Annotated in this window: 42 protein-coding genes, 2 tRNA genes, 3 rRNA genes, 1 other RNA gene, 1 pseudogene and 1 riboswitch (2 of these 50 only partly in view); of the genes and pseudogenes, 22 read left to right on the top strand and 27 right to left on the bottom strand. The window is 66.9% G+C overall.

The window, feature by feature from the left end; translation table 11 throughout:
- The 11 genes and pseudogenes from AC3ARF_RS12600 to AC3ARF_RS12550 form a co-directional block, all read right to left on the bottom strand.
- A protein-coding gene (locus AC3ARF_RS12600; protein ID WP_498928422.1) for a 2-isopropylmalate synthase crosses the window boundary here: on the bottom strand, window positions 1-667 show its 5' end (the start). The gene continues 902 nt to the left of window position 1, outside the view; only the first 667 of its 1,569 coding nucleotides appear in the window; the start codon lies at window positions 665-667; its stop codon lies off the left edge, out of view.
- A 209-nt stretch (window positions 668-876) separates the two neighbouring features.
- Window positions 877-1,882, bottom strand: a pseudogene (locus tag AC3ARF_RS12595) (threonine dehydratase); the annotation flags it as partial.
- A gap of 82 nt (window positions 1,883-1,964) precedes the next feature.
- The gene (locus tag AC3ARF_RS12590) at window positions 1,965-2,891 is read right to left on the bottom strand and encodes an aminotransferase class IV (protein WP_498928420.1); all 927 of its coding nucleotides are present in this window, start codon (window positions 2,889-2,891) and stop codon (window positions 1,965-1,967) included.
- Window positions 2,882-3,121: an ACT domain-containing protein gene (locus AC3ARF_RS12585; RefSeq protein WP_036136630.1), complete on the bottom strand. Its 240-nt coding sequence runs from the start codon at window positions 3,119-3,121 to the stop codon at window positions 2,882-2,884. The genes AC3ARF_RS12590 and AC3ARF_RS12585 overlap by 10 nt, the downstream gene beginning before the upstream one ends.
- The gene (gene ilvG, locus AC3ARF_RS12580) at window positions 3,102-4,793 is read right to left on the bottom strand and encodes an acetolactate synthase 2 catalytic subunit (protein WP_498928417.1); all 1,692 of its coding nucleotides are present in this window, start codon (window positions 4,791-4,793) and stop codon (window positions 3,102-3,104) included. Before ilvG ends, AC3ARF_RS12585 begins: the two co-directional genes overlap by 20 nt.
- Window positions 4,790-5,827, bottom strand: coding sequence for a ketol-acid reductoisomerase (gene ilvC / locus AC3ARF_RS12575; protein WP_498928415.1), 1,038 nt, complete (start codon window positions 5,825-5,827; stop codon window positions 4,790-4,792). The genes ilvG and ilvC overlap by 4 nt, the downstream gene beginning before the upstream one ends.
- 115 nt (window positions 5,828-5,942) lie before the next feature.
- Window positions 5,943-7,682 (bottom strand): dihydroxy-acid dehydratase, encoded by a 1,740-nt coding sequence (gene ilvD, locus AC3ARF_RS12570; RefSeq protein ID WP_498928413.1) that lies wholly within the window; start codon window positions 7,680-7,682, stop codon window positions 5,943-5,945.
- Between the two features lie 504 nt (window positions 7,683-8,186).
- A complete protein-coding gene (thrC, locus tag AC3ARF_RS12565) occupies window positions 8,187-9,524 on the bottom strand; it encodes a threonine synthase (protein WP_498928411.1) in 1,338 nt (445 codons plus the stop codon).
- Window positions 9,521-10,462 carry a homoserine kinase gene (locus AC3ARF_RS12560; protein ID WP_498928409.1) on the bottom strand — a complete coding sequence of 314 codons (942 nt, stop codon included), beginning with the start codon at window positions 10,460-10,462 and terminating at the stop codon, window positions 9,521-9,523. Before AC3ARF_RS12560 ends, thrC begins: the two co-directional genes overlap by 4 nt.
- On the bottom strand, window positions 10,459-12,984 hold the full coding sequence (thrA, locus tag AC3ARF_RS12555; RefSeq protein ID WP_498928407.1) for a bifunctional aspartate kinase/homoserine dehydrogenase I: 2,526 nt from the start codon (window positions 12,982-12,984) through the stop codon (window positions 10,459-10,461). The genes AC3ARF_RS12560 and thrA overlap by 4 nt, the downstream gene beginning before the upstream one ends.
- A 79-nt stretch (window positions 12,985-13,063) precedes the next feature.
- Complete coding sequence (locus AC3ARF_RS12550) at window positions 13,064-13,204, bottom strand: hypothetical protein (RefSeq protein ID WP_498928405.1); 141 nt, start codon at window positions 13,202-13,204, stop codon at window positions 13,064-13,066.
- Window positions 13,205-13,395: 191 nt separating this feature from the next.
- Window positions 13,396-13,502, top strand: a riboswitch (TPP riboswitch).
- Window positions 13,503-13,583: 81 nt separating this feature from the next.
- Between AC3ARF_RS12550 and thiC the strand changes: the two genes are divergently transcribed.
- From thiC to AC3ARF_RS12525, 5 genes are all read left to right on the top strand, one after another.
- A complete protein-coding gene (gene thiC / locus AC3ARF_RS12545) occupies window positions 13,584-15,461 on the top strand; it encodes a phosphomethylpyrimidine synthase ThiC (RefSeq protein WP_498931877.1) in 1,878 nt (625 codons plus the stop codon).
- A 58-nt stretch (window positions 15,462-15,519) separates the two neighbouring features.
- Window positions 15,520-16,206, top strand: a complete 687-nt coding sequence (locus AC3ARF_RS12540; RefSeq protein WP_498928403.1) for an ion channel — start codon at window positions 15,520-15,522, stop codon at window positions 16,204-16,206.
- Window positions 16,207-16,284: 78 nt separating this feature from the next.
- Window positions 16,285-18,681, top strand: a complete 2,397-nt coding sequence (locus AC3ARF_RS12535) for a winged helix-turn-helix domain-containing protein (protein WP_498931875.1) — start codon at window positions 16,285-16,287, stop codon at window positions 18,679-18,681.
- 142 nt (window positions 18,682-18,823) lie between these two features.
- Window positions 18,824-19,732 (top strand): helix-turn-helix domain-containing protein, encoded by a 909-nt coding sequence (locus AC3ARF_RS12530; RefSeq protein ID WP_498928401.1) that lies wholly within the window; start codon window positions 18,824-18,826, stop codon window positions 19,730-19,732.
- A gap of 50 nt (window positions 19,733-19,782) precedes the next feature.
- Entirely contained in the window at window positions 19,783-22,659 is a 2,877-nt protein-coding gene (locus AC3ARF_RS12525) for a TonB-dependent receptor plug domain-containing protein (protein WP_498928399.1), read from the top strand.
- A gap of 449 nt (window positions 22,660-23,108) precedes the next feature.
- Here the strand turns inward: AC3ARF_RS12525 and ppa are convergent, their stop codons facing one another.
- On the bottom strand, window positions 23,109-23,657 hold the full coding sequence (ppa, locus tag AC3ARF_RS12520; RefSeq protein WP_498928397.1) for an inorganic diphosphatase: 549 nt from the start codon (window positions 23,655-23,657) through the stop codon (window positions 23,109-23,111).
- 248 nt (window positions 23,658-23,905) lie between these two features.
- Complete coding sequence (locus tag AC3ARF_RS12515) at window positions 23,906-25,963, bottom strand: sodium-translocating pyrophosphatase (protein WP_498928395.1); 2,058 nt, start codon at window positions 25,961-25,963, stop codon at window positions 23,906-23,908.
- A 189-nt stretch (window positions 25,964-26,152) separates the two neighbouring features.
- Here AC3ARF_RS12515 and AC3ARF_RS12510 point away from each other — a divergent pair, with 189 nt between their 5' ends.
- The gene (locus AC3ARF_RS12510; protein WP_498928393.1) at window positions 26,153-26,680 is read left to right on the top strand and encodes a hypothetical protein; all 528 of its coding nucleotides are present in this window, start codon (window positions 26,153-26,155) and stop codon (window positions 26,678-26,680) included.
- A gap of 7 nt (window positions 26,681-26,687) precedes the next feature.
- Here AC3ARF_RS12510 and AC3ARF_RS12505 read toward each other — a convergent pair whose 3' ends face one another.
- The gene (locus tag AC3ARF_RS12505) at window positions 26,688-27,944 is read right to left on the bottom strand and encodes a 6-phosphofructokinase (RefSeq protein ID WP_498928391.1); all 1,257 of its coding nucleotides are present in this window, start codon (window positions 27,942-27,944) and stop codon (window positions 26,688-26,690) included.
- 172 nt (window positions 27,945-28,116) lie between these two features.
- Here AC3ARF_RS12505 and AC3ARF_RS12500 point away from each other — a divergent pair, with 172 nt between their 5' ends.
- Together AC3ARF_RS12500 and AC3ARF_RS12495 are read left to right on the top strand one after the other, a co-directional pair.
- Complete coding sequence (locus tag AC3ARF_RS12500) at window positions 28,117-28,695, top strand: adenylate kinase (RefSeq protein WP_498928389.1); 579 nt, start codon at window positions 28,117-28,119, stop codon at window positions 28,693-28,695.
- The gene (locus AC3ARF_RS12495) at window positions 28,622-30,133 is read left to right on the top strand and encodes a Mur ligase family protein (protein ID WP_498928387.1); all 1,512 of its coding nucleotides are present in this window, start codon (window positions 28,622-28,624) and stop codon (window positions 30,131-30,133) included. The genes AC3ARF_RS12500 and AC3ARF_RS12495 overlap by 74 nt, the downstream gene beginning before the upstream one ends.
- Here AC3ARF_RS12495 and AC3ARF_RS12490 read toward each other — a convergent pair.
- Complete coding sequence (locus tag AC3ARF_RS12490; RefSeq protein WP_498928385.1) at window positions 30,123-32,129, bottom strand: bifunctional DedA family/phosphatase PAP2 family protein; 2,007 nt, start codon at window positions 32,127-32,129, stop codon at window positions 30,123-30,125. The two genes, AC3ARF_RS12495 and AC3ARF_RS12490, sit on opposite strands and share 11 nt — an antisense overlap.
- Window positions 32,130-32,205: 76 nt before the next feature.
- On the opposite strand from AC3ARF_RS12490, the gene AC3ARF_RS12485 reads away from it, so the two are divergent.
- From AC3ARF_RS12485 to AC3ARF_RS12475, 3 genes are read left to right on the top strand one after another with little or no spacing between them, the layout of a single operon-like run.
- The gene (locus tag AC3ARF_RS12485; RefSeq protein ID WP_498928384.1) at window positions 32,206-32,865 is read left to right on the top strand and encodes a protein kinase family protein; all 660 of its coding nucleotides are present in this window, start codon (window positions 32,206-32,208) and stop codon (window positions 32,863-32,865) included.
- Window positions 32,866-32,896: 31 nt separating this feature from the next.
- Window positions 32,897-33,712, top strand: a complete 816-nt coding sequence (locus AC3ARF_RS12480) for an SDR family oxidoreductase (RefSeq protein WP_498928382.1) — start codon at window positions 32,897-32,899, stop codon at window positions 33,710-33,712.
- 12 nt (window positions 33,713-33,724) lie between these two features.
- Window positions 33,725-34,144, top strand: a complete 420-nt coding sequence (locus tag AC3ARF_RS12475; RefSeq protein WP_498928380.1) for a VOC family protein — start codon at window positions 33,725-33,727, stop codon at window positions 34,142-34,144.
- Window positions 34,145-34,185: 41 nt separating this feature from the next.
- Here AC3ARF_RS12475 and AC3ARF_RS12470 read toward each other — a convergent pair whose 3' ends face one another.
- Window positions 34,186-35,064, bottom strand: a complete 879-nt coding sequence (locus tag AC3ARF_RS12470; RefSeq protein WP_498928379.1) for an ion transporter — start codon at window positions 35,062-35,064, stop codon at window positions 34,186-34,188.
- A 121-nt stretch (window positions 35,065-35,185) separates the two neighbouring features.
- On the opposite strand from AC3ARF_RS12470, the gene AC3ARF_RS12465 reads away from it, so the two are divergent.
- Together AC3ARF_RS12465 and AC3ARF_RS12460 are read left to right on the top strand one after the other, a co-directional pair.
- Complete coding sequence (locus AC3ARF_RS12465; RefSeq protein WP_498928377.1) at window positions 35,186-36,412, top strand: acetylornithine/succinyldiaminopimelate transaminase; 1,227 nt, start codon at window positions 35,186-35,188, stop codon at window positions 36,410-36,412.
- 27 nt (window positions 36,413-36,439) lie between these two features.
- Entirely contained in the window at window positions 36,440-36,928 is a 489-nt protein-coding gene (locus AC3ARF_RS12460; RefSeq protein ID WP_498928375.1) for a P-loop NTPase family protein, read from the top strand.
- Between the two features lie 25 nt (window positions 36,929-36,953).
- Here AC3ARF_RS12460 and hemL read toward each other — a convergent pair whose 3' ends face one another.
- Both hemL and thiE read right to left on the bottom strand, forming a co-directional pair.
- Window positions 36,954-38,246: a glutamate-1-semialdehyde 2,1-aminomutase gene (gene hemL, locus AC3ARF_RS12455; protein WP_498928373.1), complete on the bottom strand. Its 1,293-nt coding sequence runs from the start codon at window positions 38,244-38,246 to the stop codon at window positions 36,954-36,956.
- 76 nt (window positions 38,247-38,322) lie between these two features.
- Window positions 38,323-38,970, bottom strand: a complete 648-nt coding sequence (gene thiE, locus AC3ARF_RS12450) for a thiamine phosphate synthase (protein ID WP_498928371.1) — start codon at window positions 38,968-38,970, stop codon at window positions 38,323-38,325.
- 66 nt (window positions 38,971-39,036) lie between these two features.
- Between thiE and AC3ARF_RS12445 the strand changes: the two genes are divergently transcribed.
- A complete protein-coding gene (locus AC3ARF_RS12445) occupies window positions 39,037-39,228 on the top strand; it encodes a rubredoxin (RefSeq protein ID WP_498928369.1) in 192 nt (63 codons plus the stop codon).
- Window positions 39,229-39,293: 65 nt separating this feature from the next.
- Here AC3ARF_RS12445 and AC3ARF_RS12440 read toward each other — a convergent pair whose 3' ends face one another.
- Window positions 39,294-39,746, bottom strand: a complete 453-nt coding sequence (locus AC3ARF_RS12440) for a DUF192 domain-containing protein (protein ID WP_498928367.1) — start codon at window positions 39,744-39,746, stop codon at window positions 39,294-39,296.
- 664 nt (window positions 39,747-40,410) lie between these two features.
- Here AC3ARF_RS12440 and AC3ARF_RS12435 point away from each other — a divergent pair.
- From AC3ARF_RS12435 to rrf, 5 genes are all read left to right on the top strand, one after another.
- Window positions 40,411-41,955 (top strand): 16S ribosomal RNA (locus AC3ARF_RS12435).
- Window positions 41,956-42,067: 112 nt separating this feature from the next.
- Window positions 42,068-42,143: transfer RNA gene (locus AC3ARF_RS12430), tRNA-Ala, on the top strand.
- 18 nt (window positions 42,144-42,161) lie between these two features.
- A tRNA-Ile gene (locus AC3ARF_RS12425) sits at window positions 42,162-42,238 on the top strand.
- Window positions 42,239-42,472: 234 nt separating this feature from the next.
- Window positions 42,473-45,353, top strand: a 23S ribosomal RNA gene (locus tag AC3ARF_RS12420).
- 171 nt (window positions 45,354-45,524) lie between these two features.
- Window positions 45,525-45,639, top strand: a 5S ribosomal RNA gene (gene rrf / locus AC3ARF_RS12415).
- Together the 16S, 23S and 5S rRNA genes with 2 tRNA genes alongside form the textbook arrangement of a ribosomal RNA operon.
- Before the next feature lie 267 nt (window positions 45,640-45,906).
- Here the strand turns inward: rrf and rpiA are convergent.
- The 7 genes from rpiA to AC3ARF_RS12380 all read right to left on the bottom strand — a co-directional run bounded on the left by rpiA (window position 45,907) and on the right by AC3ARF_RS12380 (window position 53,491).
- Window positions 45,907-46,569 (bottom strand): ribose-5-phosphate isomerase RpiA, encoded by a 663-nt coding sequence (rpiA, locus tag AC3ARF_RS12410; RefSeq protein ID WP_498928366.1) that lies wholly within the window; start codon window positions 46,567-46,569, stop codon window positions 45,907-45,909.
- Window positions 46,570-46,816: 247 nt separating this feature from the next.
- Entirely contained in the window at window positions 46,817-47,287 is a 471-nt protein-coding gene (locus AC3ARF_RS12405; RefSeq protein WP_498928364.1) for an EVE domain-containing protein, read from the bottom strand.
- Window positions 47,284-47,886, bottom strand: a complete 603-nt coding sequence (locus AC3ARF_RS12400; RefSeq protein ID WP_498928362.1) for a 5-formyltetrahydrofolate cyclo-ligase — start codon at window positions 47,884-47,886, stop codon at window positions 47,284-47,286. Before AC3ARF_RS12400 ends, AC3ARF_RS12405 begins: the two co-directional genes overlap by 4 nt.
- 86 nt (window positions 47,887-47,972) lie before the next feature.
- A non-coding RNA gene (ssrS, locus tag AC3ARF_RS12395) (6S RNA) lies at window positions 47,973-48,159 on the bottom strand.
- A 200-nt stretch (window positions 48,160-48,359) separates the two neighbouring features.
- Window positions 48,360-48,662 carry a cell division protein ZapA gene (locus tag AC3ARF_RS12390; RefSeq protein ID WP_498928360.1) on the bottom strand — a complete coding sequence of 101 codons (303 nt, stop codon included), beginning with the start codon at window positions 48,660-48,662 and terminating at the stop codon, window positions 48,360-48,362.
- Window positions 48,659-48,880: a TIGR02449 family protein gene (locus AC3ARF_RS12385; protein WP_498928357.1), complete on the bottom strand. Its 222-nt coding sequence runs from the start codon at window positions 48,878-48,880 to the stop codon at window positions 48,659-48,661. Before AC3ARF_RS12385 ends, AC3ARF_RS12390 begins: the two co-directional genes overlap by 4 nt.
- A 30-nt stretch (window positions 48,881-48,910) precedes the next feature.
- Window positions 48,911-53,491, bottom strand: coding sequence for an EAL domain-containing protein (locus tag AC3ARF_RS12380; protein ID WP_498928355.1), 4,581 nt, complete (start codon window positions 53,489-53,491; stop codon window positions 48,911-48,913).
- A gap of 104 nt (window positions 53,492-53,595) precedes the next feature.
- Here AC3ARF_RS12380 and AC3ARF_RS12375 point away from each other — a divergent pair, with 104 nt between their 5' ends.
- Together AC3ARF_RS12375 and AC3ARF_RS12370 are read left to right on the top strand one after the other, a co-directional pair.
- Window positions 53,596-54,144, top strand: coding sequence for a UPF0149 family protein (locus tag AC3ARF_RS12375; RefSeq protein ID WP_498928353.1), 549 nt, complete (start codon window positions 53,596-53,598; stop codon window positions 54,142-54,144).
- Window positions 54,145-54,154: 10 nt separating this feature from the next.
- On the top strand, window positions 54,155-55,492 hold the full coding sequence (locus AC3ARF_RS12370; RefSeq protein ID WP_498928351.1) for an aminopeptidase P N-terminal domain-containing protein: 1,338 nt from the start codon (window positions 54,155-54,157) through the stop codon (window positions 55,490-55,492).
- A gap of 134 nt (window positions 55,493-55,626) precedes the next feature.
- On the opposite strand, the gene pepQ is transcribed toward AC3ARF_RS12370, so the two are convergent.
- The gene (gene pepQ / locus AC3ARF_RS12365; RefSeq protein ID WP_498928349.1) at window positions 55,627-56,952 is read right to left on the bottom strand and encodes a Xaa-Pro dipeptidase; all 1,326 of its coding nucleotides are present in this window, start codon (window positions 56,950-56,952) and stop codon (window positions 55,627-55,629) included.
- 91 nt (window positions 56,953-57,043) lie between these two features.
- Here pepQ and AC3ARF_RS12360 point away from each other — a divergent pair, with 91 nt between their 5' ends.
- Window positions 57,044-57,671, top strand: the 5' portion of a protein-coding gene (locus AC3ARF_RS12360; protein ID WP_498928347.1) for a bifunctional diguanylate cyclase/phosphodiesterase. The gene runs 1,964 nt beyond the window's last position; the window shows 628 of its 2,592 coding nt (coding positions 1-628); the start codon lies at window positions 57,044-57,046; the stop codon falls past the right edge of the window.

Raw genomic sequence — 57,671 nt, 5'->3', positions numbered from 1 at the left:
CGCCTTCGATCGCTGCCAGGCTGTTGGCCACCGCCAGGCCCAAGTCGTTGTGACAGTGCGTGCTGAACACCGCGCGCTCGGCGTCGCGCACGTTGGCGCGCAGGTGCTCGAACAGGGCGCGGATCTCGGCGGGGGTGGTGTAGCCAACGGTGTCGGGGATGTTGATGGTGCGAGCGCCGGCGGCGATCGCCGCGCTGCTGATCTCCACCAGGAAGTCATGCTCGGTGCGCAGCGCGTCCTCGGCCGAGAACTCCACGTCATCCACGTAACGGCGGGCACGCTCCACGCCGAGGATCGCGCGCTCCAGCACCTGCTCGCGGCTCAGGCCCAGCTTGTGTTCGCGGTGCAGCGGGCTGGTGGAGATGAAGACGTGGATGCGCGGCTTGTGCGCGTGCTCCAGTGCGCGGGCGCAGGCATCGATGTCGCCGTCGTGGCAGCGGGCAAGGGTGGCGATGGAGGCGTTGCGCACCTCGCGGGCGATGGCCTGAACGCCTTCCAGGTCGGCGCTGGAGCTGGCCGGGAAGCCCGCCTCGATCACGTCCACGCCCAGCTCATCCAGCGCGCGGGCGAAGCGCAGCTTCTGCGGTGCGGTCATGCTGCAGCCCGGCGACTGCTCGCCGTCACGCAGGCTGGTGTCGAAGATGGTTACGCGGTCGTCGGCGTGCATACAGGGTGTCCGGGCGGTGGGGATCGGCGGTCGTGGCGAGCGGACTGCGGAAGCGGACGGAGTTGGAGTGCAAGCGCGTGCATGGCGGTTTCCTCAGGCGGAGGCCTGTGTGGTGAAAGGGGACGGAGAGACGGCCGGCTCTTTCAAGCGGGCAGCGGGCTCGGAATTGGTCTGGGAACGACGGGCGGCCAGCGCCACGATGGCGGGCTCCAGGAGGTTGGCGCTGCGCACACGCTGGCGCGGCTTGCGTGGCGCGCGCGGGCGCACGTCCGACAGCAACTGCGCCAGCACCGCCGCGTCGATGTTGCCGCCGGATACCACGGCGCACTTGCGCTTGCTGGCCACGCGACGACCGGCAGCCAGCGCCAGCGCACCGGCGCCTTCGGCGATGACGTGTTCCTCCAGCGCCAAGCGCACCAGCGTTTCGCGTAGCTCGGCCTCGCGCACCACGATGATGTCGTCGAGCAACTCGTGCAGCACGCGCTGGGTCAGCTGGCCAGGCTCCTTGACCTTGACGCCATCGGCCAGCGTGGCCGCCGATTCGCGCACGCTGTGGTCACCGCGCAGTGCGCGGGCCATGGAATCCACGCCTTCCACCTGCGCGCCGATGATGCGCACGCCTTGCGACTTCAGCGCCAGTGCGACCCCGGCGGCCAGACCGCCACCGCCGATGGGCACCAGCACGGTGTCGGGCGCAAGCGCGGCCATCTCCAGGCCGACGGTGCCCTGACCGGCGATCACGTCCGGATCGTCGAAGGCGGACAGCAGGCGATAGTCGTTCTGCTGCGCCAGTGCCAGTGCGAAGGCCTTGGCCTCGTCGTAGTTGTCGCCGTGCAGGCGAACGGTGGCACCCCAATGGGCGACACCGGCGATCTTGGTCTGCGGCGCGGTCCGCGGCATCACCGCGATCACCGGATGGCGCAGGCGGTAGCCGGCCCAGGCCAGGCCCTGCGCGTGGTTGCCGGCGGACGCCGCAACGATGGGGCGATGGTCGCCGCGTTCGCGCGCCGCGAGCAGCGCATTCATTGCGCCGCGCACCTTGTACGATCCGGTGCGCTGCAGGTTTTCCAGTTTCAGCCAGCAGCCGAAGCGCTCGGCGAAATGCAGCGGTGTAGCAGCAAGGTGCGGGCGCAGCCGCGCCTGCGCGGCCAGCACGTCGGAGGCGGTGACGCCGGCGTCCGAGCGCCGGGCATCGGCGACGCGGGCCCCGCTCACAGCATCGGCCACTGCCAGCGGTGGTTCGCCGGCGGTGCCTCGGGCATGATCCGCGCGTACATCGCCGACAGTGGCTGTGCCGTCAGACATGGGTCAGCCATCCCGCATGGGCGGTATCCTCGCCATGGACCACGCGCTGGTACAGCGCGGCGACCTCGCGGCCGACCCGGTCGGCTTCGAAACGCCGATCCTCGATGACGCCGATGCGGGCCACCTGGGCCGCCGTGCCGACGATGAACACCTCGTCGGCCTGCTTCAGTTCGTCCAGCGTCACTGCGCGCGACTCGGCACCGGTCAGGGTGACCAGCGTGTCGCGGGTGATGCCGGGCAGCGCGTCGCGGTGTTCGACGGCAGTGATCCGGCCATCGCGCACCATGAACACGTTGGCGCCGGTGCACTCGACCACGTACCCATCGGTGTCGGTGAACAGCGCTTCGTCGAAGCCGCGGCGCTTGGCCTCGTGCTTGGCCAGGATGGAGTTGATGTACGCGCCGCCCAGCTTCAGCGGCGGCAGCGAGGTGGCCGGGTTGCGCCGCCAGCTCGACACGGCCAGGCGCGCGCCTTCGCCACCGATGTGCACCAGGGTGGGGAAGGTGGCGACCATCAGGTGTTGCGACTGCGGGCCCACGTCCAGGCCGATCGAGCCGGTGCCGCACCACGCCAACGGGCGGATGTAGGAATCGCGGTGGCCATTGCGGCGCAGCGTCGCCAACGTGGCTTCGGTGGCCTGCGCGACATCGAAGCGGATGCCCAGCAACTCCGCGCCCTTGCGCATGCGTTCCATGTGCTCGGGCAGGCGGAACACGGCCGCGCCGCCGTCGGCCAGCGCGTAGCTGCGGATGCCCTCGAACACCGAGCTGCCGTAATGCATGGCGTGCGTGGTCACCGGCGACTGCGGCGAATCGGCGTCGACGAAGGCGCCGTCCAGCCACACCTGCAGCGCACGTGGCGCAGTGTCGTGGGCGGCCTGCTCCGGCGCGGCGCTTGCAGCGGTCTCGTTCAGCGACATGGCGAGACCTCGACGGCCAGGCAGTCGTACAGCTTCTCCAACTGCGACTGCAGCGAGTCCGCCGAGCGGTCGCCTTCCACCGCCAGGCGCAGGTGCCAGCGGTCGCCGTCGGACTGGGTTTCGCCGTCGACGCTGACGGGTCGGAAGCCGCGGCGCTCGGCGGTGCCCAGCACGCGGGTCAGGGCGCCTTCGGCGCGGCGCAGGGTCAGATCAAGTTGGTAGCGTTGCATGGCGCACCTCGCTGGCATGGGGACGGGGGTCGAGCATCATCTGGGCGTTGTTGCGGTTGGGCGGGACCAGCGGCCACACGTTGGCGGCGGCGTCGATGGCGACGTGCAGCAGCGCAGGTCCGGGTGTGGCGAGCAGCTGCCGCAGCGCGTCTTCCATCGACGCCGCCTGGTCCAGGTGGAAGCTCTTGATGCCGAACGCCTCGGCCAGCGCGACGAAGTCGGGGTTGTCCGACAGGTCGGTCTCCGAGTAACGCTCCTCGAAGAAGATCTCCTGCCACTGGCGGACCATGCCCAGGCGCTGGTTGTCGAGCAGCACGATCTTCACCGGCAGCTGGTAGCGGCCCAGCGTGGCCAGTTCCTGCACGTTCATCAGGAACGAGCCGTCGCCGCTCACGCACACCACCTGCGCGTCGCGGCACGCCATCTGCGCGCCGAACGCGGCCGGCAGGCCGAAGCCCATCGCGCCCAGCGAGCCGCTGGTCAGGTGCTTGCGCGGGTCGTTGAAGCGCCAGTGCTGCGCCACCCACATCTGGTGCTGGCCGACGTCGCATGCGACCACGGCCGACGGCGCCAGTTCCGACAGGCGCCTCAGCAGCGCCGGCGCGTACACGTCGTCACCCGGTGCGTCGTAGCGCACGGCGTACTGGCGCTTGCGCTCCAGGCACCGGGCGCGCCACGCCGAGCACTCCGGCATCGCGGTGGCCAGCTGGTTCAGGCTGGTGCGCAGTTCGCCGCGCACGCCGACATGGGCGTGGCGCAGCTTGCCGATCTCCGCCGCATCGACATCCAGGTGGATGACCTTGGCGTTGGGTGCGAATTCGCTCAGCTTGCCGGTGGCGCGGTCGTCGAAGCGCGCGCCGACCACCACCAGCAGGTCGGCTTCCTGCACCGCGAGATTGGCTTCGCGCGTGCCGTGCATGCCCAGCATGCCCAGGTTTAGCGCATGGTTGGCCGGCAGCGCGCCGATGCCACGCAGGGTCAGCACGGTCGGCACCTGCGCGGCCTCGACGAAGGTGCGGAACTCGGCCACCGCATCGCCCAGGGCGATGCCGCCGCCGCCATACACGACCGGCTTGCGCGCCTTCGACAGCAGCTCCAGCGCGGCGACCAGCGTCGCGTTGTCGGCATGCGGCACCGGGTCCACCGCGGCTGGCACGTGCGCGGCCAGATGGGCGGCATCGGCCACCTGCACGTTCTTCGGCAGGTCGATCAGCACCGGGCCGGGGCGGCCGGAACGCGCCAGGCGGAACGCCTCGCGGATCATCTCCGGCAGCTCATCGACGCTGCGTGGCAGAAAGCTGTGCTTGACGATCGGCAGGGTCATGCCGAACACGTCCACTTCCTGGAACGCATCGGTGCCCATCAGCGCGGTCGGCACCTGGCCGGTGATGACGACCATCGGCACCGAGTCCAGCATTGCGTCGGCGATGCCGGTGATCAGGTTGGTCGCGCCCGGGCCCGACGTCGCCACGCACACCCCGACCCGCCCGCTGGCGCGGGCGTAACCGTTGGCGGCGAAGGCGGCGCCCTGCTCGTGGCGCACCAGGACGTGCTTCAGGCCGGAGCCGTACAGCGCGTCGTAGAACGGCATGATCGCGCCGCCGGGATATCCGAACAGCGTGTCCACGCCTTCCGCGGCCAGTGCATGCACCAGCCACTGCGACCCGTTCATGCAGCAGCCTGCTCGGTTTTGGCGGCGGTGTTGGCCGCGGTGGGGGACGCCGGCTGTGCGCTCGGCTGCGGGGCGGTCGACAACCACGCCATCGCCGCGCGCAGCTTCCGGCCAGTGGCTTCGATCGGATGGTCGAGGTCGGCCTGCTTCATCGCCTTGTAGTTGGCGTTGCCGGCCTTGTATTCGGCGATCCATTGGCGCGCGAAGGTGCCGTCCTGGATCTCGGTCAGCACCTTCTTCATCTGCGCCTTCGTGTGCTCGTCGACGATATACGGGCCACGGGTGAGCGCGCCGTACTGCGCGGTCTCGCTGATGAACTCGTGCATGCGGGTGATGCCGCCTTCGTAGAACAGGTCGACTATCAACTTCAGCTCATGCAGGCACTCGTAGTAGGCGACCTCGGGCTGGTAGCCGGCTTCGACCAGCGTCTCCCACCCGGCCTGCACCAGTTTGGTCGCGCCGCCGCACAGCACGGCCTGCTCGCCGAACAGGTCGGTCTCGGTCTCTTCCTTGAAGGTGGTCTTGATCGCGTTCTGGCGCGCACCGCCGATGCCACCGCAGTAGGTCAGGGCGAACTGCTCGGCCCTGCCGCTCCTGTCCTGGTACACCGCGTACACCGACGGCACGCCGCGGCCGATCTCGTACTCACGGCGGACCAACGCGCCGGGCCCCTTCGGTGCAACCAGCACCACGTCGAGGTCCGCACGCGGCGTGATCTGGCCGTAATGCACGTTAAAGCCATGCGCGAACAACAGGCACGCGCCCTGCGCGATGTTCGGCTCGATCACGTCGGTATAGAGCTGCGCCTGCACCATGTCGGGCGTGAGCACCGCAACCAGCTCCGCGCCGGCGACCGCTTCGGCCGGCCTTTTGACAGTGAAACCATCGGCCTTGGCCTTGATCTCGGTCGGGCCGCCGGGGCGCAGGCCGATGGTCACGTCGAAGCCGGAGTCACGCAGGTTGAGCGCGTGGGCGCGGCCCTGGCTGCCGTAACCGACGATGGCGATGCGCGGGCGGGAGGTGGAAGTGGTCATCGAGATGTCCTGGAAGCGAAGGGAGTCGGGTGGAGGGAGTGGGGTGGGAAGCGGGCGTGGGTGTTGCTGTGATGCGCCTTGCCGGCAGCGACGTGCGATCGGCGAGGCAAGCGAATCAAGCAGGGGCGACCTCCGCGTGGGCACGCGATGCCGTTGCGGTCTCGACCAGCGTTGCGGCGATGACACGGTCCTGCAGCGGGCCGGGCGCGGTGACCGCCCCCTGCGAGGCCGAGCTGACGAGACGTGCGTATTTCGCCAGCGCGCCGGTGGTGACGCGCGGGTTGATGCGCTTGGGCTCACGTGTAGCCAGGTCGGCATAGACATCAATGCGGCGCGTGGCCACGTCGATCCGCACCGTGTCGCCCTCGCGCAGGCGTGCGATCGGGCCGCCGTGCGCGGCTTCCGGGGCGACGTGTCCAACCATGAAACCGTAGGTGGCGCCGCTGAAGCGCCCATCGGTGATCAGCGCGACGTCATTGCCCAGGCCCTGGCCCACCAGCGCGGCGGTGACCGCCAGCATCTCGCGCATACCCGGGCCGCCGGCGGGGCCTTCGAAACGGATGACGATCACGTCACCGGCGAGGATCTGGCGCGCCTGCACGGCGGCGAAACACGCATCCTCGGAGTCGAACACGCGCGCCGGACCTTCGAAGTGCGAGCGGCCGTGGCCGGCCAGCTTGACGATGCAGCCTTCCGGGGCCAAGTCGCCGTACAGGATCGCGAAGCCGCCGCTGGGTTTCAGCGGTTGCGCGACCGGGCGCACCACGTCCTGTGCACCGGCAGTGGGCAGCGCGTCCAGTTCGGCGAAGAACGAACGGCCGGTGACGGTGGGCACGTCCTCCAACATCCCAGCGGCGCGCAGCTCATGCGCGACCAGCGCGTTACCGCCGAAGGTGAACATCTCCGCCGCGGTGTAGCGGCCACCCGGCTTGAGGTCGGCGATCACCGGCGTGCCCGAGGCGGCCTGGAATTCCTCCAGCCCGAATTCGACGCCCGCCTCGTGCGCGATCGCCAGCAGGTGCATGGCGCAGTTGGTGGAGCCGGCGGTGGCCGACACCGCGCGCGCCGCGTTGCGCAGCGAGGCGGGGGTGACCAGTTGGCGCGGGGTGGCAGCGCCCTCGCGCAGGCGCTGCATCACCAGCTCGCCGCAACGTCGCGCCGCGGCGGGCTTGTCGGCGTGCACCGCCGGGATGTCGTTGGCCTGCAGCGGCGACAGGCCGAGGAACGTCAACACCATCGCCATGGTGTTGGCGGTGAACTGGCCGCCGCACGCGCCCGCCCCAGGACAGGCGTGGGTCTCGACCTCGCGCAGGTCGGCGTCATCGATCCGGCCTGCGGCATGCGCGCCGACCGCTTCGAATACGTTCTGCACGGTCAGGTTCTGCGTGGTGCCGTCTTTGGCATGGCACTGCCCCGGCATGATCGTGCCGCCGTAGAGGATGACGGTGGGGATGTCCAGGCGCGCTGCCGCCATCGCCGCGGCGGGAATGGTCTTGTCGCAGCCGACCAGCAGCACCATCGCGTCCAGGCAGTGGCCATTGACCGCGATCTCGATGGAATCGGCGATCACCTCGCGCGAGGCCAGCGAATTGCGCATGCCTTCGCTGCCCATCGCGATGCCGTCGGTGACGGCGATGGTGTTGAACTCCACCGCGGTGCCACCGCCGGCCTGGATGCCTTCGCGCACGTCCTGGGCCAGTTCGCGCAGGGTGATGTTGCACGGCGAGACGTCGGTCCAGGTGCTGACCACCGCGACCAGCGGCTTGGCGATGGCGGCATCGTCCAGCCCGGTGGCGCGCAGCATGGCGCGTGCGGGGGCATGGGCGGGACCGGCTTTGATGGCGTCACTTCTCACGAACTGGATTTCCTTGTTGGAAAGATTCCAGGCCGCAGAAACGAAAAACCCCGCGCCTTTTTGGGGCGCGGGGTTCAGGTTCTGCTTCCTGGGCTGTTTGTCGGCTTGCTTTGCCTACACGTGCCCGAACCCCGCGCCTTTTAGGACGGTAATGAGGGTAATAAGTACGAGTACGAGGGCGGTGAGCATCAGGCCGTCCGCGACCGTCGCGCCGGTGGGCGCGATAGAGAGGGTCTGCGGTTGGTTGCTGCGCTGCGTCATGGGACCGAGAAAACCACGCGGGCCAAAACGGTGTCAACAGTTGCTTTGGAAACTGGGCGCTTTTCAGACCATCGTCTTAGCCAGCAACGATCCGCGGCCTTTGGTATTGCCGCCAAAAGCAATGAAACGCGCCCACAATTTCAGTTTCCGCGGCAACAGTCGCCGCCGGATGGTGGCTCGCCCCATCGCTCAACCCGGTTGATGCCGGGCAGGCAGCTGCGCCCTCAGCGTCAGGCGGTGCGCTCAATCAGTGCGCATGCGACGCAGCGCGCCGCACAACGCGGCATAGTCCGCAGGCAGCGGCAGACCTGACGCAGGCCAGCCGAGGCTCTCCGCCAAGGCTGGCGGGGGCTCGACTGCATGCCCCACCAGCGGCTCGACGATGCCCTCGAACTTGGCCGGGTGCGCGGTGGCTACCACCGCCCACGGCCGCGTATCGCCCGCGGCGCGCAACTGTTGCAGCACATGCAGGCCGGTGGCTGTATGCGGGCACGGCACCACGCCGTGCCGCGCCGGCGCGGTTCGGATGACGTCGCGGATGGTCGCGTCATCCACCGACGTGGCCGCGAAGCGCGAACGCAGGTCGGCCTCGTCCGGATGCCAATGGCGCAGGCGCTCGAAGTTGCTCGGTGCGCCCACGTCCATCGCGTTCGCCAGCGTCGCCCGGGTCGGCTGCGGGGCGTACGCCTCGCCGTGGAAGTAGCGCGCCAATACATCATTGGCATTGGTCGCCAGGTGGATCGCGCCCACCGGCAGCCCCATCAGGCGTGCCACGTGCGCGGCCGCGGCATTGCCCAGGTTGCCCGTGGGGATGATGAAATTGAGCGGCTGCCCATGCGTCGCGGCGAACCGGCACGCGGCCTGCGCGTAATAGGCCACCTGCGGCAGCAGCCGGCCCAGGCTGATGCTGTTGGCCGAACCCAGCGGCAGCTCGCGGCGGAAGGCCTCATCGGCCAGCGCCTGCTTGGCCAAACGCTGGCAGTCATCGAAGGTGCCGGCCACGCGGAAGGGCTGCACGTTGTCGCCCCAGCATTCCAGTCCGTGGGCCTGCCGCGGCGACACGCGGCCTTCGGGATACAGGATCGCCACCGAGAAACCAGGCCGCCGATGGAACGCGGCCGCAACCGCGGCACCGGTATCGCCCGAGGTCGCGACCACGATCGTGATCGGTGGTGCGTCCACTGCGCGCAGCCGCGACAGTGCCTCAGCGAGGAAGCGCGCGGCGAAGTCCTTGAACGCCGCGGTCGGGCCATGGAACAGCTCCAGCAGATGATCGCCTTCGCCCCGCAGCTCGCGCACCGGTGCCGGTGGCTCGTAGGCATGGGCGCAGATCGCGGCGAGGGCGTCGCGCAGGCGCGAGCCATCGAAGAACGGCGCCAGCACCTGCTCCCCCACCCCCGCCAGCGTCGCACCGGCCATGACGTCCACGTTCCAGCACGGTGTCGGCAGTACCGCAGGCATGTACAGGCCGCCGTCGGGCGCCAACCCGGCCACGAGCGCGCTGTCGATCGACACTGCAGGCGCGAGGCCGCGCGTGCTGACGAAGGCAGAGACATTGTCCGTCGAACTCGCCGCGTTCATGCCAGCACCTCCGCACGTGGCCCGCGCACCGGGGAGACGTAACTGCGTGCCGCGAAACCGGCTTCGGCAAACGCCGCACGCATCGACGGTGCGGCGGTCTCCGCAGCGGCCTTCGACACGAACCACGCAAACGTGCTCGGGCCAGCGCCCGAAATGCTCGAACCCAATGCACCGTGGTCCAGCGCGGCCTGCTTGACCTGGGCGAAGCCCGGGATCAACGGAGCACGACGGGGTTCCACCAGCAGGTCCTTCAGCCCTTCGCCAATCATCCCGGCATCGCCGCGCTGCAGGCCGGTCAGGAAAAGTGCCAGGCACGCGCCATGCGCCACCACCTGCGACAGCGGGTAAGGCTCGGCCAGCACCGCACGTGCGCGCCGCGTCTCCAGCACCTGGTCCGGATGCACGACCACCGCATGCAGCCAATCCGGTGCCTCCAGCGCGACCATGTGCGACTCGGTGGCCAGCACCACGCCGCCCAGCAGCATCGGCGCGACGTTGTCGCCGTGGCGGCTGCCGCTGGCCACCGCCTCGCCGTCCAGCGCGAAGGCGTACAACGCCTCACGCGACAGCGGGGTGTCCAGCACGGCGTTGGCCGCGACCAGCGCCGCCACGCACGAAGCCGCGGAACCACCGAGCCCGGAGCCGAGCGGGATGCCCTTGTCCAGTTCAAGTTCGAGGCCGTAAGGGAGGTCCAGAGCAGCGAGTAGGGCGACCAGGGCCTGCCCCGCGGTGTTGCGATGCGCCTCCAGTGGAATGCCTTCAACGCCTTCCACGTCGCCGCGGATGGCGCGGATGCGAACCCCCGGCGCGTCGACGCGGCGAACCGTGGCGACATCACGCGGCCCTTCGATGGAATGGCCCAGCAGGTCGAAGCCGACCCCGATGTTGCCGACGCTCGCCGGCGCGAACGCACGGGCTTCGGTAATGCCAGAACTCATGCGCGTGCTCCCAGCGTCTGCGCGATGGACAGGATGTCGCCGAATACGCCGGCGGCGGTAACGTCGCGTCCCGCGCCCGGCCCCTGCACCACCAACGGATTGGCGGCGTAGCGGCGGGTGCGGAACTGGATCAGGTTGTCGGTCAGCTGGCTGTGCAGGCTCGCGTGCGTCGCATCCGGCGTGACCAGGCGGACCCGCGCCGTACCGTCGCGATCCAGCTGCGCAAGGTACCGCAGGCCGCGCCCTTGCTGTTGCGCCTCGGCGAAGCGCGCCTGCATCGGTGCGTCCATTTCGCCCAGCCGGGCAAAGAACTCCTCGCGCGACACGTCGCGGAGATCGTCCGGCACCAGGCTTTCGACCTCCACGTCCTGCAAAGACAACGTGCGGCCGGCCTCGCGCGCGAGGATCACCAGCTTGCGTGCCACGTCGATGCCCGACAGGTCGTCGCGCGGATCGGGCTCGGTGTAGCCCAGCCGGTGCGCCTCGCGCACCAGCTCGGAGAACGGCTGCGAAGCATCGAAGCGGTTGAACAGCCAAGCCAGCGTGCCCGACAGCACGCCCTCCACTTCGGTCAACTCGTCGCCGGTGTCGATCAGCGATCGCAGCGTCTGGATCACCGGCAGGCCCGCGCCCACCGTGGCCTCGTAACGGAACTGGCCGCCGCTGCGGGTGGCGGCACGGATGGCTTGGTAGCGCGCCAGCGGCCCGCTGCCGGCCTGTTTGTTGGGGGTGACCACATGGATGCCGGCGGCCAGCCATTCGGGATAGCGCTCCGCGATGGCGTTGCTGCCGCTGCAGTCCACGATCATCGCGTGCGGCAGGTGGTCGGCGCGCACGTGGGCGACGAAGCGCTCCAGATCCAGCGGCTCGCCTTCGGCTAGTGCGTCAGCCGCCGTGGCCGGGTCCAGTTGGCGGGCCGCGAGCAGCATCCGCCTGCTGTCGGCCACCGCACGCAGGCGCAGGTCGAGCTGGCGCTCGGGGCGCTGCTCGCTCGCGAAGCGTGGCAACGCATCGGCGAACTGCTCCAACAAGGCACGGCCGACGTTGCCCGGCCCGATCAGTCCCACCGACAACGTGGCCGGCGACAGCCAGAACGCGGCGTGCACCGCGCGCAGTCCGCGCTGCGCATCCGCCCGCGCGATGGCCACCGAAATGTTGCGCTCGCTCGCGCCTTGCGCGATTGCACGGATGTTGACGCGTGCCTGCGCCAGGCCCGCCAGCAGGCGGGCGGCCACGCCGGGGGTGCCGACCATGCCATCACCCACCGCCGCCAGCACGGCGATGCCGGGCGTGACGCGGACGCCTTCCACCAGCCCGTCGGCCATGGCGTCGGCGAAGGCGGACTCCACTGCCACGCGACCTGCGTCTGCCTGCGCCGCGCGCACCACGCAGCAGATCGAATGTTCGGACGAGCCCTGCGAGATCATGGTCACCGACACACCCGCGCGATGCAGCGCGGAAAACATCCGCTCCGCGGTGCCCGGTACGCCGATCAGGCCCGCACCGCTCAGTTCCAGCACGGCCAGGTCGTCGACCAGGGTCAGGCCCTTGACCGGCGACGCGGCCGGCTGCGATTCGGCAGTGATCAGCGTGCCCGGCGCGGCTGGGTTGAGCGTGTTGCGGATGCGCAGCGGCAGGCCGCGCTGCATCGCCGGTGCCATGGTCTGCGGGTGCAACACCTTGGCGCCGAAATAGGCCAGCTCGCAGGCCTCGGCGTAGGACATGGAGGACAAGCACACCGCATCCGGCACCATCCTTGGATCGGCGGACAGCACGCCGTCGACATCAGTCCAGATGGTCAGTTCCGAGGCATCGAACAGTACCGCGAAAATCGCGCCGGAATAGTCACTCCCATTGCGACCGAGGGTGGTGGCGCGCCCAACTGCATCCCGTGCGACGAATCCGGTGACCACCACGTTGGGCTGTGCATGCGCCTGTCGCCAAGCGGCCAACCGCTCCCGGGACTGGGCCCAGTCGACGCCGGCCCCCAGCTCGCCGGGATGCACCACGAGGACGTCGCGAGCATCCAGCCGCGCCCAGCCACTCGCCTCGGCCCCCAAGGCGGTCTGCAGCAACCGCGCGGACCACACCTCGCCCAGGCCGACGATCAGGGCCGCCCCCTCGTCCGACAAGGCGCCGGCGTCGCCCAGCGCAGCGAGCTGCTGGCGCAGCGCGCTGAAGCTGTCCTCCAGCCACGCTTGCGTACCGAAGGCATCGGTCGGGTCCAGTTCATGGGCGGCGACGACGTGCCGATCGGCCAACGCGAGCCAGTCGTCGCGCCAGTCGCGTGCTTCGGCCGCGGCTTGGGCCATTTCGATCAGTGCATCGGTGGTGCCACGCATGGCCGAGACCACCACCACCTGCGCGGGCGCGCAGGCCTCGGCCAACAACCGGGCGACATGGCGGTAATGTGCGGCGCTGGCCACGCTGCTGCCGCCAAACTTGTGCGCGTGGCACACAGCGGCGGTTTCGGCGTCCACGGCGACGGCATCGGCGTGGGTGGGCGTCTCGTTGAGGGACATGCGAAGGCTCCTGTTGAGCCCCGCCTCGATCAGGTGCGCACTCCGCACCTGGATCGGTGCGGAGCGGCGTGGTTCTGATTCAGCTGGACACGCCCGTCCGCACCATGGGAATGGTGGTACCGGTGGTGGTAATGGTGGTCGTCGACGCAGGCATGGCCCGTGCCGCGGGGCGGTGAAGTCCGCGGGACAATGGCGTGGCGGTGATGCTGCGATGCGTCATGGAGGCAGGGGACCACGCCGCTTCCGGGAGTGTCAACAGTTACGTGGGCAACGGAGCGGGCGCTCAACCGGGGCGGCCAGATCGCGGCCCGCGCCGGGAGCACCGGCGGCTCCGATTGCGCTTCGAGGAGGGAGGCGCTGCCCACCTCCGGCTCCCGGACTGGCCCCAGCCGGCCGCCCATGGTCAAATGCACCCCGAAGCGGGGGTACCGGCCCACGCCCTGGGCGCGCCGGTTGAGACACACCCTTCGAACCTGATGCGGTTGAGACCGCCGTAGGGAAGCTTCGCCGGACGCCTGTCGTCCCGCGCCGCCGCTTTGACGCGACCCCGTCGCTACCGCCGCATCCAGCGCGGCCTCCACCAGAAGCGGACCTACACGATGAACGCGGTGCCCTCCCAGCTGCAGCAGCAGGCCGACCAGCTTTCGGCCGACGTCACCCGCCCGATCCCGGGCTCGCGCAAGATCCACGTCGAAGGCTCGCGCCCCGACATCCGCGTGCCGATGCGCGAGATCGCGCTGGCGAAGACGCCGACCCTGTTCGGCGGCGAGGACAACGCGCCGTTGGCGGTATACGACTGCTCGGGGCCCTACACCGATGCCAACGCCGACATCGACCTGGCCCGCGGCCTTTCCCCGCTGCGCGCCGCCTGGATCGCCGAGCGCGGTGACACCGTGCAGCTCGATGGCCTGAGCTCCGAGTTCGGCCGCCGCCGCGAGGTCGACGCCAAGCTGGACGCCGTGCGCTTCCGCCACCGCCCCGCGCCGCGCCGCGCCGTGGCCGGTGCCAATGTCACCCAGATGCACTACGCGCGCCGCGGCATCATCACGCCGGAGATGGAATACATCGCCATCCGCGAGAACCAGCGCATCGAGGCCATCCGCGAGGCGCACCTGCTGCGCCAGCATGCCGGCGAGACCTTCGGCGCCAACATCCAGAAGCTGATTACCCCCGAGTTCGTGCGCGACGAAGTCGCGCGCGGCCGCGCCATCATCCCCAACAACATCAACCACCCGGAAAGCGAGCCGATGATCATCGGCCGCAACTTCCTGACCAAGGTCAACGCCAACATCGGCAACAGCGCCGTGTCCTCGGGCATCGCCGAGGAAGTGGAGAAGCTGGTGTGGTCGATCCGCTGGGGCGCGGACACGGTGATGGACCTGTCCACCGGGAAGCACATCCACGAGACTCGTGAATGGATCATCCGCAACTCGCCGGTGCCGATCGGCACCGTGCCGATCTACCAGGCGCTGGAGAAGGTCGACGGCAAGGCCGAGGAGCTCAACTGGGAAATCTTCCGCGACACCCTGATCGAGCAGGCCGAGCAGGGCGTGGACTATTTCACCATCCACGCGGGCGTGCTGCTGCGCTACGTGCCGCTGACCGCCAGGCGCGTCACCGGCATCGTCAGCCGCGGCGGCTCGATCATGGCCAAGTGGTGCCTGGCGCACCACAAGGAAAACTTCCTGTACACGCATTTCGAAGAGATCTGCGAAATCATGAAGGCCTACGACGTGGCCTTTTCGCTGGGTGACGGCCTGCGCCCGGGCAGCATCGCCGACGCGAACGACGCCGCGCAGTTCGGCGAGCTGGAGACGCTGGGCGAGCTGACCCAGGTTGCGTGGAAGCACGACGTGCAGACCATGATCGAAGGCCCCGGCCACGTGCCGATGCAGCTGATCAAGGAAAACATGGACAAGCAGCTGCGCGAGTGCGGCGAGGCGCCGTTCTATACGCTCGGGCCGCTGACCACCGATATCGCGCCGGGCTACGACCACATCACCAGCGCGATCGGCGCGGCGATGATCGGCTGGTTCGGCACCGCGATGCTCTGCTACGTCACGCCCAAGGAGCACCTGGGCCTGCCCAACAAGCACGACGTGCGCGAAGGACTGATGGCCTACAAGATTGCCGCCCACGCTGCCGACCTCGCCAAGGGCCACCCCGGCGCGCAGGCACGCGACAACGCCATGAGCAAGGCGCGCTTCGAGTTCCGCTGGGAAGACCAGTTCAACCTCGGCCTCGACCCCGAGCGCGCCCGCGAGTACCACGACGAAACCCTGCCGAAGGAAGCGCACAAGTCCGCGCACTTCTGCTCGATGTGCGGCCCGCACTTCTGCAGCATGAAGATCACCCAGGACGTGCGCGACTTCGCTGCCGAGCACGGCCTGGACGATGCCAAGGCGCTGGAGGCGGGCATGGAAGCGATGTCCGAGGAGTTCCGCGCACAGGGCGTCGAGGTCTACCACAAGGCCTGAACCCCATCCGCCGGCCGTGCCCAGTGCGCGGCCGGCGATGCTCGGGCACACTCGCGCGATGGGAACACAGGACCTTCGATACCGACGCTGGCAAGTGATCGCGCGACGGCATCCGTCCGCGTTCCTGCTGGCGGCGCAGTTGGCCAGTCTGGTGGCCTACCCGTTGCTGGAGGGCCATACCGGTCGCGTGCTGTTCGGCGCGTTCGGGGTGGTGATCGCCACGCTGGCAGTGTGGGTGGTGATGCGCAGCCCGGCGGTGAAGTGGGTGGCGTGGCTGATTGCCGTGCCCGCGGCGTTGCTGACGCTGGTGACGGCGCTGATGCCGGGCAGCGGCGTGGCCCTGGCCGCCACCCTGCTGGAGAGCGCGCTGTATTTCTACGCGGCCGCCAGCCTCACTGCGTACATGCTCAGCGACCACCGCGTCACCTCGGATGAACTGTTCGCCGCCGGCGCCACCTTCACCTTGCTGATGTGGGCCTTCGCCTACGCCTTCGTCGCCTGCCAAGCGATCTACCCCGGCGCCTTCACCGGCCTGGTGGACCCGGAGCGTCCGCGGACCTGGATGGAACTGTTGTTCCTCAGTGCCACCAACCTCTCCGCGACCGGCTTGGGCGACGTGCTGCCCATCCATTCCGCGGCGCGGGTGCTGGTCGTGCTGGAGCAGTTTTGTGGCGTGGGTTACATCGCCGTGGTGGTGTCGCGGTTGATCGGGTTGACAGTGGCGGGAGCTCGTCGCGCGCCTTGAACCTGAATGCAAGGCAACGTGGCTTGCCTTTCGGCACATGACGGGGGTTCGGTCAATCCGGAGAATTGGCCTGTTTATATGTCACATCTCCCTGGCCACCCCCCACGTACGACAGACGGCTTTCGTGTAGGCGAGTGCACCGTCGATGTGCCTCTGCGTGAGATCAGTGCGCCGGGCGCGCGTCGCCCCGTGCGGGTCACGCCAAAGGCGATGGCGGTGCTGCTGGTGCTGGTGGAGAACGCCGGGCGCGTCGTCTCGCGCGATGCGCTGATCGCCCGCGTTTGGCCCGACACCCTCCCCACCGATGACGTATTGACCCAAGCGGTCACGCAACTGCGCAAGGCGTTCGGTGAACAGCGCGGCAGTACCCGTTACATCGAAACCATTGCCAAGTCCGGGTATCGATTGCTGGCCACGGTTGAGGGCTCCCCCGCAGGCAGAGGTGCCGTACCTCCTGGGATCGGTGGCGATGATTCGGCGGTGGGCGCGGATGGCCGCCCACCCGCAGCTCATGTCAGTCGCGCCACCCCGCCCGAGGCGGCTCGGGCCCGCATGCCAGCCCCGGCGGTCGATACGTCCGGTGAAACGCCCGTCGCGAACACCCGGTCGAGCGATGCACCGCATTCCCACCGGCATGGTCCTTGGCGCTCGGCACGGTTCTGGTTGTGGGCCGTGGCACTGATGCTGATCGGCGGCCTGTTTGCCGCGAGCCTGTTACACCGAGCACCGCCCGAGCCTGGCACGACGTCCAGCAGGAGCCAGGCATTGCCGGCCGTCCCCGAGCGGCCGTTCCTGCTCATCACGTCGTCGCCGGGGTATGAGCTTTCCCCGACGCTTTCGCCCGATGGCGCGATGGTGGCCTACACCGCCACCCTGCCGAACCGGCTGGGCACGGTGGTGATGGTGCAGACGACGGCGCAGGCCGTGCCCAAGCCGTTGAGCCTGCCGCCGTCGGGAGTGTCGGACCGGCTGCCGGCATGGTCGCCGGACGGCCGCTTGATCGCGTTCTCCCGTCGGGACGGCAGCAACGCGTGCCAGATCATGGTCGCGGCGGCGAACGGAGGCAGCGAGCGCGTTGTCGGGGCGTGCAGCGGGCTGGATGACCTGGGATTCGACTGGACCCCGGATGGCCGTGGCCTGGTCTTCGGCAGCATGTCGGAGGAGGGTCGCACCACCGGGATCCGCATCCTCGACCTGGCGACGGGCCGCTGGCGCCCTCTCGACTACGGGTTCGACGGCCGTGACCTCGACACGGAGCCGCGCTATTCCGCCGATGGCAAGTGGATTGCATTCGTGCGGAATCCACAGTTCGGCGATGTCTGGCGCGTGCCGGCGGGCGGTGGTCGCGCCGAGCGACTGACCTACCAGAGCGGCGAAATGCGGGGCTGGGACTGGCTCCCGGATGGCAGCGGGCTGGTGTTCGGCCGCCGCATCGATGCCGAAACCCGAATCTACCGGCTGGACATTGGTTCCCGCCAGCTTCGCGACCTGGGGCTGGAGGATGCCCAATCCCCGGACGTGGCGGCGCGCACCCCCGTGATGGCGTTCGTCCGGCGGCGCCCTGGCTTCGAGATCTACCGGATCGAGCGGGAGGGCCGAGGCGTCGGTCGGGACGGGATGGCGGGCAAGGCACTCTTTGCATCCACGGGGCGCGATACCCACCCAGCCATCGCTCCCGATGGTCGTCAACTGGTGTTCGCGTCCGATCGTTCCGGGCATTTCCATCTCTGGTGGGGGGATGTCAGTCGGTCCGACAGTCTCCGTCTGATCGAGGGCCTCCACCCGGAAGCCCAGCGGATGCCCGAATGGTCCCCCGACAGCAAGCTCCTCCTGACCATCGGCACGGACCACGCCGGACGGCGCGGTCTGTTCGAAGTCGCGGCCGCCAGTGGCCAGGTCAGCCTGCTTCCCGTGCCGCTGGCTGACCCGAGCCAAGGCCTGTATCTGCCCGATCGCAGTCGCATCCTCGTGGGTGCCCCCAGCCAGGACGGAAGGATTGGGCTGTATCTGTTCGATCGAAGTCGATCTCCGTGGCGCCAGCTGGCGTTCCTGCCCGACGTGATGCAGGCCAAAGTCGACGCCGTGCGAGGGCGGCTGCTCTTCACCCGTTTCTCGGGAGACGGGCTCTGGTCCGCGGACCTGACGCTGGCATCCGCCTCGGTGCGCAAGGTCGTTGAGGGGGTCCCCCGCCGCTGGCTCTATCGCAACTGGAGCGTTGCCCGCGATGGCACCATCGAGTACCTCGACCAGGCCATGGACTGCCGCAGTCGCCTGCGCCGCTTGGGCGAAAGCGCGAGCGCATCCTCCGAGCGATGCCTGCATCCGAGCCTGCTGTCATCCGTGGCCGGTTTCAGCTCCGACCCGCGCACGGGTGCCGTCTACGTGGCGTTGGCGGAGTCTGATGGCACGGATATTGCTTTGCAGCGGCTGGATGCACGGCTGCCGCCGCGAGCGCAGGATGACGCAAGCAATTGATTAGGTTATGAAAAGGCGCTTCGTAAGTTCTTCGTGAGCGCTTTCGGCCAGATTTCGCACATTCCATCGCCCGATTTCCTGTATCCCCAGCCGGGTTCAGGCAAATCCATTGGCCAGTCTTGGCAAATGGTGGGGTGGTGGAGTGGAGCATGTGCAGTGGGCCGACCGCGGCCAGCAGATCCAGATGGGGCGTTCGGATAGCGAGGCGCCCGCGCTCTTTGCCGGAGCGTCGCGGTTGGGCTGCGCCCAACTCGTGGGTCCCAGTTTCTCGATCTGGGTCCAGGTTCGTGGCAGCGCATGGGTCGAGGCGAAGGAAGGCAAGTTCCGGCTCCGCCCCGGTGACTGGGTGGCGCTGGACCGTGAGTCCCGGCCCATGGTGCAGACGGATCGGGACGGCCTCTGCGTGGGCCTGACCCTGGGCGCGGACGTGCTGAAGGCCTTGGGGCAGTTCGCGGACCTGAGCCTGTATGCCGGGCGCGGCCAGCTCGACCTGCGCGAATCCCGCGTGCTGCTGCACCTGTGGCACCAGGCGGTGCGCCGTGCCGAAGCCGGTGAAGGGGTGGCGATCCAGGTGTTGCGGCCGGTCTTGCTGCACCTTGCGGGGCTGCAGCGCGATATCGCCGATCGCGTCTCGCGTTGCCCGGGGCGTTCGCGCAGTCGCAAGCGCCAGGTGTTCAGTCGCCTGCAGCGGGCGCGCTTGTTCATGGAAGGCAATGCGGACCGGGTGGTCCGCATCGGCGAACTGGCCGAGCTGACCAGTTTCTCCAGCTGGTACTTCTCCAAGACGTTCCAGACCGTCTATGGCGAAAGCCCGCAGGCCGCCGCGGCGCGCATGCGCCTGGAGCGAGCCGCCGACCTGCTCGAGACCACCAACATGATGATCGGGGAAATCGCCGCCGCCAGTGGCTTCGACAACTGCTGCAGCTTCGCGCGCGCCTTCCGCGCGCGTTACGGAATGTCCGCCAGCGGATATCGCACCGCGGCCTCCTCGACAGGATCGGCAAAGTCTCCCGGCGTCGCGGGCAAAGCGGTATTGCGCACCGGCACGTAATTTTGCAGAGCGCCTTAACGCGCCCGTAACGATCATTTGGAGAGAGATACATGAATTATCGCAATCCGCGCTCCGCAGTGCGGCTGGGCATGCTGCCCGCCGGCATCGCGATCGCGCTCGCCCCGGCGTTTGCTGGCGCGCAGGAGCAGGCTGACGAGGGCGCAACCACCCTCGATCGCATTGAGGTGACCGGTTCGCGCATTCGTGGCGCCGACATGGAAACCCAGCAGCCGATCATCACCATCGGCCGCGAGCAACTGCAGCAGCAGGGCTTCGTCTCCGTTGCCGACGTGCTGCAGAACCTGACCTCGGCGGGTTCGCCGGCGATCGCCCGCGCCGAAGTGCTCGCCTCGGGCGAGAACGTCGGTGGCTACTATGTCGACCTGCGTAATCTCGGCGCGCAGCGCACGCTGGTGCTGGTCAACGGCAAGCGTCTCGGCGCCACCACCGGCGGCCTGCAGGACCTCAGCCAGATCCCGATGTCGGCCATTGACCGCATCGAAGTCCTGAAGGACGGCGCTTCGGCCATCTACGGTTCCGACGCCATCGCCGGCGTGGTCAACGTGATCACCCGCAAGCGCTTCGAGGGCGCGGAAGCCAATGCCTATTTCGGCCAGTACAGCGAAGGCGACGGCGGCAAGCAGACCTACGACTTCACCGTCGGCGCCGTGGGCGACCGTGGTGGCGTGACCGCATCGGTCGAGTACTCGAAGGAAGATCCGGTGTGGGCCAAGGACCGCTGGTACAGCGCGTCCGGCAACGCCGGTCCCAAGTACCCGGGCTCGGGCTGGAGCGTGGTCAGCCAGAATGGCTCGTTCTTCGGCCCCTGCGGCGCCAACGGCGCCAACACCTGGTGCACCTACGACGGCAGCGGCGACCCGACCAGCATCTCCAACTTCCGCCCGCACGTTGCGTCGGACAATGCCAACAGCAACGAGCAGATGATGGCGCAGACCGCCATCGAACGCCGCTCGGTGTTCGTCAACGCCAACTACGACATCGTTGAGAACGTCACGTTCAACGCGGACATGCTGTACAACCACCGCTCCACGCTGCAGCAGGTGGCGGGCTACCCGTACCAGTCCGGCGCGTTCGGCACCCCGCTGTCCGCAGACAGTGCGTTCAACCCGACCAACTCGGACGTCCAGTTCCGTCGTCGCCTGTGGGAAGTGCCGCGCACCACCAACAGCGAGCTGGAAACCTACCGCTTCGCCGGTGGCTTCAACGGCTTCTTCGAGATGGCCGGCCGCACGTTCGATTGGGACATGGGCGCGATGATGAATCGCAACAACCTGACCAAGTTCGGCCATGGCGACATGAGCCTGCTGGCCAGCCCCCAGGCCCTCGGCCCGTCGTTCATCAACGCCAATGGCGTCGCGCAGTGCGGCACGGCGGCCAACCCGATCCCGCTGGGCACCAACCTGGGCAGCGGCGAATGCATGCCGTGGAACCCGCTCCTGCCGTACGGCGTGGACGGCCCGGGCTCGCTGTCCGATCCGGCGCTGCAGGCGTTCCTGTTCCCGTACTACGCCGACACCGGCCGCACCACCACCACCAGCTACACCGCCAACCTCGCCGGTTCGCTGTTCGAACTGCCGGCCGGTGAGCTCGGCTTCGCCGTGGGCGTGGAGCACCGCAAGGAAGACGGCCGCTTCGTGCCGGACGCCTTCAACCAGTCGGGCATGAGCACCGGCCTGCCGGCCACCACCACCCAGGGCGGCTACTCGCTCGACGAGGTGTACCTGGAGCTGAACATCCCGGTCCTGTCTGACCTGCCGTTCGCGAAGGAACTGACCTTCAACGTCGCCAGCCGTTACTCGGACTACAGCAACTTCGGCGACACCACCAACAGCAAGTTCGGCTTCACCTGGCGTCCGCTGGATGAACTGCTGGTCCGCGGTACGTATGCCGAAGGCTTCCGCGCCCCGACCATCGACAACCTGTACGGTGGCGTGGGTGGCAGCTTCGAGTACTACACCGACCCGTGCGGCAGCACCTCCTCCGGCAGCGTGGCCGGCAATGCCGCCTGCACCAGCGCCGGTGTTTCCCCGACCTACGTCCAGCTGGGCCAGGGCGGCGCGCTGTGCACCACCTTCCCGTGCCAGACCGGCTATCAGTTCCTGACGGGCTCCAACCCCAACCTGACCCCGGAAACCGCCGAAAGCCAGACCATGGGCATCGTGTGGAGCCCGCGTTGGGTGCAGGGCCTGGACTTCACCCTCGACTGGTACAAGGTCACCATCGAGAACGTGATCAGCGACGACAGCGTCGATGACATCCTGGGCGATTGCTACCGTCTCGGCATCTCGGCGCGTTGCGAAGGCATCGTCCGTGACCCGGCGACCGGCGCCATCACGTTCATGCAGTACGGCCTGACCAACAAGGGTGCCGTGGAGACCGAGGGTTACGACTTCGGTGCCAAGTACCGCCTGCCGGAAACCGCGTTCGGCAAGTTCACCTTTGACTGGCAGAACAGCTACGTCAGCTACTACCGCATCAAGGCTGATGACGCGCCGGACACCGCGTGGACCAACTACACCGGCCGCGGCCCGAACTTCCGTCTGCGCTCCAACCTGGGCGTGAACTGGGAGATGGGCGCATTCGCCGCCAACTGGACGACGCGTTACTACTCCGGCATGAGCGAAGCCTGCACCCGCGCGGCTGAGTGCACCGACCCGCTGTACTCCTCGCCGGACACCAATGCTCCGGGCAAGGTGTACCCGCTGCGTCGCGTGAGCGGCAACGCTTTCCACGACCTGCAGGTCAGCTGGAAGGCTCCGTGGAACGCCACCGTGGCCCTGGGTGCCAACAACGTGACCGACCACAAGGGTCCGATCATGTTCTCGGCCCCGAGCAGCCAGTACCCGTACTACGGCGGCTTCGACATCGGTCGCTTCTACTACCTGAAGTACCAGCAGCGCTTCTGATCCCTCAGAAGTTCTGTGCGACACCCGCTGCGGCCCCTTTTGGGGCCGCAGTTCTTTCTGGGGCCTTGGGGCGGTCGGCCGGCGGTGTGCAGGATATGAAGCAGACCACGACCGTCCATGAAGCTGCAGGTGCCATGCATCCACCTCCCGCTGCGCTTCGACGCGGCGCTCCTCGCCCGCGCGGGTCGACGCGCTCGGCGAAGGCCTCTGGCGCCTTGCCGGGGCGTAGCCACCGGTGGCGACGCGGCCAACGAGGCCTTCAGCGCTGCCATGCGCCCCCACGAGCTGGATCGCTGCCCGTACTTGTGACAGGTGTTCCAGTCCATGGGCGCCACGGTCGGCCGCCGCTGACTGATGCGCCTGTCAGACCCCGGGGAAGTCACCGGGCACGTGGACCCGGGCTACTCCGCGTGATGGCGGACGCATTGGCGCCCGCCATCGCCTGACATTCAGAAGTTCGGCTTGTCCGCACTATCCTCGTAGCGCTTCATCGCCTCGACCAGCACGGCCTTGGCCTCCGCCGCGTTGGCCCAGCCCTCGATCTTGACCCACTTGCCCTTCTCAAGATCCTTGTAGTGCTCGAAGAAGTGGCCAATGCGGTCCAGCCAGTGCTGCGAGACCTGCTCGATGTCGGTGATATGGGCGTAGCCGCCGAAAATCTTCGGTACAGGCACGGCGATCAGCTTCTCGTCGCTGCCGGCCTCGTCGGTCATCTTCAGCACGCCGACCGGCACGCAGCGGATCACCGAGCCCGGCACCAGCGGCAACGGCAGGATCACCAGCACGTCGGCGGGATCGCCGTCGCCGCAGACGGTGTGCGGCACGTAGCCGTAATTGCACGGGTAGCGCATGGGCGTCGACAGGATGCGATCGACGAAGATCGCGCCGGAAGCCTTGTCGACCTCGTACTTGACCGGCTCGGCGTCCTTGGGAATTTCGATGATGACGTTGATCTCATCCGGCGGATTCTTGCCGGTGGGGACGAGGTCCAGGCCCATTACGTGCTCCAACTGGTGGGGCCGCCAGAAGGTGGCGCGCCCGTGGGGAAAATAGGGCGCCCATTTTACGCGTCCCGCTGCTGCGGCGCAGCAAGGCCGTTGGTCGAGGGTTCCCCGGCCGGTGCGGCCTTTCCATCAGGCGCGGCCAAAGAAAAACGGCGATCGGGGGGATCGCCGTTGAAGGCCCGGGGTTTCCCGGGCGGTCTGAAGCCCCCCGGCCGCGCCGCGCCGGGGGTGGAGAGATCCAGTTACAGCAGCGGCACCAGCAGCAGCGCCACGATGTTGATGATCTTGATCAGCGGGTTGATGGCCGGGCCGGCGGTGTCCTTGTACGGGTCGCCGACGGTGTCACCGGTGACCGCCGCCTTGTGCGCCTCGCTGCCCTTGCCGCCGTGGTGGCCGTCCTCGATGTACTTCTTGGCGTTGTCCCACGCACCGCCGCCGGTGGTCATCGAGATCGCCACGAACAAGCCGGTGACAATCGTGCCGATCAGCAGGCCACCCAGCGCCTTCGGCCCCAGCAGCAGGCCCACCAGCACCGGCACCACCACCGGCAGCAGCGACGGCACGATCATTTCCTTGATCGCCGACTTGGTCAGCATGTCGACGGCCTTGTCGTACTCGGGCTTGCCACTGCCGTCCATGATTCCCGGGATGGTGCGGAACTGGCGCCGCACTTCCTCCACCACCGCGCCGGCGGCACGGCCGACCGCCTCCATCGCCATCGCGCCGAACAGGTAGGGGATAAGGCCGCCAATCAGCAGGCCAATGATCACCATGTGGTCGGACAGGTCGAAGCGCAACGCCTCGGCCACCACGCCCGTAGCCGCCGCCTCGGCCGCGGCGGCCGTCTCCAGGTTGTGGGTGTAGTCGGCAAACAGGACGAGTGCGGCAAGAGCGGCCGAACCGATGGCGTAGCCCTTGGTCACCGCCTTGGTGGTGTTGCCGACCGCGTCCAGCGGGTCGGTGATGCTTCGCACTTCCGGTGGCAACTCGGCCATTTCGGCGATGCCACCGGCGTTGTCGGTGATCGGCCCGTAAGCGTCGAGCGCGACGATCATGCCGGCCATCGACAGCATGGCCGTCGCGGCGATGGCGATGCCGTACAGCCCCGCCAGCGCGTGGGCGAAGTAGATGGCCAGGCACACCGCGATCACCGGCAGCGCGGTCGACTTCATCGACACGCCCAGGCCGGCGATGATGTTGGTGCCATGTCCCGTGGTCGAGGCAGCCGCCACGTGCTGCACCGGCTTGAACTGCGTGCCGGTGTAGTACTCGGTGATCCACACGATCGCGCCGGTCAGCGCCAGGCCGATCAGCGCGCAGCCGAACAGGTTCATCGCGCCCAGCGGCGAGCCGCCCATCAGTTCGGTGGTGATCGGGTAGAACGCGACCGCCGCCAGGACCGCCGAGACGATCACGCCCTTGTACAGCGCGCCCATGATCGAGCCGCCATCCTTCACCTTGACGAAGAACGCACCGATGATCGAGGCGATGATCGACACGCCGCCCAGCACCAGGGGGTACAGCACCGCGTTCGGTCCGATCTGCGTGGCCATCAACCCGCCCAGCAGCATCGTGGCGATGATGGTGACCGCGTAGGTCTCGAACAGGTCAGCCGCCATGCCGGCACAGTCACCGACGTTGTCGCCCACGTTGTCGGCGATCACCGCCGGGTTGCGCGGGTCATCCTCGGGGATGCCGGCCTCCACCTTGCCCACCAGGTCCGCGCCGACGTCCGCGCCCTTGGTGAAGATGCCGCCGCCCAGTCGCGCGAAGATCGAGATCAGCGAGGAGCCGAACGCCAGGCCGACCAGCGCGTGCAGCGCGTCAGCCTCGGCGTAGCCCAGGTGCAGGTGCAATACGGCGAAATAGCCGACCACGCCCAGCAGTCCCAGGCCCACCACCAGCATGCCGGTGATGGCGCCGCCGCGGAACGCCACGTCCATCGCCGGGCCCATGCCCCGGCGCGCGGCTTCGGCGGTGCGCACGTTGGCCCGCACCGACACATTCATGCCGATGTAGCCCGCCGCGCCCGACAGGACCGCACCGATCAGGAACCCGATCGCGGTGGGCCAGTTCAGTGCGAAGCCGATCACCAGGAACAGCACGGCTCCGGCGATGCCAATGGTCGTGTATTGGCGGTTGAGGTACGCGCGCGCGCCTTCCTGGATCGCGCCGGCGATCTGTTGCATGCGTTCGTTGCCGGCGGGTTGCGCGTTGATCCATCGCGCCGAGATGATCCCGTACAGGATCGCAATGACGGCGCAAACCAGCGCCAAGGTCAAACCGTGCTGCTCCAGCATGAACCCCTCCCCAAGAGTGGACACCAGGACTACGGATACGGCTTCATCGATGTGGCCGCGCGGGCGCTGTGGGGGGCCCGGCAACGATTCGACTATGGCACATGCCCGCTCAGGCGCGCACCCCGTGAACACCGGGTTCAGTCCGCCCGTGCCAGCCTGCGACCTGGTTCACGAATGTCGGGAGTGCCCATGCCGATGCTCCGCCGCCCCTCGGTCGCGCTGGTCGCGCTGGCCGTGCTGGCCCCACTGGCTCCGCCGGCGCTGGCCGCCGAACCCCAGCCGGAGATCACCCGCGCCGCGGCCAAGCCGCAGACGACCGGCGTGCTCCATACCGTGCGCGCCATCCCCGAGGCCTGCGCGCGGCTCGAAGGCGCGTTCACCGGGCAGATGGCCGAGCCCTACAGCTTCGCGGTGGTGCGCACCAGCGCGAATTGCCAGGCACGTGCGAGTTTCGTCGATGCAGCCAAGGCCAAGCCATCGACGCAGGCCGGCTGGGTACTCAACGACCTGATCCGCGTGCCCAGTTCCAGCTGTCCGTCGCAACAGGCCGTGGTGCGGGTGTGGCGCAAGCCGGGTCGCGCCACCCCGCCAGCGCTGGATGCGCAGGGCCGCGCGCGGATCTACCTGCAGGAGGCACGGAAACTGGATGGTGCCGCCACCGCCGCTGTGACGTTGTTCACTGCGACGATGGCGCTCGAAGGCACAGCTTGCCGCTGACGCGTGATTATTCGGTCCATCCGTCCAGCGTTCTGGGCACGGGCACGTTCTTCAGCGTCACATACTTGGGAAGGCCATCACGCCCATACGGCGGCGGCGCCTCCCCCCGGATCAGCGGCTCAAGGTAACGGCGCGCGCTGTCGGTGATCCCGTAACCATCCTTGCGGATGAAACCCGCCGGCATCTTCTTTTCATGGTTGGCGACCCTGGAAAGCGGCGCGGCCTCGATCTTCCAGCGATACGGTGCGTCGGACGTCCGCACGATCACCGGCATCACCGCGTTCATGCCCTTCAGTGCGTAGTCCACCGCGGCCTTGCCCACCGCCTCGGCCTGCGCCAGGTCGGTCTTTGAAGCCAGGTGCCGCGCCGAGCGTTGCAGATAATCCGGCAGGGTCCAGTGCACCTTGTAGCCCAAGGCGTCCTTCACTCGCCCGGCCAGGTGCGAGGCCACGCCGCCCAGTTGGGTGTGGCCGAAGGAATCCTTGCCGCCGCCTGCATCGGCCACGAACTTGCCATCCGGGGTCTGGATGCCCTCCGACGCCACCACCACGCAGTAGCCCACGCGCTCCACCGTCGCCTTCACCTTGGCGAAGAAGTCCGCCTCGTCGTAGGGCCGCTCGGGGAACAGGATCAGGTGCGGGGCGGCGTCTGCGCCTTGGCCCGCAAGCCCGGCCGCCGCCGCCAGCCACCCGGCGTGTCGACCCATGGCCTCGTACACGAAGACCTTGGTGGAGGTCTCGGCCATCGCCGCCACGTCCAGCGCCGCCTCGCGTATGGATACCGCGGTGTACTTGGCCGCCGAGCCGAACCCGGGGCAGCAGTCGGTCACTGCCAGGTCGTTGTCCACGGTCTTGGGCACGCCGACGCAGGTCAGCGGGTAGCCGAACTCCTTTGCCAACTGCGATACCTTGAGCGCGGTGTCGGCCGAGTCGTTGCCGCCGTTGTAGAGGAACCAACGCACGTCATGCGCGCGAAATACCTCCAGCAACCGCTCGTATTTCGCCCGGTCCTGCTCCAGCGACTTCAGCTTGAGCCGGCACGAGCCAAACGCACCGCCCGGGGTGTGGGCGAGGGCGCGGATCGCCGCTATCGACTCCTTCGAAGTGTCGATCAGCTCCTCGCGCAAGGCGCCGAGGATGCCGTTGCGCGCGGCCAGCACCTTGACCTTGCGGGCCCGCGCGGCCTGGATCACGGCCGAGGCGCTGGCGTTGATGACGGCGGTGACACCGCCGGACTGCGCATAAAGTAGGGTTCCGGAGGGCATGCTGGTTTCAGTGGTACAGGCCGGGATGCGGTAAAGTGACCAACGTTGACGCCCGGCAGATGGGGGCCGCACACCCCGAGTGTAGCGCCGCATCCGCCGTTGGCGACCCCGGTCCGGCCGGGGTGGGGCCCCCACGCCCATACCCGAATTTTCCGTTTCAGGAGTCACGTTGATGCGATTGGTTCTTCTCGGTGCGCCCGGTTCCGGCAAGGGCACGCAGGCCGCCCGCCTGAAGGAGCACCTGCAGGTGCCGCACATCTCCACCGGTGACCTGCTGCGCGCCGAAGTGGCCGCCGGCAGCAAGCTCGGACTGGAGGCCAGGGAAGTCATGGCCCGCGGCGAGCTGGTCAGCGACGCGATCCTGCTGGGCATGCTCGAGGACCGCGTCTCGCGTTCCGACACCGCCAATGGCTTCATCCTCGATGGCTACCCGCGCAACCTGGCCCAGGCCGATGCGCTGGACGCCCTGCTCAAGCGCATCGGCAAGCCGATGGACTACGCCGTGCAGCTGGAAGTGCCGACCGAGCTGCTGGTCGAGCGCATCGCCGGCCGCGCGGCCGCCGAAGGTCGCGCCGACGACAACCCCGAATCCGTGCGCAAGCGCCTGGAGGTCTACGACAGCCAGACCGCGCCGGTGATCGAGTTCTACCGCCAGCACGGCCAGCTGACCGTGGTCGATGGCGTGGGCGCGCTGGACGAGGTGTTCACGCGTCTGGTCAGCGCGCTGTCGCCGACCGCCGAGGTGGGGTGATCCGCGCTTGAAGCTGCACATCCTCGGCATCGCCGGCACCTTCATGGGCGGTGTCGCCGCCCTCGCACGCGAACTCGGGCACGAAGTCGAGGGCAGCGACCAGGCGGTGTATCCGCCGATGTCCACCCAGCTCGAGCAGTTGGGCATCACCCTGAGCCAGGGCTATCAGCCGGAACACATCTCCGCCGATTGCACGGAGGTGGTGGTTGGCAACGCCCTCTCGCGCGGCAACGCCGCGGTCGAGCAGGTGCTCGACGATGGGCGCAAGTACACATCGGGCGCGCAGTGGCTGAGCGAGCACGTGCTGCCCGGTCGCGACACCCTGGCGGTCGCCGGCACCCACGGCAAGACCACCACCACCAGTATCCTGACCTGGTTGCTGGAGGCCGCGGGGCGCAAGCCCGGCTTCCTGATCGGTGGCGTGGCCGAGGACTTCGGCGTGTCCGCGCGCGTGGGCGAGGGCCGCGAGTTCGTGGTCGAGGCCGACGAATACGACACCGCGTTCTTCGACAAGCGCAGCAAGTTCGTCCACTACCGTCCACTGGTCGCGATCCTCAACAACCTCGAGTACGACCACGCCGACATCTTCCCCGATGTGGCCGCGATCCAGCGCCAGTTCCACCACCTGGTGCGCACCGTGCCGCGCCGCGGCCGCCTCATCGTCAACGGCGAGGACAAGTATCTGGCCGAAGTGCTGGCGATGGGCTGCTGGACGCCGGTGGAAACCTTCGGCCTCGATGCGAGCCTGATCCCGCAGGCGGCCCGTCACGAGGCACACGGTGATCGTGCCGACGCCGCCAGCGCCGCGCGCAGCGGCTTCAATTGGACCGCGCGCCTGCTCAGTCCCGACGGCACCGCCTTCGTCGTAGTGCACGATGGCGTCGACCTTGGCGAGGTGCACTGGCCGCTGGTCGGTCGGCACAACGTGATGAACGCACTCGCGTCGCTGGCCGCCGCGCATGCGGTCGGTGTCGACGTCGCGTCCGTGCTGCCGGCGCTGGCGCGCTTCCGCAGCGTCAAGCGTCGACTCGAGGTCATCGGCGACGCTGGCGGCATCACCGTCTACGACGACTTCGCCCACCACCCCACGGCCATCGCCACCACGCTCGCTGGCCTGCGCGCACGCGTGGGTGACGCGCGTATCGTCGTGGCGATGGAGCCGCGCAGCAATTCGATGCGCCTGGGCGCGCATGCGGAGGCGTTGGCGCCCTCGCTGGACGGTGCCGACGTGGTCGTGTTCCTGCACCGCCCCGAGCTGGCGTGGGATGCCGGCAAGGTGGTCGCGGCGGTCCGTGGCGAGGCAGTGACTGCACCGGATTCCGACGCGCTGATCGCTGCGCTGCGTGCACGGGTGCGTGCCGGAGACCATGTGGTCTTCATGTCCAATGGTGGCTTCGACGGCGCGCCGCGCCGCTTCCTCGCCGCGCTCAAGGGCTGAGTTCGGCCTCTTCGCCGGTGCGCAGTCGCAGCACCGGCATGCCACCGGTGGGATGCAGCTGCTCCATTGGCGCGAAGCGCTGCAGATCCCTGCGAATCAGCGCGTAGGTGGCATGGCTGTCGGGTGCAGGGCGCCACAGCGACACGACATTCAACGGGCGCCCCAGTTGCAGGGTCTGTGCGGTGCCGATCCACAGCGGTGTGCCATCGCTGAGTGCCACCGGCGCATGCCACAGCCGTAGCGCGTGCAATTCACTGGCCGCCGTGCCTGCGCGCACCATCAGCAGGGCCTCGGCCTGGGCGTCGAGGGTGGCGGGCAGCACCGGGTATTTCGACGGTGCTCGGCTGCTATCGAGCAGGCCAATCGTGCGCACCCAGTCGGCCTGCGGCTGCACGCGCCAGCCTTCCGCTTCCAGCGCTTGGCGCAGCGGCGCCAACGGCCCGGCCACCTGCACATCCAGCGGCCAGCGCCGACGCACGTCTGATTCGCTGCGGCGCTCGGGGAGACTGCCCCAGTCGCGTTGCCACCACTCTGCGGGGGCCACCACCCGCGTGGGCGGCGGCGCGGTGAACTTGGCCAACAGCGGGTCGGCGGCATGCGGCGCATGCCACGCCGCCGCCAGCACGAAGCTGCCGTAGAACACCCAAGCCAACGGCCGCATCCAGAACGACCGCGCGACGTGCCGCCGGTAGGCGATGCCCAGGACCAGCAGCCACAGGATGCCCAGCAGCGTGCCGCCGACCAGGTCCGACAACCAGTGCGCGCCCAGGTACAGGCGGGCGAAGCCGATCACCGTGGTCACCACGCCGGCCAACAGATACGGCCAGACGCGCTTGCGCCCGGGCAGTTCGCGCGCGATCAGCACCGCGAAGAAGCCGAACACGATGGTGGACATCGTCACCGCCACTGACGGGAAGCCGAATCCCGCTGGCGCCGTGGGCGGCCGTGGCATCATCACGGCGGCCTCCAGCAACGTGGTCAGCACCAGTCCGAACACGATCGCGGCCAACCAGTGCGCGGCCGCCATCCAGCGCCGCCTCCACAGCAGGTAACCCATGGTCAACGACGCCGCGGCGCCCAGCGTGGCCGGATCGCCGAGGCTGGCCAGGGCGGCCATCAGGCGGTCGGCGAGCGGATTGCGCAGCGTCCACATGAAGCTGTTGAGCTGGTGGTCGATGGCCAGCGGTCCGCCGTTGGCCAGCAGCAGCGCGGCGAGCGTGAACCAGGCCCAGCCGATGCCGAGCAGGCAGACGCCCAGGATCACCAACGAGGGCGATTCGGGTCGGTTGGGGTCCATCACTGCCGCCGCATAGCGTCCCAGTCGAGGGTGCGCCCGCGTCCAGGCCAACGCTTTCGCCAGCAACGCGTCGGCGTGCTCGGCGAACCAGCGCCAGGTGTACAGCACGCACGCCCACACCAGGGCCACCGCCACGGCCAGTGACGCCAGCACCAGTGCGAGCCTGTCTGCCACCGCCGCCACGGCGTCATAGGAGGCACCCAGCACCCAGCCCGGCGCCAGGAACAGCGCCGCCCACAGGATTGATGCGGCCAGGCTCGGTGGTACGTAACGCTTGACGGGCATCCGCAGCATTCCGGCGATGGCCGGCACGAACGGCCGCACCGCCCCCACGAAGCGGGCGATGAAGATGCTCTTGATCCCGTGCCGGCGGAACATCGCCTCCGAACGCGTCAGCCACTGCGGGTAGCGCGAGAACGGCCACGCCTGCTGCAGCCCCGCGCCCCAGCGGCGCCCCACCCAGTAGCTCAGCAGGTCGCCCGCGAACGCCCCGAGCGCCGCGCAGGTCACCGCATAGGGGCCGTTGATGTGCCCCAGTCCAACCAGCGCGCCCACGGCGAACAGCAGCGGCAACGCCGGCACCACGATCCCGAGGATCACCAGCGCATCACAGAACGCAATCAGGAACGCGATGGCCCCCGCGGCGACCGGGTGTGCGCTGATCCATGCGGTCGCGGTTTCGAGCCAAGCAGGTTCCATTGCCGGATTATAGGCAGCCGATCACGCAATGCCGGTGTCAGCGCGGTCGGATGCGCCGATTCCGTACACTGGAACCATGTCCATTCCCCCCATCGAAGTCACCGCGCTGAAGGCTGACAGTTTTGGCCGGATTGCCCTGATGCGAGGGCAAGACGGCCCGTTCGTCCGCCGCGACCTGGGCTTCGTCCCCGTGTGGCTGCGCCTGCCCGCCTGGTGGCTGGCCCGGCGCGAGGCGTTGGCGCTTCGCCAGATCGACGGCTTGCCCGCCACGCCGCGCCTGCTGGACTGGGACGGGCGCCGGCTCGACCGCAGCTACATGGACGGCCATGCCATGTACCAGCGACCGCCGCGAGGGGATATTGCGTACTTCCGCCAGGCCCGGCGCCTGCTGCAGCAACTGCACCGCCGCGGGCTGGCGCACAACGACCTCGCCAAGGAGGCCAACTGGCTGGTGCTGCCCGATGGCGCACCCGCGATCATCGATTTCCAGCTCGCGACCCGGGGGCATCCGCGCGCGCGTTGGATGCGCCTGCTGGCGCGCGAGGACCTGCGCCACCTGCTCAAGCACAAGCGCACCTACTGTCCCGAGGCGCTTACCCCGGTGGAGCGGCGCGTGCTCAAGCGCCACTCGTGGGTGCGCGAGCTGTGGTTCGCGACCGGCAAGCCGGTGTACCGCTTCGTGACCCGCCGCCTCCTGAAATGGGAGGACAATGAAGGGCAGGGGCCCAAGCCCTGAACCAAGGCACCGCTGCCAACGAGAACCCGCAATGACCACCCTGTCCGGCAAGACCCTCTTCATCACCGGCGCCTCCCGCGGCATTGGTCGCGCCATCGCCCTGCGCGCCGCGCGCGACGGCGCCAACATCGCCATCGCATCGAAGTCGTCGGTACCCAACCCCAAGTTGCCGGGCACGATCCACAGCGTGGCCGCCGAAGTCGAGGCCGCGGGCGGGCAGGCCATCGCCCTGCGCTGCGACATCCGCGAGGAGGACGAAGTGCGTGCGGCGGTTGCGGCCACCGTTGATGCCTTCGGCGGCATCGACATCCTGGTCAACAACGCCAGCGCGATCTGGCTGCGCGGCACGCTCGACACGCCGATGAAGCGCTTCGACCTGATGCAGCAGGTCAATTCGCGCGGCAGTTTCCTGTGCGCTCAGGCCTGCCTGCCTTACCTGCTGCAGGCGCCCAACCCGCACATCCTCACCCTGGCGCCGCCGCCCACCCTCGACCCGAAGTGGTGGCGACCGCATACCGGCTACACCTTGGCCAAGATGGGCATGAGCTTCGTCACCCTGGGTCTGGCCGCCGAATTCGGCCCGCAGGGTGTTGCCGTGAATGCGTTATGGCCGCGCACCATCATCGCCACCGACGCGCTCAACATGATCCCGGGCGTGGACCTGCAGGGTTGCCGCAAGCCGGAGATCATGGCCGACGCCGCGCACGCAGTGCTGGTGCGCCCGGCCGCGGGCTTCCATGGTCAGTTCCTCATCGATGACGAGGTGCTGCGCGAGGCCGGCGTCAGCGATTTCAGGGGCTACGCGGTTGACCCCACGCGGCCGCTGCTGCCCGACCTGTTCCTGTAACCGGAGACCCCCATGAAATATCTCCACGCCATGGTCCGCGTCCGCGACCTGGACGCCTCTCTCCGCTTCTTCTGTGAAGGCCTTGGCCTGCAGGAAACGCGCCGCAAGGACTACCCCGAGGGCCGCTTCACCCTGGTGTACTTGGGTGCGCCGGCCAATCCCGAGTCCGAGATTGAGCTGACGTACAACTACGACGACGAGGACTACGGCACCGCGCGAAACTTTGGCCACCTCGCGTTCGAGGTCGACGATATCTACGCCACCTGCTCGCACCTTCAGGCGATGGGCATCACCATCAACCGTCCGCCGCGCGATGGCCACATGGCCTTCGTGCGCTCGCCCGACTTGATCTCGGTGGAGCTGTTGCAGAAGGGCGGCCGCCTGCCATCGCAGGAGCCCTGGGCGTCGATGCCCAACTCTGGCGTCTGGTAACCCGCTGGGGCGACGCGTGGAACGCGCGCGCCCCCACCCGCTCACCCGCCTTGGCCGGATGGGTCCGGCAGCGCATGGCCGCAGGCGCGGCAGAAGTTGGCCCCCGGCTCGTGTCCCTCCACCCCGCACCCTGGGCAGCCGCGCCGGTCCGGGCGGCCGGAGTCCTTCGCCTCACGCAGGCTGAACGCCAGTTCCGTCGTGTAGATGCCGGTGGGCACAGCAATCACGCTATAGCCGATCAGGATGAGCGCCGAGGCGATGAAGCGGCCCAGGCCGGTCTGTGGGGCAATGTCCCCGTAGCCCACGGTTGCCATCGTCACCACCGCCCAGTACATGCTCGCCGGAATGCTGGTGAACCCGTTCCCCGGACCCTCGACCACGTACATCAGCGCCGCGAAGATCACCACCACTGTCAGGATCGCGCTCAGGAACACGAATAGCTTGCGACGGCTACGCCACAGCGCCGTGGCCAGCACGCTGCCTTCTTCCACGTACTGGGTCAGCTTGAGGATGCGGAACAGGCGCAACATGCGCAGCACGCGCACGACCAGCAGGCTCTGGCTGCCGGGCAGCAGCACCGACAGGTAGGTCGGCAGGATCGACAGCAGGTCGATGATGCCCCACAGGCTCAGCGCGTAACGCAGCGGGCGCCGGACCACCATCAGGCGAACCGCGTATTCGACCGTGAAAAGCACCGTGAACGCCCACTCCAGCGGATACAGCCAATCCGCGTGGCGAGCGTGGAACGACGCGGCGCTGTCGGCCATGACCACCAGCACGCTGGCCACGATCGCCCCGATCAGCACCAGGTCGAAATTGCGCGAGGGAGGCGTGTCGTGGCGGTAGATGATGTCGAACCACGTCCGTCGCAAACCGGACTCCGTTGCGGGCTCGAGTTGGGGGTCGATCAGCAGTCGCATGGGATCCCTCCTGACCTGATTCTGCCCTAAGCCGCCCCAGCGCCGCGACGCGGGCAGGCCAAGCCAAGCACGCACCGCCGCGATGCGCGAAAATGGCGGCGCATTCCCTCCGCCCACGCCCATGACCAGCCAGACCGCCGACCTCTACGCCCTCGCCGAACGCTACTACCTTCCCGTCTACCGCCCGCGCCGCATCGTGCTCGACCGTGGCCAGGGATCGCGTGTATGGGATCGCGAGGGCCGCGAATACGTCGATTTCGGCGCCGGCATCGCGGTGAATGCCCTCGGCCATGCGCATCCGGCCCTGCTGGCGGCACTGACCGAGCAGGCCGGCAAGCTATGGCACACCAGCAACGTCTTCGTCAGTGAACCGCCCCTGCGCCTGGCCGAGGCGCTGGTGGCCGCCTCGGGATTCGCCGAGCGGGTGTTTTTCTGCAACTCCGGTGCCGAAGCCAACGAGGCCGCGATAAAGCTCGCGCGCAAGTGGGCCAGCACGCAGGGGCGCCCGCCCGAGCGCCGGGTGATCCTCAGCTTCCGGGGCAGCTTCCACGGCCGCACCCTGGCGGCGGTCACCGCGACCGCCCAGCCCAAGTACCAGGAAGGCTACGAGCCCTTGCCGCCCGGCTTCCGCTACAGCGATTTCAACGACCTGGCCGCGGCCGAGGCGGCGATGGCCGCCGGTGATGTCTGCGCCGTGCTGGTCGAGCCGGTCCAGGGCGAAGGTGGCGTCACGCCGGCCACCGATGCCTTCCTCACTGGCCTGCGCGCGCTGTGCGACCGCCACGGCGCCCTGCTGATACTCGACGAGATCCAGTGCGGCATGGGCCGCACCGGTCACCTGTTCGCCTGTCACGGCTACGGCGTCACGCCGGATGTCGTCACCCTGGCCAAGGCGCTGGGCAGCGGCTTTCCCATCGGCGCCATGCTGGTCGGCCAAAAGGCTGCGGAAACCATGCAGTTCGGCGCCCATGGCACCACGTTCGGGGGCAACCCCCTGGCCACGGCGGTGGCGGGCGCCGCACTCCGGGAGCTGTCGTCGCCCGCCCTGCAGGCCAATGTCGTACGCCAAGCGCAGGCGATCCGCGATGGCCTCGCCGCAATTGATGCCCACTTCCACCTCTTCAGCGAGATCCGCGGCCGCGGCCTGATGCTGGGGGCGCAACTGCGCCCCGAGCATGCGGGCAAGGCCGGCGAAATCCTGGATCGCTGCGTCGAGCATGGCCTGCTCACCCTCCAGGCCGGCCCGGACGTACTGCGTTTCGTGCCCGCGCTCAACATCAGCGACGAAGACGTGGGCGAAGGCCTGGCACGCCTGCGCGCCGCCCTTGCAGACGTCGTGCGCGGCTGAGCCGCTGTCACCGCGAAGAAACGCTTCATGCAGCGGATTGTGATCATCGGCAACTCGGGATCCGGAAAGTCGACCCACGCCAGGGCCATGGCCGCACGCCACGGCCTTGCGCACCTGGATCTGGACACCATTGCCTGGCAGCCCACCGCGCCGACCACCCGACGCGCCTTAATTGACAGCGCCCTGGCCATTGCCGCCTTCCAGGCCAAGCACCCCGGCTGGGTCATGGAAGGTTGCTACGCCGACCTGGCGGAACTGGCGCTGGCGCATGCGACGCGCCTCGTGTTCCTCAATCCGGGTGTTGAGGCATGCATTGCCAACTGCCGGGCGCGGCTGTGGGAGCCGCACAAGTACTCCAGCGCGGCCGCGCAGGATCGCAACCTGCCCATGCTGGTCGAATGGGTGCGCGGCTACGACACCCGCGACGATGAGTTCTCGCGGCGCCGCCACCGCGAACTGTTCGATCGCTTCAACGGCGACAAGCAGGAGCACGTCCAGCTGCCGCCGCTGGCCTAGGGACGCAGCCCCTACTGGTCAGTACTCACCCGGCCGCGGCCACCGCGAACGCCTCGCGCGCCGCCGCCACGGTATGGGCGATCTCGGTCTCTCCGTGCGCGCTGGACACGAACCCGGCCTCGAATGCCGACGGCGCCAAGTACACGCCGCGCTCCAGCATCGCGTGGAAGAAGCGGTTGAAGCGGGCGGTGTCAGACGCCTTCGCATCCTCGAACGTTTCCACCGCCCCCTCGCGGAAATACAGGCCGAACATGCCCGGCGCGCGCGTGGTGCTGAACGCGACGCCCGCGTCGCGCGCGGCTGCCTCCAGTCCGTCGCACAGCGCATGCGTGCTGCGCTCGAGTCCGTCATGGAAGCCCGGCGCCTGGATCAGGTCCAACGTGGCCAACCCTGCTGCCATCGCCACCGGATTGCCGCTCAGCGTGCCGGCCTGGTAGATCGGCCCCGCCGGCGCGATCTGCGACATCAGGTCGCGACGGCCACCGTAGGCGCCCACCGGCATGCCGCCGCCGATGATCTTGCCGAACGTGCTCAGGTCCGGGGCGATCCCATAACGCTGTTGTGCACCGCCCAGCGCCACGCGGAAGCCGGTCATCACCTCGTCGAAGATCAACAGCGCACCGTGCTGCGTGCACAGCGCGCGCAGGTGCTGCAGATAGCCGTCGCGCGGCAGGATGCAGTTGGCGTTTCCGACAATCGGTTCGATGATCAGGCACGCGATCTCGCTGCCCACCTCGTCGAACAGCTTGGTCGCCGCCTCGAAATCGTTGTAGGGCAGGGTCAGCGTCAGGTCGGCCAGCGCCGACGGCACGCCCGGCGAATTCGGCAGGCCCAGCGTCATCACCCCGCTGCCGGCCTTCACCAGGAAGCTGTCGCCGTGGCCGTGGTAGCAGCCCTCGAACTTGACGATGCGCGAACGCCCCGTCGCGCCGCGCGCCAGCCGGATCGCCGACAGCGTCGCCTCGGTGCCCGAGTTCACCATCCGCACCATCTCGCAACTCGGCACGATGCGGGTGATCGCCTCGGCCATGGTCACTTCCAGTGCGTTGGGCACGCCAAAGCTCAAGCCGTCGCGCATGGTTCTCGCCACTGCGTCCAGCACCTGCGGGTGCGCATGACCGGCGATCATCGGCCCCCACGAACCGACGTAGTCGACGTAGCGGTTGCCGTCCACGTCGTACAGGTACGCACCCTCGGCGCGCTGCGCGAAGAACGGCTCGCCGCCCACCGAGCGGAAGGCGCGCACCGGCGAATTGACGCCGCCCGGCAGCAGTTCCTGGGCGCGGATGAAAAGGGCGTGGGAGCGTTCGGTATTCATGGTCAACCTTGGTCGGAGGTGCCGGCATGGGCCGGCGTCGGTCGGGAAAGGGAAGCCTGCGCAGGAGCGACTTGGCTCAGGGCGATGCCGGGTCTGGGGATGTGTCGAAGCAGCGCTGATAGGCGCGCACCGCGGCCGCCGGATCCGGGGCGTCGAACACTCCGGAAATCACCGCCAGCAGTTCGCAGCCGGCTTCGACCAGCGTGCGCCCATTGTCCGGCGTGATGCCGCCGATGGCCACCCGCGGCACGCCGAGTGTGGCGCTGCCGTGCACCAGGTCCAGCGATGCACGGCGCGCCTGAGGTTTGGTGGGCGACGGAAAAAACGCCCCGAACGCGATGTAGCTGGTACCCGCGTCGACGGCGTCGCGTGCGAGATCCAGTGAGTCGTAGCAGGACGCGCCGAGGATCGCGGCAGCGCCCAAGGCCGCCCGCGCCGCCCGCAGCTCGCCGTCGTGCTCGCCCAGGTGGGCGCCATCCGCGCCAATATCCGCCGCCAACCGCCAATCATCGTTGACGATGAGGGGCACCGAATGCCGTGAGCACAGCGCCAGCAAGGCCTGCGCCTGCATACGACGCGTGGCGTCGTCGACGCGCTTGTTCCGGTACTGCAGCATCGCCACACCCGCCGCCAGCGCGGCATCCACCCGCGCCAGCAGGCGTGGAGTGTCCACTTCGTCGGGAGTGATGGCGTACAGGCCGTGGCGCGGCCAGCTAGGCGACATGGGCAGCTTCCGTGGTCGCGGGGCCAATGGGACAATGCCCGCCCGCAATCAATCCATTATCCGCCCATGACCGACCCGTCCGCGACCGCCCCCTACCGCACCTGGATGTGCGTTGTCTGCGGTTTCATCTATGACGAGGCCGCGGGATTGCCGGAAGAGGGTATTTCGCCCGGAACCCGCTGGGGGGATGTGCCCGACACGTGGACGTGTCCGGATTGTGGCGTGGGCAAGGACGATTTCGAGATGACCGAGGTCTGAGCGGATTGCGGACGCCCCGTTAACCTAGGGCCCGCCCACAGCCCCGGCGGGCCGCCGTCCCGCGCTCAGGGCACTTGGATGCCAGGCCCGAACGTCAGCTCGGCCCCGTCCTCCAACCCCAGCTTCCTGGCCTCACCGGCATTCAGTTCCAGCACGAACCGGGCAGGCGCCGCACTGGGGTAGGGCGGACAGGCGTCACCCAGCGTGCACGGCGGTACGTCCCGCTGCTGGGACACCAGCCGCCGCGCGTCGTCGAAATAGAGGATGTCCAGCGGAATCCGGGTGTTTTTCATCCAGTACGCCTGCATCTCCGCGCGCTCGTGGATGAACAGCATCCCCTGCTCGATGGCCAGCGAGTCCCGGAACATCAGGCCGCGCGCGCGCTCGGCGTCGTCATCGGCAATCTCCACCGTATATCGGGCGCCGCCCAACTCCACCCAGGCGCCCTGGGGCGCAGTGGCGCAGCCGCCCATGACAGCAGAAAGCGCGGCGCAGGCGGCAATCAGGTGGAAGCGCATGGCGGACCTCGGGCAGGAAGGATGCGCATTGTTCGCAGCCGGCCGCGTGATGCGTCAAGCACGGGTATGCAACTGCCTCTTCCATGCGTGAGCGGGCAGTGGGCAGCCAACTCGCGAACACCCCTTCCCAAACGCGTTGTGCATGTGCACAATGCGCGCCCCGCTGAGGCGTTTCGACGCAGTGAGCGGGGCGCGGAAAGTGGTGGTGACGGAGGGTCTTGACGAATCCGGAAGCTGCTGTAGGATGCGCGGCCCGGTTGTCGGAAACGGCTTCGGGGCGGCAGGAAAATCACGAAACGGGCTGTTGACGAAACGTGAAGACTTGCTAGAATGATCGACCCACCCGACGGAAACGACGCGGTGGGGCAGCAAAAAAGATTCGGTTGACGGTGTTGACGGAATCCAAAACTGCTGTATAGTGTGCGGCTCCCTCGGGCACTTTGGTGACGATGGAGTGAAGGACGAAGCGCTGAGGCTGAAGTCCTGGATCTTTGAAAGTATGCGCAGGTGACTTGTGCGGGCGTCTGACCGGTGGATGGTTGTCCATCAGCAGACGTTCAACAAAGAACCGATCAATTCAAGCATGCAAATGCAAGTAGTGATTCGGGCTTTGGACGAAGTCTGCACTCAAGTAATTAGATGGTCTTCGGACTGTCGAAAAATTTAAGTGAAGAGTTTGATCCTGGCTCAGAGTGAACGCTGGCGGCAGGCCTAACACATGCAAGTCGAACGGCAGCACAGCAGTAGCAATACTGTGGGTGGCGAGTGGCGGACGGGTGAGGAATGCGTCGGAATCTGCCTTTTTGTGGGGGATAACGTAGGGAAACTTACGCTAATACCGCATACGACCTACGGGTGAAAGTGGGGGACCTTCGGGCCTCACGCAGAAAGATGAGCCGACGCCGGATTAGCTAGTTGGCGGGGTAAAGGCCCACCAAGGCGACGATCCGTAGCTGGTCTGAGAGGATGATCAGCCACACTGGGACTGAGACACGGCCCAGACTCCTACGGGAGGCAGCAGTGGGGAATATTGGACAATGGGCGCAAGCCTGATCCAGCCATGCCGCGTGTGTGAAGAAGGCCTTCGGGTTGTAAAGCACTTTTGTCCGGAAAGAAAAGCTTCGGGTTAATAACCTGGAGTCATGACGGTACCGGAAGAATAAGCACCGGCTAACTTCGTGCCAGCAGCCGCGGTAATACGAAGGGTGCAAGCGTTACTCGGAATTACTGGGCGTAAAGCGTGCGTAGGTGGTTTGTTAAGTCTGATGTGAAAGCCCTGGGCTCAACCTGGGAACGGCATTGGATACTGGCTTACTAGAGTGCGGTAGAGGGTAGTGGAATTCCCGGTGTAGCAGTGAAATGCGTAGATATCGGGAGGAACATCTGTGGCGAAGGCGACTACCTGGACCAGCACTGACACTGAGGCACGAAAGCGTGGGGAGCAAACAGGATTAGATACCCTGGTAGTCCACGCCCTAAACGATGCGAACTGGATGTTGGGTGCAACTTGGCACTCAGTATCGAAGCTAACGCGTTAAGTTCGCCGCCTGGGGAGTACGGTCGCAAGACTGAAACTCAAAGGAATTGACGGGGGCCCGCACAAGCGGTGGAGTATGTGGTTTAATTCGATGCAACGCGAAGAACCTTACCTGGCCTTGACATGCACGGAACTTTCCAGAGATGGATTGGTGCCTTCGGGAACCGTGACACAGGTGCTGCATGGCTGTCGTCAGCTCGTGTCGTGAGATGTTGGGTTAAGTCCCGCAACGAGCGCAACCCTTGTCCTTAGTTGCCAGCACGTAATGGTGGGAACTCTAAGGAGACCGCCGGTGACAAACCGGAGGAAGGTGGGGATGACGTCAAGTCATCATGGCCCTTACGGCCAGGGCTACACACGTACTACAATGGTGGGGACAGAGGGCTGCAAGCCGGCGACGGTGAGCCAATCCCAGAAACCCCATCTCAGTCCGGATTGGAGTCTGCAACTCGACTCCATGAAGTCGGAATCGCTAGTAATCGCAGATCAGCATTGCTGCGGTGAATACGTTCCCGGGCCTTGTACACACCGCCCGTCACACCATGGGAGTGGGTTGCTCCAGAAGTAGCTAGTCTAACCGCAAGGGGGACGGTTACCACGGAGTGATTCATGACTGGGGTGAAGTCGTAACAAGGTAGCCGTATCGGAAGGTGCGGCTGGATCACCTCCTTTAGAGACTAAAGACAGCAAATTGCCTGTCAGGCGTCCGCACAAGTGACCTGCATTCAAAGTTCCTGGTAATCACCGTGAGGTGATGGCCGCGGGAGCGTCCCTGTTTATACATGGGGCTTTAGCTCAGCTGGGAGAGCACCTGCTTTGCAAGCAGGGGGTCGTCGGTTCGATCCCGACAAGCTCCACCATCCCTGGGTGAGACTTTTGGGTCTGTAGCTCAGGTGGTTAGAGCGCACCCCTGATAAGGGTGAGGTCGGTGGTTCGAGTCCTCCCAGACCCACCATCCCGCGAACTTTGAATACTGCGCATACATAAAGAATTGATACCGCCGGGCGTTGAGGCCAGGTGGCTGATCTTTGAAAACTGGAATGTAGCGAGCGTTTTGAGACGAATGTCCATGACGTGTCGTAGAGGCTAAGGCGGGGACGAAAGTCCCTAATTAAATTGAGTCGTTATATTCGCGTCCGGGCTTTGTACCCCCGGGCACAGACGACCCTGAGGCGACTTGGGGTTATATGGTCAAGCGAATAAGCGCACACGGTGGATGCCTTGGCGGTCAGAGGCGATGAAGGACGTGATAGCCTGCGAAAAGCGCGGGGGAGCTGGCAATAAGCTTTGATCCCGCGATGTCCGAATGGGGAAACCCACTGCGCAAGCAGTATCCTGCAGTGAATACATAGCTGCTGGAAGCAAACCCGGAGAACTGAAATATCTAAGTACCCGGAGGAAAAGAAATCAACCGAGATTCCCTTAGTAGTGACGAGCGAACGGGGACTAGCCCTTAAGTTGCATGAGTTCTAGCAAAGCGGCCTGGAAAGGCCGGCCATAGAAGGTGATAGCCCTGTATGCGAAAGGGCTCATGCGATGAAATCGAGTAGGGCGGGGCACGAGAAACCCTGTCTGAACATGGGGGGACCATCCTCCAAGGCTAAATACTCCTGACCGACCGATAGTGAACCAGTACCGTGAGGGAAAGGCGAAAAGAACCCCGGAGAGGGGAGTGAAATAGACCCTGAAACCGTGTGCGTACAAGCAGTAGGAGCCCTTCGGGGTGACTGCGTACCTTTTGTATAATGGGTCAGCGACTTACAGTTCGTGGCAAGCTTAACCGTATAGGGGAGGCGAAGGGAAACCGAGTCTGAATAGGGCGAATAGTCGCGGGCTGTAGACCCGAAACCGGGTGATCTAGTCATGCCCAGGGTGAAGGTTGAGTAACATCAACTGGAGGCCCGAACCCACGCCCGTTGCAAAGGTCGGGGATGAGGTGTGATTAGGAGTGAAAAGCTAATCGAACCCGGAGATAGCTGGTTCTCCTCGAAAGCTATTTAGGTAGCGCCTCATGTGTATCCTCTTGGGGGTAGAGCACTGTTATGGCTAGGGGGTCATTGCGACTTACCAAACCATTGCAAACTCCGAATACCAAGACGGACTGCATGGGAGACACACGGCGGGTGCTAACGTCCGTCGTGAAAAGGGAAACAACCCAGACCCACAGCTAAGGTCCCAAATTTTGTGCTAAGTGGAAAACGATGTGGAAAGGCACAGACAGCCAGGAGGTTGGCTTAGAAGCAGCCACCCTTTAAAGAAAGCGTAATAGCTCACTGGTCGAGTCGGTCTGCGCGGAAGATTTAACGGGGCTAAGCACAGAACCGAAGCTTGGGGTGCATAACTTTGTTATGCGCGGTAGAGGAGCGTTCCGTAAGCCGTTGAAGGTGGATTGAGAAGTCTGCTGGAGGTATCGGAAGTGCGAATGCTGACATGAGTAACGATAATGCGGGTGAAAAGCCCGCACGCCGAAAGCCCAAGGTTTCCTTGCGCAACGTTAATCGACGCAGGGTGAGTCGGCCCCTAAGGCGAGGCAGAAATGCGTAGTCGATGGGAAGCTGGTTAATATTCCAGCACCTCGCGTAAGTGCGATGGAGGGACGGAGAAGGTTAGGTCTACCCGGCGTTGGTTGTCCGGGGGAAAGGCGGTAGGTGTGGATCTTTGGCAAATCCGGGATCCTTCAACACCGAGCACCGAGACGAGTCCATTAGGACGAAGTGACTGATACCACGCTTCCAGGAAAAGCTCCTAAGCTTCAGCTTACGCAGACCGTACCGTAAACCGACACAGGTGGGCAGGATGAGAATTCTCAGGCGCTTGAGAGAACTCGGGTGAAGGAACTAGGCAAATTGGTACCGTAACTTCGGGAGAAGGTACACCCCTCTTGGTGACCATATGCATGGTTGAGCTGAGGGGGGTCGCAGAAACTAGGCCGCTGCGACTGTTTATCAAAAACACAGCACTCTGCAAACACGAAAGTGGACGTATAGGGTGTGACGCCTGCCCGGTGCTGGAAGGTTAATTGATGGGGTCAGCCGCAAGGCGAAGCTCTTGATCGAAGCCCCAGTAAACGGCGGCCGTAACTATAACGGTCCTAAGGTAGCGAAATTCCTTGTCGGGTAAGTTCCGACCTGCACGAATGGCGTAACGACAGCGGCGCTGTCTCCACCCGAGACTCAGTGAAATTGAAATCGCTGTGAAGATGCAGCGTTCCCGCGGCAAGACGGAAAGACCCCGTGAACCTTTACTATAGCTTTACACTGAACGTTGAGTTCGTCTGTGTAGGATAGGTGGGAGGCTATGAAACCCTGGCGCTAGCTGGGGTGGAGCCAACCTTGAAATACCACCCTGTCGTGCTTGACGTTCTAACCTAGGTCCGTAATCCGGATCGGGGACCGTGTATGGTGGGTAGTTTGACTGGGGCGGTCTCCTCCCAAAGTGTAACGGAGGAGCACGAAGGTACGCTCAGCGCGGTCGGACATCGCGCACTGTGTGCAAAGGCATAAGCGTGCTTGACTGCAAGATCGACGGATCAAGCAGGTACGAAAGTAGGTCTTAGTGATCCGGTGGTTCTGTATGGAAGGGCCATCGCTCAACGGATAAAAGGTACTCCGGGGATAACAGGCTGATACCGCCCAAGAGTTCATATCGACGGCGGTGTTTGGCACCTCGATGTCGGCTCATCACATCCTGGGGCTGTAGTCGGTCCCAAGGGTATGGCTGTTCGCCATTTAAAGTGGTACGCGAGCTGGGTTCAGAACGTCGTGAGACAGTTCGGTCCCTATCTGTCGTGGGCGTTGGAGATTTGAGAGGGGCTGCTCCTAGTACGAGAGGACCGGAGTGGACGAACCTCTGGTGTTCCGGTTGTCACGCCAGTGGCACTGCCGGGTAGCTATGTTCGGAAGCGATAACCGCTGAAAGCATCTAAGCGGGAAGCGCGCCTCAAGATGAGATCTCCCGGGAGCTTGACTCCCCTAAAGGAACCATCAAGACCAGGTGGTTGATAGGCAGGGTGTGTAAGTCCAGCAATGGATTGAGCTAACCTGTACTAATGATCCGTGTGGCTTGACCATATAACCTCAAGTGGCCTTGGACTCGACGACACGTTCGACGTTCGGCACAATCACTCGCTACATTCCAAATTATTCGCCGACGGCAGATCAGCCCATCGATCTGTTCCGAAGCACCCAACGAGAGCGTGTGCGCGACTCGGTCCATCGAGACCCGCGACCCTCCACCCTCTCCCTGGTGATAATAGCTGTGTGGAACCACCCGATCCCATTCCGAACTCGGAAGTGAAACGCACACGCGCCGATGGTAGTGTGGCTCAAGCCATGCAAGAGTAGGTCATCGCCAGGGGCTTTACCCAGAAGGCCGGATCCCACAGGATCCGGCCTTCTTCTTTTGCGCGCGCGAAAATCCCCGCGCACGTCAAGCACACCGGGCGTCCCGCCCACCAAGTCGGTCGCGCCTCCGCCTTGGATCGCATGATCGAGGCCCCGTCCCCGTGATCAGGCCATCACGAGGCACGCTCCGCCAACCGCACGGCAACAGGCAACAAAAAGCCACCCGCGAGGGTGGCTTTTGCTTTGTGGCAGTCGCCCGTCTGGGCGTGATGGGACGACCTCAATACACGACCGGCGGCTCCCCACCCACGATCACGACGTCTGCGCGACGACGGGCGAACAAACCCACGCTCACCACCCCCGGGATCTGGTTGATCGCCTGCTCCAGGCCCACCGGATCGGTGATCGAGAGGTTGTGGATGTCGAGGATGACATTGCCGTTGTCGGTGACCACGCCCTGGCCGTCGGCTGTCTGGCGCCATACCGGCTGGCCTCCGGTCATTGCCAACAATTGGCGGGCGACCAGGCTCCGCGCCATCGGGATGACTTCGACAGGGAGTGGGAACTTGCCCAGCACGCCAACGCGCTTGGCGGGGTCAATGATGCAGACGAACTGCTCGCTGGCCTCGGCGATGATCTTTTCGCGGGTCAGCGCGGCACCGCCACCTTTGATCAGGCACTTGTGCGGATCACATTCGTCGGCGCCGTCCACATACAAGGACAGCGGGCCGGTGCTGTTGAGGTCAAGAACCTCGATGCCGTGGGCGCGCAGCCGGGCGGTGCTTTGCTCGGAGCTGGATACGGTGCCCTTGATGCGGTCCTTGACGCGAGCCAGCGCGTCAATGAAATAGGCCACGGTGGAACCGGTGCCGACGCCGACGATCATGCCGTCTTCGACATATTCGATGGCCTTTTCGCCGGCCAGACGCTTGGCTTCGCTCATTGTGTTGGAAACTCGCAGTCAGTAGGTGGGTGGGGGCGCGTTGGACGATGCCGGAGAAGTCTCGACCCTCCTGTTTGGAACCGATAGGGCCGGGCGCTGAAATGAACCGGACTCTGGGGGGCAACTCTGAGGTTTCACCGCCTCGTAGCCACGGGGGCAGAGAGCTCAGTCGGATCCTGCCTCAGCCGATCGACCCGGCTCTACGACGAACCGCCCCGGTGATGCCGAGCGCAGCGCCATGATGCGCTTATTCCAGGGAGAGCAGATATTTCCATTGGGCCGCGCTTACCGGAAAAACAGATAGCCGGTTGCCGCGGCGGATCAGCGCGAATTCCTCGCCCAGGTGGTCGGCGTGTTGCTTGATCTCATCGAGCGCGATGGTTCGCTTTAGTTTGCGATCGAACGCGACATCGACCAGGAACCAGCGCGGCTCCTCGCGGGTGGCCTTGGGGTCGTGGTAGTCGGACCCTTGATCAAACTGGGTCTCGTCCGGGTAGGCCCGGCTGGCGACGGTGGCGGTTCCGACGATGCCGGGCACCGCACAGTTGGAGTGGTAGAACAACACGCCATCACCAACCTGCATCTGGTCGCGCATGAAGTTGCGTGCCTGGTAGTTGCGTACGCCGTTCCAGGGCTCCGTGCCCACGCGTTGCAGGTCGTCGATGGAGAAGGCGTCGGGTTCGGACTTCATCAGCCAGTAACGGCGGCGGGCGGTCATGCAGGGATTTTTCGACAATCGATGAAAGTGGTTTCGGTGCAGACGGCGTCTACGGCCACGTCCCAGGCAGCGCCCGTGAGTGATTCGACACGTTGCACGTCGAAGGCGGCGCCCACCAGATAGGGCGGCGCCAAGCGCTCGTGGCGGAATGCGAAGGTGCGATCGTACCAGCCGCCGCCCATGCCAAGGCGCTGGCCGAATGCATCAAACCCGACCAGTGGCATTACCGCCATGGTCAACTGCGAGGGGTCCAACAACGAGGCCGGTGCCAGGTCCGGCTCGGGGATGCCGAAGCGGTTGCTCACCAGTACGTCCCCCGGGCGCCACGGGGCGAAGCGCAAGCGCTCATCGTCGCCCAGCACGGGTAGGCAGTAGATGCAGTCGCGCGGGAGCTTGAGCTGCCACGCATGCAGCGCGATCTCCCCGTCCATCGCCCAGTAGCCCGCGACATAGCCGTGCGTCGGGGCGAATGGCATGGACAACAGGCGATTGGCCAGCTGTTCGGCGGCGGCAATGCGGGTGGCAGCGGGCAGGGCGCGACGACGGTCGCGCAGGACGGTGCGGAGTTGTCGGCGTTCTGCCGCGAGGTCAACGGTCATCCAGCGCAATCCGGTGCAGCGGGGTGACCCTGGCCGCGGGTGGCCGGGGGCGCCGGCAATGGCCTGCACCACCGGCAATGAAAGGGAAGTCCTCCGCTCGTGCCGATGCTTACGAAACGACCTTGAACCCGGGGTTCAAGTGGGGACGCTTGGTGGCCGTCGGGCTTCCCGCTACGTGGCGGACATGCACTCCAGGCCTCGGTCGCGTCCCCGTGGTCGTAATTAAGGGACAAGGCGAATGTTTGCGTACGCCGTCGAACACAGCAGAGGACGTGCGAGCAGTATAGCGTGAGCGTGGGATACGGGGCGGCCGCCTGTCGGGGTGAAGTGCGCGGCGTTCAGCATGGCCTGCGCTTTGCAGTCAGGTCCACCCGCTGGGATGGGCGGCGACGGCCGCGACGCCAGACAGTCATGTACGGGGCGGCGTTTCCAGGCCGCGGGACGGGCGATCAGTCGCCGACCAAACGCTGAACTCAGCGCGCGGTGGCGTCGAATAAGCCGTCGAGTTTCCGCTGCAGGTCACCGAGGGTGCGGGTCAGTTCGCGGTCGCGGCCCTGGTTCTCGGCGCGGGCCAGTTGCAGTTCGTGGGCGAGGTTGAGAGCGGCAAGCACGGCAACGCGGTCCAGAGCCGCCATGCGGTTGTTGCCGCGGACCTCGCGCATCTTGCCGTCCAGGAGCTTGGCGGCGGCGAGCAGGCTGTCACGCTCGTCAGGCTCACAGCCGACGGTGTACTCGCGGTCGAGGATGCGGATGGTGACCGGGTGGTTGGCGCTCACGTGTGCTGCTCCAGCGACTTCAGCCGCGCGATCATGGCCTCGACCCGCGTGCGGGCAAGCTCGTTCTTCGCCAGCAGGGCGGAGCGCTCGCCCACCAGCTGTTCCTGCTGCTGGCGCAGGCTGCGATTCTCTTCGCCCATGCGGCGGGCACGCTCGGTGAGCTCGTCGAGACGAGCGTTGAGCGATTCCAGTTGGGAGAGGAGCTCGTCGCGATCCATCAGTCAACGATAGCAGCGTGGGGCGGCCGGTCAAGGCACGGCGGTGACGCGGCGCGGACGGGCCCAGTCGAGGATGAAGGCCAGGCAGTCGCTTTCGGCCATGGGGCGGGCCAGCCAATAGCCCTGGATCTCATCGCACGCGTGGGCGCGCAGGAATTGCATCTGGGCCTCAGTCTCCACGCCTTCCGCGATGACGTTGAGCCCCAGCGAGTGCGCCATGGCGATGACGGTGGTGGTGATGGCCTCGTCGTCGGGGTCGATGGTGAGGTCGGCGATGAAGGCCTTGTCGATCTTCAGCGTGTTGATCGGCAAGCGCTTGAGGTAGGCCAGCGACGAGTAACCCGTCCCGAAGTCGTCCACGGCCAGGGCGATGCCCAGATCACGGACGGCCTGCAGGGTGGAGGCGGTCTGCTCGGCGTTCTCCATGATCACGCTTTCGGTCAACTCCAGTTCCAGGCCGCGGGCGTCGATGCCGGTGGCCTCCAGCGTGCGGGCCACCACGGTGGGGAGGTCGCCGCGCAGCAACTGCAGTGCGGACACATTGACCGCCATGGTCAGTGAATCCAGGCCGCGGTCCTGCCAACGCTTGAGCACGGCGCAGGCCTGGCGCAGGGCCCATTCGCCGATCTCCATGATCAGCCCGGTCTCCTCGGCCAGCGGCACGAACTGCATCGGCGCGATCTCGCCGTGCTCGGCGCTGGTCCAGCGCAGCAGCGCCTCGACGCCGGTGATGCGCTGGTCGGACAGCGACAGGCGGGGCTGGAAGACCAGGCGCAGTTCGCCGCGGTCGAGCACCTTGCGTAGCGCGGCGGAGATGGTGGCGCGCTGACGGATCTCCTGGTCCATGCTCTCGGTGTAGCGCATGAACGTGCGCCGACCGAAGGCCTTGGCCTGATACATCGCGGTATCCGCGTGCTTGAGCAGGTCGGTGGGGACCTGGGCGTGGTCAGGATAGAGGCTGATGCCGATCGAGGGCGAGATCACCACTTCGTGGCGCTCTTCCAGGTCCAGCGGTTGCTCGAACGCGGCGATGATCTCCAGCGCTACCTGTTCGGCCTGTTCGCCCGTGTCGATGTTCTCCAGCACCACGGTGAATTCGTCGCCGCCCAGTCGCGCGACGGTGTGCTGCAGGCCTACCGTCTGCTGCAGGCGGGCCGCGGCGGCGCGCAGGATGCGGTCGCCGGCGGCGTGGCCGAGGGAGTCGTTGATGTCCTTGAAGCGGTCCAGGTCGAGGAACAGGACGGCGATGCTCTGGTTCTGGCGGCGGGCGCGCACGATCGCGCGGGACAGCCGCTCGGAGAGCAGCGTGCGGTTGGGCAGGCCGGTGAGCGTGTCGTAGTTGGCGAGGTAGCGCAGTTCCTGCTCGGCGCGCTTCTGGTCGGTGATGTCACCAAGCACGGCGACATAGTGGCCACGCTGGCCGCTGGCATCGAGCACGATGCTCGCCTGCAGCCAGCACAGGAATTCCGTGCCGTCCTTGCGCCGCTGCCAGACCTCGCCGGACCAGCGCCCGGTCCGCTCCATTTCCACGCGCATGTGCTGGTAGAAGTCGGGGTCGTGCTGCAGGCTGTCGAGCAGGTTGGTGCCGCGGCCGATGACCTCGGCGTCGCTGTAGCCGGTCATGCGCGAGAAGGCAGGGTTGACCGAGATGAAAGCAAAATCGCGGTCGAAAACGGCCACGGCTTCAGCCATGCTGCGCAGCACCTCGCTGGCGATGCGGCGCTCACGTTCGGCGCTGCGGCTGGCGGTGATGTCGCGGGCGGTGCCGGCCACCCGCAACGCACGGCCGTCGGGGCCGCGTTCGACCACCCGGCCGCGGGCACGCACCCATTGCCACGTGCCATCCGGCGCGCGGGTGCGGTGCTCGGACAGGAACAGTGCGGAATCGCCACGCAAGTGCTGGCGCAACTGGTCGAGCACCTGGGGCAGGTCATCGCCGTGGATGACGTGGTCGGTGGTGATCTGCGTGTGGATGTCGCCGCCGGTGGGGTCGCTGCCCTGGTCGTCCACTCGCATGCGGTGCACGTGGCCGTGGACCAGGTCGTAGTCCCAGAATTGTTCGCCCGAAGCCCACAGCGCCAGCTTCAGGCGCTCTTCGCGCTCGCGGATCTGGCGGAAGTAGCCTTGGTCGAGCCGGCGTCGCCGGGTCCAGCGCCAGGCCGTGGTGGCGCTGGCGCCCAGCACCACCAGCACCGCGACGAAGATTGCCAGCGGGTGGCGCCACAGCGGCGGCGCGACGTGGACGGGGATCTGCAGCTCCTGCGGGCTCCAGATGCCATCGCGGTTGGTGGCCTGTGCACGAAGGGTGTAATGCCCGGGCGGCAGTTGCGTGTAGGTGATGTCGGGCGACGTGCCGTTGTCGATCCAGCCGCGATCGAAACCGTCCATGCGGTAGCGGTAGTGGATGCGCGCGGCGGGGTCGAAGTCGAATGCGCCGATCCGCAGGCGCAGGATGTCGACGCCGGCGGGAACGTCCAGCTTGGCAGGCAGCCACAGGGCGCCACTGTCGCCGGGTGCGTCCAGGCCGATGCGCGCCGCGAGCAGCCGCACCGGGGGGGTGAAGCGGGAGTCGGCAATGCGGGTGGGATCGAACAGGTTGAGGCCGCGCACGCCCCCGAACGCCAGGCGGCCGTCCCGCAGGCGCGCCGCGGCACCGCCGTTGAACTCCAGATCCTGCAGCCCGTCCGCGACGCCGTACATACGCGCGTCGCCGCTGGCGGGGTCGAGCCGGAGGATGCCGATGTCCGTTGCCAGCCATAGCTCCCGGCCGGGCGACTGGCCGATGGAGAACACGGTGGGTGCCGCCTGCGAGCCGAGCTTGCCGCTGAGCGGGTGGCTGAAGCGGATGCTGCCGTCCGCGCCTTCAATCGCCCGGCTCAGGCCTGAATGGGTGCCGACCCACACCGTGCCGTCCCGGGCCTGTACCAGACTGCGCACGAGATTGCCTGCCAGGCTGTCCGGCGCGTGGTCGCGATGGCGCAGACGGCGGATCTGGCCGGTGGTCGGATCGAGGACGTCGAGGCCATCGCTGGTCCCGATCCAGATCCGGCCCTTGCGGTCTTCAAGCAGGGCATTGGCCGTGGGGTGGGACACCGAGCGGGGGTCGCCCTCGCGCCAGCCATGGTGGGTCACGCCGGAACCATCGCGACGGTAATGCAGTACGCCCATGCGGCTTGTGCCCAACCAAAGGTCGCCATTCCGGGCGAGCAGCAGCGAACGCATGCCCGGGTGCCCGTAAGCCCCCATAGGCACGCTTTCCGACTCTCCGGTACCGGGATCGAACCGCAGCAGGCCGTGGGTGGTGGCCAGCCAGAGGCGGCCGTGGCCGGCATCGCCGATCGCCATGACCCGGCGCACCGCAGCCAGCGTGGAAGCGGGGGGGGCTAGCCGGGACGTCCAGTCGGTGAACCGGTCGGCCGCTGTGTCGTAGCGCAGGAAGCGGCCGTCGTCAGTCCCCAGCCACACGACCCCGGGCTCGGATTCGTACACGGACCGAATGCTGTCGTCTGCCGCGGCACTCCCCTTGCGCGTGCCGTCGAGTTCCAGCACGTAGGTGAAACGAGAGCCGGTCGGGTCGGTCACCGACACGCCGCGGAACCAGCCGCCGGCCCACAGCATCCCACTGCGATCGACCATCAAAGCGGTGACGAAATCTTCCGGCAGGCTGGCCGGGACCGAGGCGTTTTCTTCGATGGCGGTGACGTGGCCGGTCTGCGGGTCCATTCGACGCAAGCCGGCGTTGCCGACGCTGAACCACAGTTTCCGGTCGGGCGCCTCGATGATGTCGCGAACCTCGCCGCCCGCCATGTCTGCCCCGGCAGGCCACTGCCGCAGGAATTCGCGGCCGTTGGAATGCAGGCGGTAAAGGCCGTCGCTGCGACCTATCCACAGTTGCCCCTGCCGATCGAAGGAGAGGCCAGTAACGGCCTCCGCTGGACCAACGCGGCTGGCCTGTCCATCCGCACCGACGCGGTACAGACCGGCAAGGGTGGCGTACCACAGCGTCCCGTGGGCATCGGCGACCAACTCCTGTGGGGCGATGTCACGGTCCACGCTGGGGGGCAGGCGCAGTACCGGTTGCCGCCGTCCGCTGCTGGGATCCAGCCATTCCAGGCCGGCGCTCGTCCCGACCCAGAGCCGGCCATGCAGTGGAACCAGCGCCGTCACGCGCTGACTGGGACCCTCCGGGGCGCTGCCGCTGAGATAGCGCCGCACGGTGCCGTTGCCCAGGTCCAGTCGCGCCACATAGCGCGACTGCGTTCCGATCCACAGGCCCCGTTCACCGTCGAGCGCAAGCGCGGTGACAAAACTTTCCGGAAGGCTGGCCGGATTCTGCGGCTCGTGGCGGTAGGGGACGAAGCGTTGCCCGTCGTATCGGTGCAGGCCGCCCTGCGTGCCGACCCAGACGAAGCCTTGGCGGTCCTGGACCAGTGCCGTGACCGAGTTCTGAACAAGCCCGCGATCGCTTCCCAGCGACTGGAAGTAGAATTCGCGGGTGGCTGCCTGCGCGCTTCGGTGGGCCGGTCCCAGCAAGGCCAGGGCCAGCAGGCCACAGCCTACGGCTTTGCAGATGGGAAAGTGCGGCACGGCACCGAGGCGCAGGAAAAGCAACCGGGCCAGTTTAGGCAGCCGGGGCAGCCATCACAACCAAAAATCAAGCCGTGCCGCCGCAACCCCGGTTGGTACACTGGCCCTCCCTCAACGTGGCAATGCACGTGGCCAATACCGATCTGCCGACCCTCACCGCCGTGGAGGCGGAAATCCGCGACCAGGGACTGGCGATGACCGCCTCGGAACTGCATGGCGCGCTGTGCGGCTGGCTGGCTGGTGGTGGCGCCGCCACCCGCGACTGGCCCGCCAAGGTGCTGGTGGACGCAGCGCTGGCGACCCCCGCCGAGCACTCTCCCTTTGACCAGCTGCGCGAAGCCAGCGCAGCCCAGTTCGGCGACCGCAGCTTCGGTTTCGAGCTGCTGCTGCCCGAAGCCGACGCCTCGCTGGCCGTGCGCAGTGGCGCGCTGTTCGACTGGTGCCGGGGGTTCCTCGGCGCGTTTGGTCTGGCCGCCGGCGCCAAGCCCCCGCTGTCCGAAGAGGGTGCCGAAGCCTTGGCCGACCTGGCCAAGCTTGCCGCGGCGCAGCCACAGGACGAAGGTGACGATGACGACGAGGCGGCCCTCGTCGAGATCGAAGAGTTCGTGAGGGTGGCGGCCCTGTTGCTGCATGGTGATTGCGTGCTGGCCGCCCAGCACCGCGCCCGTTTGAACTGAGGCAGCGGCGATGGCCAGCGCCACCGGCATTCCTGCCGCCACCTACGCACGTCGCCGCAAGCAGCTGATGCGCATGGCGGGCAATGACGCCATCCTGGTGCTCCCGGCGGCGGCCGAGCGCATCCGCAGCCGCGACACCCACTACCCCTATCGGCAGGATTCGGACCTGTCGTACCTCACCGGTTTCCCGGAGCCGGAGGCGGTGCTGGTGCTGGTGCCAGGGCGCAATCACGGCGAGACGCTGCTGTTCTGCCGCGAGCGCCATCCCGAACGCGAGGGGTGGGACGGTCCGCGTTTCGGCCCCGAAGGCGCGGTCGACAGCTTCGGATTGGACGACGCGTATCCCATCACCGACATCGACGACATCCTGCCGGGCCTGCTGGAAGGGCGCAGCCGCGTTTACTACCACTTCGGCCGCGATGCGGAGTTCGACCTGAAGCTGATCGGCTGGGTCAACCGCGTGCGCGCGATCATGAAGATGGGCGAACGGCCGCCGCACGAATTCCTTGAACTGGGCCACCTGCTGGACGAAATGCGCCTGTTCAAGGACCGCGACGAGCTGAAGCTGATGCAGCGGGCGGCCGACATCTCGGTGATGGCGCACCAGACCGCAATGCGCGCTGTTCGCCCCGGCGTGCACGAATACACCCTGCAGGCCGAACTGGAGCGCATGTTCCGACTGCATGACGCGCAGCCGGCCTACGGCAGCATCGTCGGCGCGGGCGCCAACGCCTGCGTTCTTCATTACCACGCCAACAACGCACTGGTGCGTGACGGCGACCTGGTGCTGATTGATGCCGGCGCGGAGTACCGTGGTTACGCGGCGGACATCACCCGTACGTTCCCGGCCAATGGTCGCTTCACCGCGGCACAGCGTGCACTGCATGAACTGGTGGGGCAAGCGCAGGCGGCCGCCCTGGCCCATGCGCGTCCCGGGGTGCCATACGAGGCCGGACACAATGCTGCGGTGGAAACGCTGACCGAGGGGCTGCTGCGCCTGGGCCTGCTCAAGGGCAAACTCGAGAAGAACATCGCCGAAGGCCACTACCGCCGCTACTACCGGCACAAGACCGGACATTGGCTGGGAATGGACGTGCATGACGTAGGCGAATACCGCTTCGATGGGGAATCGCGCCTGCTCGAGCCGGGCATGGTGTTCACCATCGAGCCCGGTCTGTACGTGCCGCAGGACGACACCACCGTGGATGCCAAATGGCGCGGCATCGGCATCCGGATCGAGGATGACGTGCTGGTGACCCGCGACGGGCACAAGGTATTGACCGATGGATTGGCGCGCAGCGCCGATGAGATCGAGGACTACATGGCCGACGCGCACGCGGCGGCTTGACTGCGGGTTTGCCGCGCTCTCTGCGTCGCGCGGTTTGCCTGGCACCGCGGTGGCGACGCAAGAGTCACTCGCCTTGGCACGACAAAGCCCGCGGCAGACCGCGGGCTTCTTGCGGGAGGGACAGTCCTTGCGTCTTAGGCGGCGGCAAAGCCTTCGCGCGTGAGATTGATCGGGGCGCCGTCGGTGCACACCACGTCATCCTCGATGCGGATGCCACCATAGGGCTTGAACGACTCGATACGCGCCCAGTCCACGTCGTCGGCGTGCGCGCCCTGCCGCAGCTCTTCGAGCAGCAGGTCGATGAAGTACAGGCCCGGCTCGATCGTGACCACCATGCCCGGCTGCAGCACGCGGGTCAGGCGCAGGTAGGGATGGCCGGCAGGCTTGGGAATCGTGCCGCCGCGGTCGCTCTCGGCAAAGCCCGCCACGTCGTGCACCTGCAGGCCGATGCCGTGGCCGATGCCGTGCGGGAAGAACACGCTGCTTACCCCGGTCTCCACCGCGGCTTCGGGCGAAAGGCGCGTGATGCCGAAGTCGCGCAGGATGCCGGCGATTGCCAGATGCGCGTTGAGGTGCAGCTGCTTGTAGTCGAAGCCGGCCCGGACCTCATCGCACATGCGCAACTGCGCCGCGTCCATCGCATCGATAAGCGCCTGGAACTCGCTCGCGCTGTCCGCAGCGTAGCTGCGCGTGATGTCGCACGCATAGCCATGGAAACTGGCGCCCGCGTCGATCAGGAAGCTGTGCGACTCGCGCGGCGGCAGGCGGTCACGCTCGGTGTAGTGCAGCACCGCGCCGTGTTCGTTGAGCGCCACGATGTTGCTGTAGGGCAGGTCGTTGGCATCCTGTCCGGCCGCCTGGCAGTAGGCGAGGTGGATGCCGAACTCGCTGGATCCCGCGCGGAAGTTGCGCTCCGCCGCGCGGTGCGCACGCACGCCGATGCGTGTGGCCTCGCGCATCAATGCAATCTCATAAGGCGTCTTGAACGCGCGGTGGTATTCCAGATGGTTCACCACCGCAGGCGGATTGTTGGGCACGAAAGCGCCCAGCGCGCTCTGCGGTTCTCCGAGGATGGCGCAGCGCGACGCGTCCCGGGGCAGGTGCTGCAACGCCTCTTCCGGGGTACGGATCACCACGATCTCGAACTCGTCGACCCACCAACCGCTCGGCGCCTGCGGCACCACGTGCCAGTAATCGGCCGGCTGCAGGTAGACCAGCCTGGGCTTCTGACCCGGCGTGGCGACGATCCAGCTGCCCGGATTGCGGGTGAGCGGCACCCACGCCTTGAACTGCGGATTGGTCGCGAACGGGTAATCGCGATCGTCGAAGACATGGTAGTGCAGGGTTCCGCTGGGCACGACCAGGTGGTCGTAGCCGCCGCGGGCCAGGGCCTCGCTCGTCCGCGCAGACGTGGTTTGCACGTGCTGCGGGTATAACATCGCGAGATCTTGGATGGTCATGGGGCTTCCCTTGGGGACGTCGAAGGATATTGACGGATTCTCCACGTCGCCGCGGTCCGCGGCCAGTGTCCCCGCGATACGCCCGTGGGCGGTGACGGCCTGGCTGTGGAGCGTGACCGCGCTGCTGGCCGGAATCCTGTTGACCGCCGCGATCTCCCTGGAGCAGCAACGACGCGCGGATGCCGAGCAGCGCCTGGCATTCGACGGGCTGGCCGTGCGGGGCTTTGAGGCGTTGCGGGCGCAACTGGAAGCCTGTGGCCTGCTCTCGCGTACGGTGCAGACCCTGTTCATGACGTCCGAGGAGGTGACGCTCGAGGAGTTCGAGCACATCTACCAGAACCTGCGGCCTCGGGAGCGATTCCCCAGCCTGCTGGCCCTGACCTATGCGGACCGCCAGATGATGGCGGACGGCGAGCACTTCATTACCACGCGGGTGGCGCCGCTGCAGGGCAACGAACGGCTGATCGGGCTGGACATCGCCCGGCAACTGCCCAATCTGCATGCGCTGCAGCGGTCGACTGCCACCGACCAGCCGGCACTGTCGGCGCCTTTCACCTTGGTGCAGGTCGATCCCCAGGGGGTGCCCGCCGAAGGGGTGACGTTGCGCTTGCCGGTGTTTGCGCCCGGCATGCGCCCCGATACGCCGGAGGCGCGTCGTGAGCGATTGCGCGGGTCGCTGGCGGTCTCTTTCCGGATCCGGGACCTCATCGAGAGTGCCA

The organism is Lysobacter sp. KACC 24251, from assembly GCF_057747755.1.
This window is presented reverse-complemented; position numbering and strand designations above follow the sequence as displayed.

Bases quoted from the DNA above. Each gene is read 5' to 3' on its own strand.
- AC3ARF_RS12550 (WP_498928405.1), bottom strand. From the start codon at position 13,204: ATGACGCATCGCAGCATCACCGCCACGCCATTGTCCCGCGGACTTCAC.
- AC3ARF_RS12585 (WP_036136630.1), bottom strand. From the start codon at position 3,121: ATGCAACGCTACCAACTTGATCTGACCCTGCGCCGCGCCGAAGGCGCC.
- thrA (WP_498928407.1), bottom strand. From the start codon at position 12,984: ATGTCCCTCAACGAGACGCCCACCCACGCCGATGCCGTCGCCGTGGAC.
- ppa (WP_498928397.1), bottom strand. From the start codon at position 23,657: ATGGGCCTGGACCTCGTCCCCACCGGCAAGAATCCGCCGGATGAGATC.
- thiC (WP_498931877.1), top strand. From the start codon at position 13,584: ATGAACGCGGTGCCCTCCCAGCTGCAGCAGCAGGCCGACCAGCTTTCG.
- AC3ARF_RS12525 (WP_498928399.1), top strand. From the start codon at position 19,783: ATGAATTATCGCAATCCGCGCTCCGCAGTGCGGCTGGGCATGCTGCCC.
- ilvC (WP_498928415.1), bottom strand. From the start codon at position 5,827: ATGACCACTTCCACCTCCCGCCCGCGCATCGCCATCGTCGGTTACGGC.
- AC3ARF_RS12540 (WP_498928403.1), top strand. From the start codon at position 15,520: ATGGGAACACAGGACCTTCGATACCGACGCTGGCAAGTGATCGCGCGA.
- rpiA (WP_498928366.1), bottom strand. From the start codon at position 46,569: ATGAGCGAAGCCAAGCGTCTGGCCGGCGAAAAGGCCATCGAATATGTC.
- ilvG (WP_498928417.1), bottom strand. From the start codon at position 4,793: ATGAACGGGTCGCAGTGGCTGGTGCATGCACTGGCCGCGGAAGGCGTG.
- AC3ARF_RS12480 (WP_498928382.1), top strand. From the start codon at position 32,897: ATGACCACCCTGTCCGGCAAGACCCTCTTCATCACCGGCGCCTCCCGC.
- thrC (WP_498928411.1), bottom strand. From the start codon at position 9,524: ATGAACGCGGCGAGTTCGACGGACAATGTCTCTGCCTTCGTCAGCACG.
- pepQ (WP_498928349.1), bottom strand. From the start codon at position 56,952: ATGACCATCCAAGATCTCGCGATGTTATACCCGCAGCACGTGCAAACC.
- AC3ARF_RS12385 (WP_498928357.1), bottom strand. From the start codon at position 48,880: ATGGATCGCGACGAGCTCCTCTCCCAACTGGAATCGCTCAACGCTCGT.
- AC3ARF_RS12535 (WP_498931875.1), top strand. From the start codon at position 16,285: ATGTCACATCTCCCTGGCCACCCCCCACGTACGACAGACGGCTTTCGT.
- AC3ARF_RS12590 (WP_498928420.1), bottom strand. From the start codon at position 2,891: ATGTCGCTGAACGAGACCGCTGCAAGCGCCGCGCCGGAGCAGGCCGCC.
- AC3ARF_RS12405 (WP_498928364.1), bottom strand. From the start codon at position 47,287: ATGACCGCCCGCCGCCGTTACTGGCTGATGAAGTCCGAACCCGACGCC.
- AC3ARF_RS12465 (WP_498928377.1), top strand. From the start codon at position 35,186: ATGACCAGCCAGACCGCCGACCTCTACGCCCTCGCCGAACGCTACTAC.
- AC3ARF_RS12490 (WP_498928385.1), bottom strand. From the start codon at position 32,129: ATGGAACCTGCTTGGCTCGAAACCGCGACCGCATGGATCAGCGCACAC.
- AC3ARF_RS12515 (WP_498928395.1), bottom strand. From the start codon at position 25,963: ATGCTGGAGCAGCACGGTTTGACCTTGGCGCTGGTTTGCGCCGTCATT.
- AC3ARF_RS12460 (WP_498928375.1), top strand. From the start codon at position 36,440: ATGCAGCGGATTGTGATCATCGGCAACTCGGGATCCGGAAAGTCGACC.
- AC3ARF_RS12505 (WP_498928391.1), bottom strand. From the start codon at position 27,944: ATGCCCTCCGGAACCCTACTTTATGCGCAGTCCGGCGGTGTCACCGCC.
- thiE (WP_498928371.1), bottom strand. From the start codon at position 38,970: ATGTCGCCTAGCTGGCCGCGCCACGGCCTGTACGCCATCACTCCCGAC.
- AC3ARF_RS12370 (WP_498928351.1), top strand. From the start codon at position 54,155: ATGGCCAGCGCCACCGGCATTCCTGCCGCCACCTACGCACGTCGCCGC.
- AC3ARF_RS12400 (WP_498928362.1), bottom strand. From the start codon at position 47,886: ATGACCGTTGACCTCGCGGCAGAACGCCGACAACTCCGCACCGTCCTG.
- AC3ARF_RS12500 (WP_498928389.1), top strand. From the start codon at position 28,117: ATGCGATTGGTTCTTCTCGGTGCGCCCGGTTCCGGCAAGGGCACGCAG.
- AC3ARF_RS12510 (WP_498928393.1), top strand. From the start codon at position 26,153: ATGCCGATGCTCCGCCGCCCCTCGGTCGCGCTGGTCGCGCTGGCCGTG.
- AC3ARF_RS12560 (WP_498928409.1), bottom strand. From the start codon at position 10,462: ATGAGTTCTGGCATTACCGAAGCCCGTGCGTTCGCGCCGGCGAGCGTC.
- hemL (WP_498928373.1), bottom strand. From the start codon at position 38,246: ATGAATACCGAACGCTCCCACGCCCTTTTCATCCGCGCCCAGGAACTG.
- AC3ARF_RS12470 (WP_498928379.1), bottom strand. From the start codon at position 35,064: ATGCGACTGCTGATCGACCCCCAACTCGAGCCCGCAACGGAGTCCGGT.
- AC3ARF_RS12440 (WP_498928367.1), bottom strand. From the start codon at position 39,746: ATGCGCTTCCACCTGATTGCCGCCTGCGCCGCGCTTTCTGCTGTCATG.
- AC3ARF_RS12485 (WP_498928384.1), top strand. From the start codon at position 32,206: ATGTCCATTCCCCCCATCGAAGTCACCGCGCTGAAGGCTGACAGTTTT.
- AC3ARF_RS12445 (WP_498928369.1), top strand. From the start codon at position 39,037: ATGACCGACCCGTCCGCGACCGCCCCCTACCGCACCTGGATGTGCGTT.
- AC3ARF_RS12475 (WP_498928380.1), top strand. From the start codon at position 33,725: ATGAAATATCTCCACGCCATGGTCCGCGTCCGCGACCTGGACGCCTCT.
- AC3ARF_RS12495 (WP_498928387.1), top strand. From the start codon at position 28,622: ATGGCGTGGGCGCGCTGGACGAGGTGTTCACGCGTCTGGTCAGCGCGC.